The sequence below is a fragment of the Candidatus Omnitrophota bacterium genome, from assembly GCA_041648975.1.
Lineage (GTDB): Bacteria > Omnitrophota > Gorgyraeia > 2-01-FULL-45-10 > 2-01-FULL-45-10 > JAQUSE01.
Genome location: JBAZNZ010000019.1, coordinates 1 through 48,863, shown reverse-complemented (window position 1 = coordinate 48,863; position 48,863 = coordinate 1). Strand labels below are relative to the sequence as shown.

45 protein-coding genes and 4 pseudogenes are annotated in these 48,863 nt (G+C 48.2%); 2 read left to right on the top strand and 47 right to left on the bottom strand.

All coding sequences use genetic code 11. The features are described from left to right. Nucleotides 1-395: lipid-binding SYLF domain-containing protein (locus tag WC592_06880; protein ID MFA4982171.1), on the bottom strand; the 395-nt coding region annotated here is incomplete at its 3' end. A 140-nt stretch (nucleotides 396-535) separates the two neighbouring features. Here WC592_06880 and WC592_06875 point away from each other — a divergent pair. Beyond that, entirely contained in the window at nucleotides 536-1,789 is a 1,254-nt protein-coding gene (locus tag WC592_06875) for a glucose-1-phosphate adenylyltransferase (GenBank protein MFA4982170.1), read from the top strand. On the opposite strand, the gene WC592_06870 is transcribed toward WC592_06875, so the two are convergent. The 29 genes and pseudogenes from WC592_06870 to WC592_06730 form a co-directional block, all read right to left on the bottom strand. Continuing rightward, nucleotides 1,766-2,707 carry a TIGR01212 family radical SAM protein gene (locus tag WC592_06870; protein MFA4982169.1) on the bottom strand — a complete coding sequence of 314 codons (942 nt, stop codon included), beginning with the start codon at nucleotides 2,705-2,707 and terminating at the stop codon, nucleotides 1,766-1,768. The two genes, WC592_06875 and WC592_06870, sit on opposite strands and share 24 nt — an antisense overlap. Next, nucleotides 2,676-4,490 (bottom strand): tRNA uridine-5-carboxymethylaminomethyl(34) synthesis enzyme MnmG, encoded by a 1,815-nt coding sequence (gene mnmG, locus WC592_06865; protein ID MFA4982168.1) that lies wholly within the window; start codon nucleotides 4,488-4,490, stop codon nucleotides 2,676-2,678. Before mnmG ends, WC592_06870 begins: the two co-directional genes overlap by 32 nt. Nucleotides 4,491-4,729: 239 nt before the next feature. Then, nucleotides 4,730-5,401 (bottom strand): TIGR00730 family Rossman fold protein, encoded by a 672-nt coding sequence (locus tag WC592_06860; protein ID MFA4982167.1) that lies wholly within the window; start codon nucleotides 5,399-5,401, stop codon nucleotides 4,730-4,732. Beyond that, complete coding sequence (locus WC592_06855; protein ID MFA4982166.1) at nucleotides 5,389-5,922, bottom strand: hypothetical protein; 534 nt, start codon at nucleotides 5,920-5,922, stop codon at nucleotides 5,389-5,391. The genes WC592_06860 and WC592_06855 overlap by 13 nt, the downstream gene beginning before the upstream one ends. Then, nucleotides 5,847-6,992 carry an AAA family ATPase gene (locus WC592_06850; protein MFA4982165.1) on the bottom strand — a complete coding sequence of 382 codons (1,146 nt, stop codon included), beginning with the start codon at nucleotides 6,990-6,992 and terminating at the stop codon, nucleotides 5,847-5,849. The genes WC592_06855 and WC592_06850 overlap by 76 nt, the downstream gene beginning before the upstream one ends. A 43-nt stretch (nucleotides 6,993-7,035) precedes the next feature. Further along, nucleotides 7,036-7,845 carry a phosphoribosylformylglycinamidine synthase I gene (gene purQ / locus WC592_06845; GenBank protein ID MFA4982164.1) on the bottom strand — a complete coding sequence of 270 codons (810 nt, stop codon included), beginning with the start codon at nucleotides 7,843-7,845 and terminating at the stop codon, nucleotides 7,036-7,038. Between the two features lie 3 nt (nucleotides 7,846-7,848). Continuing rightward, entirely contained in the window at nucleotides 7,849-10,713 is a 2,865-nt protein-coding gene (purL, locus tag WC592_06840) for a phosphoribosylformylglycinamidine synthase subunit PurL (GenBank protein MFA4982163.1), read from the bottom strand. A 7-nt stretch (nucleotides 10,714-10,720) separates the two neighbouring features. Further along, nucleotides 10,721-12,262, bottom strand: a complete 1,542-nt coding sequence (guaA, locus tag WC592_06835; GenBank protein MFA4982162.1) for a glutamine-hydrolyzing GMP synthase — start codon at nucleotides 12,260-12,262, stop codon at nucleotides 10,721-10,723. Nucleotides 12,263-12,271: 9 nt separating this feature from the next. Beyond that, nucleotides 12,272-13,687 (bottom strand): amidophosphoribosyltransferase, encoded by a 1,416-nt coding sequence (purF, locus tag WC592_06830; protein MFA4982161.1) that lies wholly within the window; start codon nucleotides 13,685-13,687, stop codon nucleotides 12,272-12,274. A 7-nt stretch (nucleotides 13,688-13,694) separates the two neighbouring features. Then, nucleotides 13,695-15,278: pseudogene (gene carB / locus WC592_06825) on the bottom strand (carbamoyl-phosphate synthase large subunit). 343 nt (nucleotides 15,279-15,621) lie between these two features. Continuing rightward, nucleotides 15,622-17,157, bottom strand: coding sequence for a DUF1846 domain-containing protein (locus tag WC592_06820; protein ID MFA4982160.1), 1,536 nt, complete (start codon nucleotides 17,155-17,157; stop codon nucleotides 15,622-15,624). Continuing rightward, a complete protein-coding gene (locus tag WC592_06815) occupies nucleotides 17,157-17,534 on the bottom strand; it encodes a hypothetical protein (GenBank protein MFA4982159.1) in 378 nt (125 codons plus the stop codon). The genes WC592_06820 and WC592_06815 overlap by 1 nt, the downstream gene beginning before the upstream one ends. Beyond that, the gene (locus WC592_06810; GenBank protein ID MFA4982158.1) at nucleotides 17,527-17,991 is read right to left on the bottom strand and encodes a phage holin family protein; all 465 of its coding nucleotides are present in this window, start codon (nucleotides 17,989-17,991) and stop codon (nucleotides 17,527-17,529) included. Before WC592_06810 ends, WC592_06815 begins: the two co-directional genes overlap by 8 nt. 15 nt (nucleotides 17,992-18,006) lie before the next feature. After that, nucleotides 18,007-18,972: a tRNA dihydrouridine synthase DusB gene (gene dusB, locus WC592_06805; GenBank protein MFA4982157.1), complete on the bottom strand. Its 966-nt coding sequence runs from the start codon at nucleotides 18,970-18,972 to the stop codon at nucleotides 18,007-18,009. Further along, complete coding sequence (locus WC592_06800; GenBank protein MFA4982156.1) at nucleotides 18,972-19,472, bottom strand: YajQ family cyclic di-GMP-binding protein; 501 nt, start codon at nucleotides 19,470-19,472, stop codon at nucleotides 18,972-18,974. Before WC592_06800 ends, dusB begins: the two co-directional genes overlap by 1 nt. A gap of 107 nt (nucleotides 19,473-19,579) precedes the next feature. Then, a pseudogene (gene carB, locus WC592_06795) lies at nucleotides 19,580-21,238 on the bottom strand (carbamoyl-phosphate synthase large subunit). Nucleotides 21,239-21,330: 92 nt separating this feature from the next. Then, nucleotides 21,331-22,421, bottom strand: a pseudogene (gene carA, locus WC592_06790) (glutamine-hydrolyzing carbamoyl-phosphate synthase small subunit). A gap of 90 nt (nucleotides 22,422-22,511) precedes the next feature. Then, entirely contained in the window at nucleotides 22,512-23,849 is a 1,338-nt protein-coding gene (gene gdhA, locus WC592_06785; GenBank protein MFA4982155.1) for an NADP-specific glutamate dehydrogenase, read from the bottom strand. 75 nt (nucleotides 23,850-23,924) lie between these two features. After that, the gene (gltA, locus tag WC592_06780) at nucleotides 23,925-25,355 is read right to left on the bottom strand and encodes an NADPH-dependent glutamate synthase (protein ID MFA4982154.1); all 1,431 of its coding nucleotides are present in this window, start codon (nucleotides 25,353-25,355) and stop codon (nucleotides 23,925-23,927) included. Then, nucleotides 25,352-26,179: a sulfide/dihydroorotate dehydrogenase-like FAD/NAD-binding protein gene (locus WC592_06775; protein ID MFA4982153.1), complete on the bottom strand. Its 828-nt coding sequence runs from the start codon at nucleotides 26,177-26,179 to the stop codon at nucleotides 25,352-25,354. Before WC592_06775 ends, gltA begins: the two co-directional genes overlap by 4 nt. Before the next feature lie 161 nt (nucleotides 26,180-26,340). After that, entirely contained in the window at nucleotides 26,341-26,559 is a 219-nt protein-coding gene (locus tag WC592_06770; protein ID MFA4982152.1) for a DUF167 domain-containing protein, read from the bottom strand. 30 nt (nucleotides 26,560-26,589) lie between these two features. Beyond that, nucleotides 26,590-27,418 (bottom strand): annotated as a pseudogene (locus WC592_06765) (TrpB-like pyridoxal-phosphate dependent enzyme). Then, nucleotides 27,418-27,813, bottom strand: coding sequence for a response regulator (locus tag WC592_06760; protein MFA4982151.1), 396 nt, complete (start codon nucleotides 27,811-27,813; stop codon nucleotides 27,418-27,420). The pseudogene WC592_06765 and the gene WC592_06760 overlap by 1 nt, the downstream one beginning before the upstream one ends. Nucleotides 27,814-27,849: 36 nt before the next feature. Beyond that, nucleotides 27,850-28,215 carry a response regulator gene (locus WC592_06755; protein MFA4982150.1) on the bottom strand — a complete coding sequence of 122 codons (366 nt, stop codon included), beginning with the start codon at nucleotides 28,213-28,215 and terminating at the stop codon, nucleotides 27,850-27,852. 4 nt (nucleotides 28,216-28,219) lie between these two features. Beyond that, nucleotides 28,220-30,283 carry a sensor histidine kinase gene (locus WC592_06750; GenBank protein MFA4982149.1) on the bottom strand — a complete coding sequence of 688 codons (2,064 nt, stop codon included), beginning with the start codon at nucleotides 30,281-30,283 and terminating at the stop codon, nucleotides 28,220-28,222. 27 nt (nucleotides 30,284-30,310) lie between these two features. Next, a complete protein-coding gene (locus tag WC592_06745; protein ID MFA4982148.1) occupies nucleotides 30,311-31,180 on the bottom strand; it encodes a PAS domain S-box protein in 870 nt (289 codons plus the stop codon). 117 nt (nucleotides 31,181-31,297) lie between these two features. After that, a complete protein-coding gene (locus WC592_06740; GenBank protein MFA4982147.1) occupies nucleotides 31,298-31,483 on the bottom strand; it encodes a DUF2934 domain-containing protein in 186 nt (61 codons plus the stop codon). A gap of 30 nt (nucleotides 31,484-31,513) precedes the next feature. Continuing rightward, the gene (locus WC592_06735) at nucleotides 31,514-31,990 is read right to left on the bottom strand and encodes a ferritin family protein (GenBank protein ID MFA4982146.1); all 477 of its coding nucleotides are present in this window, start codon (nucleotides 31,988-31,990) and stop codon (nucleotides 31,514-31,516) included. A gap of 24 nt (nucleotides 31,991-32,014) precedes the next feature. Beyond that, nucleotides 32,015-32,572 (bottom strand): DUF3786 domain-containing protein, encoded by a 558-nt coding sequence (locus tag WC592_06730; GenBank protein ID MFA4982145.1) that lies wholly within the window; start codon nucleotides 32,570-32,572, stop codon nucleotides 32,015-32,017. 59 nt (nucleotides 32,573-32,631) lie between these two features. Between WC592_06730 and WC592_06725 the strand changes: the two genes are divergently transcribed. After that, entirely contained in the window at nucleotides 32,632-34,509 is a 1,878-nt protein-coding gene (locus WC592_06725) for a DEAD/DEAH box helicase (protein MFA4982144.1), read from the top strand. On the opposite strand, the gene WC592_06720 is transcribed toward WC592_06725, so the two are convergent. The 17 genes from WC592_06720 to WC592_06640 form a co-directional block, all read right to left on the bottom strand. Further along, on the bottom strand, nucleotides 34,475-35,776 hold the full coding sequence (locus tag WC592_06720) for a radical SAM protein (GenBank protein ID MFA4982143.1): 1,302 nt from the start codon (nucleotides 35,774-35,776) through the stop codon (nucleotides 34,475-34,477). The two genes, WC592_06725 and WC592_06720, sit on opposite strands and share 35 nt — an antisense overlap. Beyond that, nucleotides 35,739-37,580, bottom strand: coding sequence for a YgiQ family radical SAM protein (locus WC592_06715; GenBank protein MFA4982142.1), 1,842 nt, complete (start codon nucleotides 37,578-37,580; stop codon nucleotides 35,739-35,741). Before WC592_06715 ends, WC592_06720 begins: the two co-directional genes overlap by 38 nt. Then, nucleotides 37,573-38,223 (bottom strand): HAD-IB family phosphatase, encoded by a 651-nt coding sequence (locus tag WC592_06710; protein MFA4982141.1) that lies wholly within the window; start codon nucleotides 38,221-38,223, stop codon nucleotides 37,573-37,575. The genes WC592_06715 and WC592_06710 overlap by 8 nt, the downstream gene beginning before the upstream one ends. A gap of 5 nt (nucleotides 38,224-38,228) precedes the next feature. Continuing rightward, nucleotides 38,229-38,666: a DUF296 domain-containing protein gene (locus WC592_06705; GenBank protein ID MFA4982140.1), complete on the bottom strand. Its 438-nt coding sequence runs from the start codon at nucleotides 38,664-38,666 to the stop codon at nucleotides 38,229-38,231. 40 nt (nucleotides 38,667-38,706) lie between these two features. Beyond that, nucleotides 38,707-39,210 carry a hydrogenase maturation peptidase HycI gene (hycI, locus tag WC592_06700; GenBank protein ID MFA4982139.1) on the bottom strand — a complete coding sequence of 168 codons (504 nt, stop codon included), beginning with the start codon at nucleotides 39,208-39,210 and terminating at the stop codon, nucleotides 38,707-38,709. Continuing rightward, on the bottom strand, nucleotides 39,179-39,556 hold the full coding sequence (locus WC592_06695; protein MFA4982138.1) for a 4Fe-4S binding protein: 378 nt from the start codon (nucleotides 39,554-39,556) through the stop codon (nucleotides 39,179-39,181). The genes hycI and WC592_06695 overlap by 32 nt, the downstream gene beginning before the upstream one ends. After that, nucleotides 39,553-40,500 carry a complex I subunit 1 family protein gene (locus WC592_06690; protein ID MFA4982137.1) on the bottom strand — a complete coding sequence of 316 codons (948 nt, stop codon included), beginning with the start codon at nucleotides 40,498-40,500 and terminating at the stop codon, nucleotides 39,553-39,555. Before WC592_06690 ends, WC592_06695 begins: the two co-directional genes overlap by 4 nt. Further along, nucleotides 40,497-41,720, bottom strand: coding sequence for a nickel-dependent hydrogenase large subunit (locus WC592_06685; GenBank protein ID MFA4982136.1), 1,224 nt, complete (start codon nucleotides 41,718-41,720; stop codon nucleotides 40,497-40,499). Before WC592_06685 ends, WC592_06690 begins: the two co-directional genes overlap by 4 nt. Beyond that, a complete protein-coding gene (locus tag WC592_06680) occupies nucleotides 41,713-42,180 on the bottom strand; it encodes an NADH-quinone oxidoreductase subunit C (protein ID MFA4982135.1) in 468 nt (155 codons plus the stop codon). The genes WC592_06685 and WC592_06680 overlap by 8 nt, the downstream gene beginning before the upstream one ends. Then, complete coding sequence (locus WC592_06675; protein ID MFA4982134.1) at nucleotides 42,177-42,620, bottom strand: NADH-quinone oxidoreductase subunit B family protein; 444 nt, start codon at nucleotides 42,618-42,620, stop codon at nucleotides 42,177-42,179. The genes WC592_06680 and WC592_06675 overlap by 4 nt, the downstream gene beginning before the upstream one ends. A 2-nt stretch (nucleotides 42,621-42,622) precedes the next feature. Next, nucleotides 42,623-42,955: a hypothetical protein gene (locus WC592_06670; GenBank protein MFA4982133.1), complete on the bottom strand. Its 333-nt coding sequence runs from the start codon at nucleotides 42,953-42,955 to the stop codon at nucleotides 42,623-42,625. A gap of 3 nt (nucleotides 42,956-42,958) precedes the next feature. After that, a complete protein-coding gene (locus WC592_06665; protein MFA4982132.1) occupies nucleotides 42,959-43,279 on the bottom strand; it encodes an NADH-quinone oxidoreductase subunit K in 321 nt (106 codons plus the stop codon). Beyond that, a complete protein-coding gene (locus WC592_06660) occupies nucleotides 43,269-43,784 on the bottom strand; it encodes a hypothetical protein (GenBank protein MFA4982131.1) in 516 nt (171 codons plus the stop codon). Before WC592_06660 ends, WC592_06665 begins: the two co-directional genes overlap by 11 nt. Before the next feature lie 13 nt (nucleotides 43,785-43,797). After that, a complete protein-coding gene (locus WC592_06655) occupies nucleotides 43,798-45,231 on the bottom strand; it encodes a proton-conducting transporter membrane subunit (protein MFA4982130.1) in 1,434 nt (477 codons plus the stop codon). 10 nt (nucleotides 45,232-45,241) lie between these two features. Further along, nucleotides 45,242-47,071, bottom strand: a complete 1,830-nt coding sequence (locus WC592_06650) for a proton-conducting transporter membrane subunit (GenBank protein MFA4982129.1) — start codon at nucleotides 47,069-47,071, stop codon at nucleotides 45,242-45,244. 3 nt (nucleotides 47,072-47,074) lie between these two features. Continuing rightward, nucleotides 47,075-48,514: an NADH-quinone oxidoreductase subunit L gene (locus WC592_06645; protein MFA4982128.1), complete on the bottom strand. Its 1,440-nt coding sequence runs from the start codon at nucleotides 48,512-48,514 to the stop codon at nucleotides 47,075-47,077. A 161-nt stretch (nucleotides 48,515-48,675) separates the two neighbouring features. Further along, nucleotides 48,676-48,863: NAD+ synthase (locus WC592_06640; GenBank protein MFA4982127.1), on the bottom strand; the 188-nt coding region annotated here is incomplete at its 5' end.

Here is a 48,863-nt window from a genome sequence, read left to right as displayed (position 1 = left end):
ATGCCATCTACAGACCTTCTATTCATAATAAGAAGCACGAAGTCGGTGGCCTGTCCGCCTAATTGCCAGCCCAGGCTCCCCCCTGCTATGGTAAATATTGCCGGCGGGGACCAATCTCCTCCCTTTTCATTGCGTACCATGATTATGCCCTGGCCGTATTTTCCGCCGATCCCGATGCCGGCTGATATGGTATTCGGGAATATGGCTATTGCCGAACAACTTCTCATGAGGTCGTCAGGAATGTTCTGGTCCGGCATCTGTTGTATATCGTACAAGACCCTGCCGGATTCTTCCACAAGCCTGGTCCATTTGTTGTCCTCTTCTGCCAAGCAGCCTGATTGAAAAAAGAGTGATGCCGCAAAAAAAGCCATTGCTATAAGTCCTATCTTCTTCATCGTTCCCCTCCCTTTTTATTACCGCTATTATATGGTCAGGGAGATTGTCTGTCAAGGGGTATCGGGTGAAATATTGGTTGCGCCCTTGTCTTTGATGATACTTATGATATAATCTAACTATATTAAAGGAGAGAAAATATATGGAAAAGGTCATAACATTGATTTTGGGCGGCGGACAGGGTAAAAGGTTATACCCTTTGACTATGTATCGCTCGAAGCCGGCGGTTCCCATAGGGGGGAAATACCGACTGATAGACATACCGATATCTAATTGTTTGCATTCTGGCTTAAAAGACATCTATGTGCTTACCCAGTTCAATTCAGAGTCGCTTAATAACCACATAAACAACACGTACAGGTTCGATTATTTCTCCAGGGCATTCGTAAGGATACTGGCAGCCGAACAGACGATCGATAGCACCAACTGGTTTCAGGGTACAGCCGATGCTGTAAAGAAAAATCTTTTTCATCTCGATCTTAAGGGCGACGAAGATATTTTGATATTGTCCGGAGACCACCTCTATAATATGGACTACACTTATATGGTCGATTACCATAGGGAGAAAGGCGCGGATTTTACCGTGTCGGTAGCGCCTGTTAAAAGTGATGAGGTGAGCGAATACGGCATACTTAAGATGTCGTCCAGCGGCAGGATAACGGGATTTAAAGAGAAACCGGCAACAGGGGCCGAGGTGAAAGACTTTGCTATCTCAGGGAAAGCCCGCGCTAAGGTGCACTCGCCTGCCGGATATCCTTATCTTGCGTCCATGGGTGTTTATGTTTATAAGGCTAAGGCGCTCGCGAAGGCCCTTGAACAGAGCGGCGCGGATTTTGGGAAAGAGGTCATCCCCCACTCAATAAAAAACCTTAAAGGCGTCGGCTATGTTTTTAATGGATACTGGAAAGATGTAGGTACCATCGAGTCTTTTTATGACGCGAACATGGATATGGCGTCATCCAAGTCGCACTTCTCCTTTTTTTATGAGGGGCTTGTATTCACAAGGCCCAGGTTCTTACCCACCGCGCGGGTCTACAAATGCAGGGTCGAACATTCGCTTATAGCGGAAGGCTCTATTATAAACGACGCCGAGATAACCAACTCTATTGTGGGATTAAGGTCTATTGTGGGAAAGGGCTGCAGGATAGCGGATACTGTTATAATGGGCGCAGATTATTATGAAGAGTCTGTCAATTCCGGACCGGCGAGGGTCGGGATCGGCGATAACTCGCATATCGAAAAAGCCATTGTAGATAAGAACGCCAGGATAGGAAAGAATGTGGTAATAGCGAATTCCAAGAAATTAAAGAATGCCGATTGCGGAAACTATTTTATCCGGGATGGGATCGTGATAGTCCCGAAAAATGCCGTCTTAAAGGACGGGACTAAGATCTGACAGCTTGCCCTGAAAACTTTTTCTTGTTTTAAGCGTTTCTTCTATTTGCCTTATAGTAGCTGTTTTATCGTGCGCCCAATCAGGCGCCGCGTGATACTGTTTTGCCCCCTGTCCCGTCAGCCTCTGGATTATTATATCTCGAGACAGGTGTTCCAAAAAGTCGCAGACTGCCTCGGAGTACTCGCCCTGTCCCATCACTTTTATCTTGCCTTCGCGATACAATTGTTCGTATTTACTCCCTTTAAGTATGTGCAGCAGATGTATTTTTACGCCGTTAATTTTGAGTGAAGAGAGTTTTTTCGCTGTGTCTATGATATCATTCCTGGACTCGCCCGGCAGGCCTACTATTATATGGGCGCATATGGATATGCCGAATTCTTTTGTAACGCCGACCGCATCGACGAAATCGCAAAACTTATGCCCCCTGTTAATGCCGGCGAGCGTCCTGTCATGCGTTGATTGCGCTCCGTATTCTATCCATACATCGTATCTCTTCTTATAAGAAGAGATGATTTCAAGTTTATCGCGATCGATCGCATCGGGCCTCGTTCCTATGGAGATACCGACTATCTCTTCGAAACCCAGGACGTTGTCATACGTCCTTTTTAAAACTTCCGGGTGAGCGTAAGTGTTGGTAAAGGCCTGAAAATATGCGATGAATTTTTGAGCCCCTTTATTGGTTTTTAAATATTGTATCCTTTGCTTCAGTTGTTCTGCTACAGGCCTCCCCGGTTCGGTATAAGATGACCTGGAGCCGGTCTCATTGCAGTAGGCGCATCCGCCGTAACCTTTAGTGCCGTCGCGGTTTGGGCAGGAAAATCCGGCGTCCAGACCTATCCTGTATACTTTTTGTCCGAATTTTTCTTTGAGGTATGAATTGTAATCGTTATAAAGCTTCACGTCTTCTCGTTTTCTCAATATATACCATAAGTATGGATATGGCTGCCGGGGTTACGCCTGAGATCCTCGATGCCTGCCCCAGATCTGTCGGCCGGGCCGTTAATAATTTTTCCTTTATTTCCGAAGACAGGCCGTGTATCTCCTTATACTGTATGCCGGCAGGCACCTTGATCCTTTCGATCTTATCAAGACGCGCTACCTCGCTGAGCTGTCTCTTGATAAAGCCTTCGTATTTTACTTCTATCTCGACTTCTTTTATCTCTTCCGGGAAAAGTTCCATGGCCTCTCTAGAAGCTCCTTCCAGCAAACAGATGGTATCGTTATACGATGCGCCCGGCCGGCGCAATGCCTTCTCCATGCGTGAGCCTTTAAGCCTTGCTATCGCTTTGTCCACCTTCCCCTTCTTTGTCATGGCTCTCTCATATTGCTTGTCATTGACGAGGCCGATGCCGTGACCAACGGGCGTAAGTCTCGAATCGGCGTTGTCTTCCCTGAGCAGAAGTCTGTATTCGACGCGAGAAGTGAACATGCGGTACGGTTCGCTGGTGCCTTTTGTCACAAGATCGTCTATGAGGACTCCTATATAAGCCTGAGATCGTTTCAGAATGAGCGGCTGCTCTTCTTTTATTTTTAAGGCGGCGTTGATGCCTGCCATAAGACCGAGACCGGCAGCTTCTTCATATCCTGTGGTCCCGTTGATCTGTCCGGCCAGATACAGGCCCGATATCTCTTTTGTTTCCATTGTGGGATATAGCTGTGTAGGCTCTATATAATCATATTCTATCCCGTAACCCGGCTTTGTGATCCTGGCGTTCTCCAGCCCCTCTATCGAATTTACCAGCTTTTCCTGAGCATCGATGGGCAGGCTTGTTGAAATACCGTTTGGATAATACTCTGTTGTATTTAATCCTTCGGGCTCCAGAAAAATATGGTGCCTGTCCCGGTCCGGAAAACGGTATATCTTGTCTTCTATCGACGGGCAATAGCGGACACCCGTACCTTTTATTATGCCTGTAAACAGCGGCGACCTGTCGAGGTTTTCCCTTATGATATCATGGGTATTTTTGTTGGTATATGTAATATAGCAGGGTAGCTGTTCCCTCGGGATCCTTGCGGTCTGGAATGAGAAGGGAGTTATCGGGTCGTCTCCATATTGAGGTGTGAGCCGGGAGAAGTCGATGGTCTTTCCATCAAGGCGAGCGCAAGTGCCTGTCTTAAGCCGTCCAAGCTTTAATCCGAGCCTATTTAATGCGCTCGATAACCCGGTAGAATTTTTTTCGCCTATCCGCCCACCCTGGGTATGTTCAAGGCCTATATGGATAAGCCCGTTTAAAAATGTTCCCGGAGTCACTATGAGGGATTTTGTGACATACGTCTCATTTAAGGAAGTCTTGACGCCGGACATCCTGCCGCTCTTTACTGATATCTCTTCTACCATCCCCTCTTTAATATCCAGGCAGCTCTGAGCTTCCATCGCGGATCTCATGTATAGCCTGTATGCCTGCCTGTCTACCTGAGCCCTGGAAGATCTTACGGCCGGGCCTTTTTTTGTGTTAAGAAGCCTGAATTGGATAGTTGTGGCATCGGTTGCTCTGGCCATCTGGCCTCCAAGTGCGTCTATCTCTTTTACAAGCTGGCCTTTGGCAAGCCCTCCGATGGCAGGGTTGCAGGACATAAGCCCAATAGTATCCATATTCATGGTCAAGAGGAGCGTCTTGCAGCCCAGCTTTGATGCCGCCAGGCTTGCCTCGCATCCGGCATGGCCTCCGCCTACTACAATTACATCATATTCTTTGCTCATAACATTCTATCCTGTAAGTGGTTACGTTATGATGCTATTTTAACATGGTTTCCGGATATTTCAAAGTCCTAAATACGGCGCAGGATAAATTCGTTTCTATCACCTTGCCTTTTTTAAAAACTTGAGGTATACTATATATGGATGACAACAGCTTAGAGTGACCCGTTCTCGGGCCTTAAGGTACAAGTTACCTACACAGTGCTGTTGCCATCCTTTTTATTTATGGAGGATTGGTAATATCAGAGGAGTCTCTTGGGGGAAGGCTTGTTCCTCTTGTAGAAGTCGTTTATTAAGCTGACTACTTCCCGCGGCGTGTCCACTACTTTGAATATCCCGAGGTCAGGTTTATCTATCATCTTGTTGGATAGTAATGTATCTTCCATCCAGCTAATCAGCCCTTTCCAGTATTTCTTATCCACAACTATTATCGGAAAAGAGTCTATCCTGTTCGTCTGGACCAACGTTATCGCTTCGAAGAATTCATCAAGGGTCCCGAAGCCGCCGGGGAAGGCAACAAGCGCTTTTGCATATTTCAGGAACATCACTTTTCTGCAGAAGAAATATTTGAATTCTACGACACGCGTTATGTGCTTGTTTGGTTTCTGCTGGGTCGGTATCAGTATGTTCAGGCCTATAGATTCGCCCCCTGCTTTTTTGGCCCCTTTGTTCGCCGCTTCCATTATACCGGGTCCGGCTCCCGTTATTACGGAATAGCCGTGCTCTACCAGTAATGCGGCAGTTGTCTCAGCGCTTTTATAGAACTTGCTTGACGGGTCTGATTTGGCCGAGCCGAAGATAGTTACCGCGTTATTTACATCGGAAAGTTCCTCGAAACCGTCTACGAATTCACTCATTATCCTGAATATGCGCCATGGGTCTTCTTTTGTGAAATCACCTTTTAATGTTGCCATCCGTTAACCTTTCTACTTGCGAAAAGTAATTTTCGCGGGTCAAAATGATTCAATGCCCTGTACGTGAAAAAATATCCGAACAACTTGACGGGATTTGTGAACTGGTCAAATATGAGATGTTGTGTTAAACCTATTGCCAGCGCTACCCAGGCGTCAGATAATGAAAAAACGCTTATGGCTACCCATAAAAGCGTTATCAGTTCATATGAGTGGAGCGCTACGAAAACTTTCTTCGGCTCCATCAGGCGATACTCCCTGAACATGTCCTTTACATCAAGGATCTTGCTATGCGTGAAAAAATAATCTATCGGATGGTCAATATCTATAAGTATTCCCGAGGCGAAGGATATGGCCGCACAATTTATAGATCCGAAGTAATACCCTACTCCTATGCTGACAAGGCCGGATACGACGGCATGCGCTGAAGGTCCCGTGGCTTCTCCCTTTAGAGCGACAAAACGGAATCGAATGTCCCGTACGCGTTCTGTATGCGCTCCTGGTTTGCCGAATCGAGCGTCCATTCGCCGTCAATGACAAACTTGTATTTATACCTTCCGGGAGAAAGCTCAAACTTCTTTTGCCAGCTTCCGTCCTCAATCCTTGAGAGTTTATTCTCTTCGCATATCTTCCAGTGATTGAAGTCGCCGACTATATAGATATCTTTTGCGTTCGGCGCGTTTATCTTAAATTGCACCTCCCTGAACGCCTGTTCTATATTCTTGGCTATGGCCTGGGACGCCGCGGTCATTACATTGTCCAATTGTTGGCCGACAGATACAGCTGCCTCTGTTTCGGCGGGGTCCGTATTTTCGGATTTGACGGTCTCTTCATCGGCCTTGAGAATCTCCCCGGCAAGAGCCATGTAATCCTGCGCCCCATTAGAATCTTTATCGAACTGTATGACCGATATACCCTGGGCAACCGCTTTTTTGAGGGCCACATTCATACGTATGACCGTTTCAAGCATCTGGTGCTTGAAGAAGGATTTTATCTCGTCGAGCATCGTCTGGGAATATTTTGTCCTTCTGTCGAAGATCGTGGCAAGCGCGTTCACCGTAGGGGCATGATTTATCTTTATATTTATCAGTTCCAGCATACCTAACAATTTTCCTACCCCCATAAGCGAAAACGCGCTCATGTCTATCGGGACGATGACGAGGTCCGATGCCCTGAGGGCGTTGAATGTCAGGAAGCCGAGGCTTGGCGGGCAGTCCATTACGACGTAATCGTAGTTAAGTCCGGACGCCGTTAATATTTGATGAAGGCGCGAGACCGCGTCCTCCTTGTCTTTTAATTCCTGCTCCAATGTGCTCAGCAGTATGTTGGACGGGACTATGTCCAGGTTCTGGCATACGTTCGATATGCACTCGTCTATGGGATGCTGTTTTTCAGTCAGATCGGTCAGGACATTATATATATATCTGTCTGCGGATTTAGTGTTTACCCCTAGCCCGAAAGAGGCATGAGCCTGCGGATCCAGGTCTATTAAAAGAATTTTCTTGCCGGACGCGGCAAGAGCGCTCGATAGGTTAATGGCCGTTGTCGTCTTACCGCAACCACCTTTTTGATTTGCTATCGAAATCTTTTTCATAGCCCATCTCCTTTTTTATGAATATATACCAAATAGAAGGAATTTACAATCGTTTTTTTGCGAAATCAACCCCATTTTTAAATATCTTAAAACCATCTCCTGAATACTCAGGCCTCTTCCCGCGCCTGGTCCACGCAGGATGCTGGTATGGGCTTATATGTCTCTCAGGATGCGGCATCAGCCCGAAGATCCTGCCGGTTTTATCGCATATCCCGGCTATGCTCTCTATGGAACCGTTCGGGTTATGCGGATACCCTTTCCTCACCCCTTTCTCGTCAACGTATTCAAAAACGATCAAATCGTTTTCTTTGATCCGATCCAGCACTTTTCTGTCTTTAGGGATAAATTTTCCCTCACCATGCGCGACGGGCAGATATATGGTATCTTCGATCCCCTCAACCCATATACATTTGTTTTTTGCCTTTCGATTTTTGACTTTTTTTAAATATACCCACCTGTCTTCAAATTTATTAGAGTCATTCAACGTCAGAGTCGCTTCTATAAACCGGAAATCGCCGGACAGGTTCGGCAGCAGTCCCGCTTTTACAAGTATCTGGAAGCCGTTGCATATTCCGATGATAAGCTTCCCTTCATTAATGAATTTCTGCAACTCATCCACAAGCTTAAATTTCAACTCATTTGCAAGTATTTTCCCGCTTGCTATATCATCGCCGTAGGTGAAGCCTCCCGGTAAGGCGAGGATATGATATTCAGAAAATCCATTTTCTTTTTTCGCGAAGTCGTTTACATGCACAAATTCGGCCTCGGCGCCGGCCGCTTCGAAAGCGAATGCCGTTTCATTGTCACAATTTGTGCCGGCAGTCCTTAGGACCGCGACTTTTATATTTTTCATGGTTTAGAGATCCCTAAACGGGTTTTGCCATGCGCTCTTTAGTTTTTCAATATCTGTTGAGATTATCGTTCTTCCGGATCCATCGGCTATCTTGAAAGACCCGTCTTCAGTAACGCAGCCCAGCTTACATACCGGTATTTTTTTCATGGCGACGCTGAACTTTTTTTCATTGGAGACTTCCACGATGAAACGCGTATTCGATTCCGAGAAGAGCAGGACTTCATTGCGTAGACCCTTCTGCGATGCAGGCTGTGCCGACTCAGACAGGTTGACAGACATGCCCAGCCCTCCTGCAAAAGCCATTTCAGAGAGGGCGACGGCCAGTCCGCCTTCAGAGCAGTCATGGCAGGAAGCTATACAGCCTTTGTGGATCGCGCTGGTCAGCGCGGCCATTAAGCCTTTTCCGTGTGTGACATCGACTTTGGGGACGGAATTCCCGGTGAATCCCCTCATCTTGTAATACTGCGATCCGCCGAGCTCATCGTGTGTAAGTCCTACAAGATAAACGCTGTTGCCCGGTTTTTTAGCGTCCATCGTCACGGCCTTTGAAATATCCTCCATTACCGAGATGCATGAGATTAAAAGCGTATGAGGTATGGATATTGTCTTATTTCCGGAGGAATATTCGTTATTAAGGCTATCCTTCCCTGAAATAAAAGGAACGCCGTATGCCTTCGCTATGTCGTAACAAGCCTGCGACGCGCGGACAAGAGCGCCTAACCTATCCGGCTTATTCGTGTTGCCCCAACAGAAGTTATCCAGTATGGCGGATCTTTTTATATCCCCGCCAACCGCAACGACCTGCCTTAATGCCTCGTCTATTACGCTTGCCGCCATCCAGTAAGGGTCTATCTTGCCGTAATCAGGGTTTATACCGCATGACAGGATAATGCCTCTTTTTGAATCTAAGATCGGGCGGGTCACGCAGGCGTCTCCGGGCCCGCCTCCTCCCACTCCCTGTAAAGGCTTTAATACACTCCCGCCCTGTACCTCATGGTCATATTGCCTGATGATCCATTCTTTGCTGGCTATGTTCAGGGTGGATAGTAGGGCAAGCAGATCTTTGGTGAAATCCGTTTTTTTAGTATCGGCGCGCGGTTCTTTAAAGACAATCCTATTCCATGCGGCTTTTCTTGTGATTTCCGGGAGGCCGTCATGTATGAATTTCATTTTCATGTCACATACGACATTTCCGTCATATAGTAGCTTTAAATTACCGTCTCCCGTGAATCTTCCTATGACTGCAGCTTCCACGTTCTCGCGTTCGAAGACTTTTAAAAGAGCCTCCATTTTATTACGGTCTACGGCCATTACCATCCTCTCCTGCGCTTCCGATATCCATATTTCGTCGTAGGTGAGCCCCTTGTATTTCAACGGAACCTTTTCAAGATAGACCTCCGCACCTAACTTTTCACCCATCTCTCCGACCGCGCTGGACAATCCTCCTGCGCCGCAATCGGTTATGGCGTTATACAGGCCCATGTCGCGCGAGCGCAGGATGGCGTCCGTTAATTTCTTCTCCTGTATAGGGTTACCTATCTGGACCGCCGACCCCGACATCTCTTCAGACTTATGCGTCAGCTCTCCTGAAGAGAATGTCGCTCCGTGTATCCCGTCTCTGCCGGTTCTTCCCCCTGCCACGACTATAAGATCTCCTGTGTTTACTTTTTTAAACGATTTGTTCTTAGGCATTATACCGACGTTCCCGCAAAATACGAGCGGATTGCCGACGAAATTATCGTCAAAAAGGACCGCGCCGTTCGATGTCGGTATCCCCATCCTGTTCCCATAATCCCGCACGCCTGCCACTACCCCTTTCATGATCCTTTTTGGATGCAGGGCGCCTTTTGGCAGCTTACTATAAGGGTAATCCGGTCGTCCGAAGCAGAATATATCTGTGTTGATTATTGGTTTGGCTCCCAGTCCGGTACCCAGCGGGTCGCGTATTACGCCGCCTGTTCCGGTGCCGGCTCCTCCGTAAGGCTCAAGAGCCGACGGATGGTTGTGGGTCTCTACCTTAAAACAGACATTGTGTTTTTCGTCGAACCGTATTATGCCTGAGTTATCCTGGAATACCGATACACACCATGGCTTATTGAGCTCTTTGGTGACTTTCATGACCGTGTTCTTTAAAAGATTGCGTATTATCTTACCGTCGAATTCTATATTTCCGCGGAATGTCTTATGTTTGCAGTGCTCCGACCATGTTTGGGCGATCGTTTCGAGCTCGCAGTCGGTGGGATCCCTCTTTAAGGACCTGAAATATTTTTGTATCGTCTTCATCTCGACGAGGCTCAGGAACAATTGCCCTTCCTTCGATATCTTCAATAATTGGCGCGCGTTCGCCTTCAATAACTTTATATGTGTAAGCTTGAACCGGTACGGTTCTATTTCGGCATGGATCTGTGATTGGCCTTTGACTATGTGCTGGATGACCTTATTATAAAGGATTTTTTTAGCAATGGAATGGATCTCCGGGTAAGACAATCTCCCGTCAATGAGGTATTTCCGGGCGGTCCTTACGGTACGGACGCCATTTATCCCCATATCGGCGATAGCTTTTTTTGCGCTCTCTTCTACAGGATCCATGACGCCGGGATTATGCGCGACCTCGACTACCTTGAATTTCTCCTCCCTCGGTATATTCCGGTTATAACTGAACCTCTGTGTGACCGGATCGATGAGAAGGTTCGCGCATATGCGGTCTATGTCAAGATCGGTGAGCTCGCCCTCCAGGAGGTAGACCTGGACGGTCTTTACATCCTTTATCCGGCCTTTTAATCCCAGGTCCTCTATGTCCTTTTTAACTCCTAAACCGACAGGATCCGCAAAGCCTTCTTTTTCTGAAACCTCGATTCTATATACCATTATGCGGCTATTCCCATTCTATTGTAGAAGGCGGTTTAGAGCTTATGTCGTATGCCACCCTGTTAACGCCTTTTACCTCGTTGATTATCCTGTTCGATATCCTTGCCAGGACCTCGTAAGGTATCCGGGCCCAATCCGCCGTCATGCCGTCAACGCTCGTTACCGCCCTTATCGCCACGACGTTTTCGTACGTCCTCTCATCTCCCATGACGCCTACGGATTTTATCGGCAACAAAACAGCGAAGGCCTGCCATATCTTATCGTAGAGCCCGTCCTTTATCAGCGTCGAGATGAACCTGTCGTCTACTTCGCGCAGTATGTCGCACCTGTCCTTTGTAACTTCGCCGAGTATGCGTACTGCAAGGCCGGGTCCCGGGAATGGGTGGCGTCCCAAAACTTCCTGCGGTATGCCCAATTCCCTGCCCACCATCCTTACCTCGTCCTTGAACAGGTATTTTAGAGGTTCTATAAGCTTGAGCCGCATCTTCTTCGGTAAGCCTCCGACATTATGATGCGTCTTGATTGTGGCGCTGGGGCCTCCGAACGCGGAACGAGATTCTATCAGGTCAGGATATAATGTGCCCTGAGCGAGGAATCTGACCCCGCCGATCTTCTTTGCTTCAATGTCGAATATACTGATGAATGTCTTTCCAATGATCTTTCTTTTTCGTTCAGGGTTTGTCACTCCCTTCAGGGCTTCCAGGAACAGGTCCGAAGCATCTACTGCACGCAGGTTTATCTTGAAATGTTTTTGAAAGACCTCGCGCACAAGGCGAGCTTCGTTCTTTCTCAGCAGTCCGTTGTCGATGAATATGCATGTGAGCTTATGACCGATAGCCATATTTATCAGGACAGCTGCGACCGATGAATCGACGCCGCCGGACAGTCCTAATATGACCTTTTCTTTCCCTGCCGTTTTCCTGATGTCGGATATGGTTTCCTTGACAAACGATCTCATGGACCAGTCGCCGGCCGCGCCGCAGATATCTTTGACGAAATTCTTGAGGATAGTCTTGCCGTATTTAGTGTGTGCCACTTCCGGGTGGAACTGGACGCCTGACAGGCTAAGCTCAATATTCGCAAAAGCGGCTATCGGCGTATTCTTTGAAGATCCGATTTTTCTGAATCCGGCGGGCATCTTTCTTACCTGATCCCCGTGGCTCATCCACGAAGTGCTCTTCTTGGGGATGCCCGCGAAGAGAGAATGGCGGCTTGTGGCCGTAAATACCGCGCGCCCATATTCCCTGGAATTCGAGCGTTCTACGTTTCCCCCAAGGAGCTTTGCCATCAGCTGCATTCCGTAGCATATGCCAAGCACGGGTATTCCGAGAGAAAAAAGGCGCTTATCGCAAGAGGGCGCGTTATGGGAGTAAACGCTTGCCGGGCCGCCCGAAAGTATTATGCCTTTAACCTGCCGCAGGTCTAATGAATCCGGGGATATGTCCGGAGGGACTATCTCGCAGAATACGTTCAGCTCCCGCACCTTCCTGGCGATGAGCTGGTTATACTGTGAGCCGAAGTCTATTATTACGATCTTTTCTCTTGCCAATTATACTTCCTAACCCTTCTTTTTGTCTACGATACCCGCGCAACACTTTTTTTCAAGCGATTTTTTTGACGGCGGCTTACATACCTTGGTCGGATAATCTCCCGTGAAGCATGCCGTGCAGAATTCTTCTTTGGGCAGCATCATGGAATCCAGCATTCCTTCCAGGCTCAAATACTTTAAGCTGTCTACGCCGATGAACCGCCCCACCTCTTCGATAGTATGGTTCGACGCTATCAGCTCTTTTTTCGTAGGGAAATCTATGCCGTAAAAACACGGAGATACCAGCGGGGGGCAGCTTACGCGCATATGTATCTCGCTTGCTCCGGCCTGCCTGAGCGCCCTTACCCTGCCCCTCGAGGTCGTTCCGCGCACTATGGAGTCCTCTACTATGATCACGCGCTTTCCTTTTAACGCGTCCCTGACCGGATTTAACTTGACCTTAACCTTGAAGTCCCTTATCATCTGGCTTGGTTGTATGAATGTCCGGCCTATATAGTGGTTCCTTACGAAAGCCATTTCCAGAGGTATATGCGACTCTTCGGCATATCCCAACGTGGCAAAGGTCCCGGAGTCGGGTATAGGCATGACGATGTCCGCATCGACCGGATGCTCTTTCGCAAGCGTCCTGCCCAGGTTCTTCCTCGTAAGGTATACGCTTTTTGTGAATATGTTGCTGTCCGGCCGCGAGAAATATATATATTCGAATATGCAAAAGGCGTGTTTTTTCACCGCCGGTATCTTGACGGACGTGATGCCCTTTTTATCTATTATTATGATCTCTCCGGGCTCAACGTCCCTTATATAAGTAGCCTGGATCATGTCGAGGGCGCAGGTCTCGCTTGCGACGACATACCCCCCTTCCAATTTTCCTATACAGAGCGGCCTGAACCCGTGAGGATCCCTTATGGCATACATGGTGTCATTTATCATCAGGACGAAAGAATATGCTCCGTCGAGCCGCGCGGCTATTGGGGCGATCTTCTCTCTGTAATTGTTAAGGTGGTCTTTGACCAGGAAGTGGACAATAAGCTCCGAATCCATGGTCGTCTGCAGTATGGAGCCGGAATCCTCCAGTTCATTTTTCAGTTCTACCGAATTGGTAAGATTGCCGTTATGGGCTACTGCGATGAACCCTTTTTTGTGGTTTATCAAAAGAGGCTGGATATTCTTCACGGTGCTGGAACCGGTCGTGGAGTATCTTACATGGCCCACAGCAAGGTCACCTTTCAGTTTTTTCAGGTTGTTCTCATTGAATACATCCCCGACGAGCCCCATGCCTTTGTGCAGATATACTTTTTTTCCGTCAAAGGTCGCTATTCCCGACGACTCTTCTCCCCTATGCTGCAAAGCATACAGCGCGAGATACGCCAGCTGGGAGGCGTTCTTATTGCCGTATATTCCTACTACGCCGCAGTAATCCTTCATTTGCCCCCTATTTCTTTAACTTCAGTTTTTTATGGTACTCTTGCAGAGATGTGACCGATATTTTAGGTTTTTTTATCATACTCTCTATACCGTTCACTGATGCCTGCGCCCCTGAAAGGGTTGTTATGAGCGGTATGTTATAAAGTATCGCCTGAGACCTGATCTTTGCGTCGTCAGCCTTTGTTGATTTACCCAGAGCCGTATTGATTATCAGCGATACCTTGTTGTCCTTTATATAATCAATTATATTAGGCCTTCCCTCGTGCAATTTAGGCAAAACCTGGACCTCTATGTCGTTACTGTTGAGGGCCATCGCCGTGCCGGCCGTTGCCATTATGTCAAACCCGAGATCTGCCAGCTTCTTCGCTATGAATACTATGTTCCTTTTGTCCTGGTTCTTGACGCTGATAAAGACGGTGCCTTTTGTCGGCAATTTCTGGCCGGAAGCGATCTGGCTCTTTAAGTATGCCGACGCAAAGGTCGTATCTATGCCCATTACCTCGCCCGTAGACTTCATCTCCGGCCCAAGAATAGCGTCTACGCCCGGGAAGCGGATAAACGGAAAGACCGATTCTTTGACCGCCACATAGTTAATATTTTTCTCTTTTGTGAAACCGAGTTCTTTCAGCGTCTTTCCCAGCATTATCTTTGTGGCGAGTTTTGCCAGCGGAACGCCTACAGCCTTACTTACAAAAGGAATGGTCCGGCTGGCCCTTGGGTTTACCTCAAGGACATACACGGTATTGTTCTTTACCGCAAACTGGACATTCATCAGGCCTTTTACTTTCAGTTCTTTGGCCATGGCATAAGTGTTCTTCTTTATAGTTTCAATGATCTCCTTGGCGAGAGTATGCGGCGGAAGGACCATCGCGCTGTCGCCGGAGTGAATCCCGGCTTCTTCAATATGCTCCATTATTCCGCCTATTACGCACGTCGTTCCGTCCGCGATGGCGTCGACATCGACCTCTATGGCGTCTTCGAGGAATTTATCTATCAGTATGGGCCGTTCCGGCGAGGCCTCAACCGCCTTAGCCATGTAGTCTTCCAGGGCTCTTTCATCATACACGATCTCCATCGCTCTTCCGCCCAGGACAAAAGACGGCCTGACCACTACAGGATAACTGATCTTCGCGGCGACTTCCTTGGCTTCGTGGATTGAGGTAGCGGTCCCGTTCTCGGGTTGGATGAGTTTTAGTTTCTTCAGCATATGCTGGAACCTTTTTCTGTCCTCGGCGATATCTATCGAGTCGGGGCTCGTTCCGAGAATACCCAATCCGGCTTTTGCAAGCGCGCCGGATATATTAAGAGGCGTCTGTCCGCCGAATTGGACGATGGCGCCTATAGGTTTTTCCAGGTCAACGATATTCATTACATCCTCAACGGTGAGAGGTTCGAAATAGAGCTTGTCGGAAGTATCATAGTCCGTTGATACCGTCTCAGGGTTACAGTTTATCATTATGCTCTCTATTCCCTCTTCCTTAAGGGCGTACGAGGCGTGGCAGCAGCAGTAATCGAATTCTATGCCTTGCCCTATCCTGTTTGGGCCTCCGCCTAATATCAGAACCTTTTTCCGGCGGGATGGCTTATCCTCTTTTATCTGATTAGTTATCATAATCAATTTTCTATATACCTGCGTCTATGAATGTTTATCGGAGAAGTTCGGCGTCGGCAAATTGTTTACTTACGAACCTACAGCAAATAAAAAAGGCCAGCAGAGACGATAGTCCCCCTGGCCACAATTCTCCGACATTGCGGTAATAACTTACTCGCCTTGTATGGTGTACACCCCTTTTTGATGAACATTCAGAATATCCATAGCCATATAATTTTCCATATATAAATTCACATTCTTTAGAATGTGCGCTTTCTATTAATAAAAAATTATAACACGCATAATGAGCTTATGTCAAGGGCAATATGGCATGCGGCAAGGCCTATACGACGAATAAATTTCGGGAGGAGAACTTACCGTCCGTAGTGAGGTTTACCCCCAGCATCTTCAGACCGACTTCATCCCCGGGGGTGGGTATGTGGGTCATGTGAACTTCGCAGCCCCGCAGCTCTTTCAGCTTAATCATCGCTATTTCCGCGGTGTGATTTGTGGTTGCGCTTATCGATAAGGCTATCAGGGTCTCTTCCAGGTCCAGTGATTCCGGCTCAGCGTTGAGGACGCCTTCCTTGAGCTTCGATATCTGGTTGATTATATGGGGCGAAAGGAGCAGTATCTCATCCGGTATGTTGGCTAATATCTTCACCGCATTGAGCGTAAGGCTCGACGCGCCGTGCATAAGCTTGGAGTTCTTTCCGGTTACTATGCGGCCGTCTTTAAGCTGGATAGCCGCGCCGCAAAAGATACCGGCAAAGCCCTTGCCGTTCTTTTCCGCCTCATCAGCCGATTTGCGCGCCGATTCTACGACAGGCCTGTCAATGACTTTTACGCCCATCCCTTCCATAAGCAGGGCGACTCTGTCGACCGTGTCTATCTTCTCTATGCCGAGCACGTATTCGGTATTGTATCTGAAGAATCTCCGTATTAATTCCTGTTTTGCCGCTTCCTGGACTACCTTATCGTCAATTATGCCGAATCCGGCGCGGTTTACGCCCATATCTGTGGGAGAATTATACATCGGGAGGTTAGCGCTTCTATCAAGGATCTTTGTCAGCATCAATTTCAATATCGGGAAACTCTCGACGTCCCTGTTGTAATTTATCGCAGTCTCTTTATACTGGGACAGATGGAACGGGTCGACCAGGTTGAAGTCCATAATATCGGCTGTGGCGGCCTCATAAGCGACGTTCACAGGGTGTTTCAGCGGTATGTTCCATATCGGAAATGTCTCAAATTTGGCGTATCCTGCGTTGATCCCGCGTTTATGTTCATGGTACAGTTGTGAAAGGCATGTGGAAAGCTTACCGCTGTTCGGCCCGGGAGCGGTTACAACTACTATCGGCTTCGTAGTTTCTATATACTGGTTCTTGCCGAAACCCTGTTCGCTTGCTACGAAATCTATGTCAGCGGGATACCTGGGGATCGGATAATGAAGATATACCTTTACTCCTCTGCGTTCCAGTTTGTTCTTGAATATGACGGCGGCGGGCTGTTCCTGGAACCGCGTAATAACCACTGCAACTATGTCGAGGCCCCATTTCCTAAGGTCGTCTATGAGCTTGAATGTGGCCGCATCGTACGTTATGCCGAAGTCGCCGCGCACCCTGCCTTTTTCAATGTCTCCGGCGTAGATGGCCAGGACGATATCCAGCTTGTCTTTTAATAACTGCAGCAGTCTTATCTTGACGTTGGGATCATATCCGGGCAGGACTCTCGCGGCGTGGTAATCGAAGCAGAGCTTCCCCCCGAATTCCAGGTATAGTTTGTTCCCGAATTTCTTTACACGGTCGGTGATAGCGGCTGTCTGTTCTCTGAGGTACTTATCGTTGTCAAAGCCGTTTTTTACCATCGTCTGCCGCATTATCTCTTTCCGCTTATCTGATTTTTGAAAGCGTCGTTCGCTTTTTTGAACAGTTCTTCGTTATCCTGCCACCCCTTGTATTCCGGGCGCGAGTTGGCCCACTCTTCAAATATGGCCCACCTGAATTTGGCGATCGTAACCTGGTCTTCGGATAGCCCCAGTTTTCTGGTATTGAACTTTTGGACAGTTTTCAGATCGCCCTTTTTATTGTAACTGGCGAGAGGCGTTATCTTTCCTGTTATGATATTGTATCTTGACGGTATCTGCATACCGGCTATCTCATAATTTACCACTCTTATACAGATATGCCTGCAAATAAAATACAATGCGGCGACGGCAAGTATGGCAATTACGGCTATCTTCATCTTTTTATTCATCTTTCTCTCCGTTATCCTCTTTGGCTTCATCGACCTCGCCTTCTACGTCGATGACATCGTCGTATTTCGGCTCTTCCGAATAATAAGCGTCGTCAGGCCGGCTGCGTATGCTTATCTTTGGAAGCAGCAGCATATTCAGGAAGAAACTTATCGCGCTGAATAATAGCGCGGCCCAGAAGGCGCTCCAGAAATCGACTATGTTAAAACCCTTTACAAATTTTGAGGTCATGTAAAAAAGGAATCCGTTTACGATAAGCGTAAATAATCCGAGCGAAACAATGTTCAATGGAAGCGTCAGGAGGAGGATGATCGGCTTTAAAAATGCGTTCAAGAGGCCCAGGACAAGGCCGGCTGCTACTATCGATTGCCAGCTGTCGGCGCTGACCCCGCCTGCTATATAGATGACCGCAAAAAGCGCGATAATATTGATCGCAAAGCGTATTGAAAAGTCTCTCATAAAATTGCCTCTCATTTAAGAATCAATTAATTCTAACATTTTTTCGTAGTCATTTACAACAGATATCTGATGCCGCATTTTCGCGGCGTTCGGGAACCCCTTGAGGTACCATAGCGCTATCTTTCGCATGAAGCCGATTATCCCGGGTGAACCCGACCGCCTATATCTGTGGACATATGATAGATGCTTTTTCAGGACGGCCTTTCTCGTTTCAAGCGGCACCGGCTGCGAAGGCGCGCCGCTTTTGAGGTGACTCTCGATCTCTTGGAATATCCATGGGTTGCCGAGCGCCCCCCTGGCGACAGATATGCCGTCGCATCCTGTCTCATCGAACATCCTTTTGGCCGATTCTCCTGAGAATATGTTGCCTGTGCCGAATACCGGTATCTTCACAGATTCCTTTACCGCCTTTATGGCCTTGTAGTCCACTTCGCCCGCATACCCCTGAGCGCGGCTCCTTCCATGGATGAATATCGCGGAAGCACCGCTCGATTCGCATTTTTTGGCTATTCCCGTGATCAATTTTATGTCGGACACCTCAAACCCTGACCGTATCTTGACTGTGACCGGTATCGGGAGCGCCAGGGCGAGCTTCTTTATTATCTTGCACAGGGTTCCGCTATTTTTCAGCAGATATGCCCCCGCTCCTTTTTTGATGACCTTCTTTACCGGGCAGGCCGCGTTAATGTCCATGAAAGAGGCTTTGGAGCGTTCCAGCATCGTAGTCGCCGCGCGAAGCACGGAGGATGGGTCCTCGCCGAGGACCTGGGCGGCTATCGGCGTATCCTGTCCGTTTGTGTCGAGGATGGATAGGCTCTTGCGGTGGCCGCCGTAGACTATAGAGTTTGAATCTACCATCTCGAAGAAGCAAAATTTTGCGCCATGTTCGCGGGCGATCAGCCTGAACGCGAGGTCTGAACATCCGGACAAAGGCGCGAGGAATATATTAGTGTCGATCCTGGTAGAACCTATCGTGACCATTAGCGGTAGTTGATGAAACTGAGCGCCAGCGGGAAATCGATCTTCCGCAAATGTGCGATGACAGCCTGGAGGTCGTCCTTCTTGGGCGAGAATACCCTTATCTTTTCGCCTTCGATCTGGGTTTGCGCTTTTAATCCGAGGTCTTTGATGATCTTGACGAGCTCCTTGGCCTTCTCCTTTGATATGCCTGACGCCAGCTCGACCGTCTGCTGGAGATTTCCCCCGAAAACCTTCTCCGCATCTTTGAAGGTAAGGGATTTTAGCGAGACTCCCCTCTTCACCATCTTCGAGGACAGTATATCCGCGAGGGAGCGCAGTTTGAAATCGTCGCTGGAGACGAGGATTATCTTCTTCTCTTCTTTTTTGTAATCGATAGAAGAATTGGTATTCTTAAAATCGAACCTTTGGGAAAGTTCTTTCTGCGCCTGATTGACTGCATTATCAACTTCCTGAAGATTGACTTCGGAAACTATGTCGAAAGAAAAATTATCCTTACCCATTGTGGTCTCCTATTTTTTGATAGGAGCATTTTAGCAGGAAAGCCGGGGGTAATCAATAAAATTTCGGTTTAACCTTTTTATTGTTAACAGGATCATGTCTGTCCATGATCATAAGTAGAATAATAATAAGGTGTAAGAGCTTTAAATTCAGCAGCGCAGGTATCTACGATTTTAAAGTCAGGCACAATGTTATTGCTCCTACGAAGTTCCAGGATTTCCTCTTCTTCTGTGTTTGTAATGGTAGCCAGCTGCTTATCGCTGAAGCCGTACTGCTTAGCTTTGGTTAATAATGAAGCTGAGATAACGCCGCTGCTGTTTATAATCTCGCGCTCAAGGTCTATGATCTCCTTAATGTTATGCAGAAACCAGCGGTCAATCTTCGTGGCTTCGAATATCTCATCTATACCTATGCCCGCACGTATGGCATCGCCTATATAGAATATCCTGTCCGCGTTCGGGGTCCTTAATTTATCATATATGAGCTCTATAGTATCTTCTTCGGGCCTTATGTCGTTAAGGCTCTCTTTGAATAAAATAGTTTCCAGGCCCGACTTCTTTATCTCTAAAGAACGTAGCCCTTTCTGGAGTGCCTCCTTGAATGTCCTGCCTATCGACATGGCCTCGCCGACAGATTTCATTGATATCGAAAGCGTAGGGTCCGCCGCCGGGAACTTTTCGAATGTGAACCGCGGGATCTTGACGACGCAGTAATCTATTGACGGCTCAAAGCAGGCAGGCGTCTTTTCGGTTATGTCGTTCGGTATCTCGTCGAGAGTATATCCGACAGCCAGTTTTGCGGCTATCTTGGCTATCGGGAATCCTGTCGCCTTTGAGGCAAGGGAGGAGCTTCTCGAGACTCTCGGGTTCATCTCGATCACGACCATCCTGCCCGTATCGGGGTTGACGGCAAACTGGATATTGGAGCCACCCGTTTCAACGCCTATCTCGCGTATGCAGGCTATTGCGGCGTCCCGCATAGCCTGGTATTCCCTGTCAGTTAATGTCTGGGCCGGCGCCACCGTTATGCTGTCCCCGGTGTGCACTCCCATTGGGTCGAAGTTCTCTATGGAGCATATTATGACGACGTTATCCTTAAGGTCCCTCATGACTTCCAGTTCATATTCTTTCCAGCCTATTACCGATTCCTCAATCAATATCTCGCTTATCATGCTCGATTCCAGGCCGAGCTTTGCCTTACTCTTGAATTCCTCCAGATTATAGGCAACGTTTCCGCCGGTCCCGCCAAGCGTGAAGCTGGGCCTGATTATGGCCGGGAACCCTATGTTCTCGGCGACCTTGAAAGCTTCTTTCAGGTTATACGCGAGTCCGCTTTTGGGCAGATCCAGCCCTATCTTCATCATCGCTTTTTTGAACAGAAGCCTGTCTTCGGCTTTCTTAATGGCTTTTATGTCCGCTCCTATAACCTCGACTTTATATTTCTTTAATACGCCGGCTTTGTCAAGATTGACCGTTGTATTTAAGGCGGTCTGCCCGCCGAGTGTCGGAAGAAGGGCGTCAGGTCTCTCTTTCTCGATGATCTTTGATATAGCCTCGACAGTTATAGGCTCGATATAGGTCCGATGCGCCAGTTCAGGATCGGTCATTATGGTCGCGGGGTTTGAATTGACAAGGATGACCTTATACCCATCCTGTTTAAGGACCTTGCATGCCTGTGATCCGGAGTAGTCGAATTCGCAAGCCTGTCCGATCACAATAGGGCCTGAGCCTATTATCAATATCTTTTTTATGTCTTTCCTCTTCGGCATATTTTTTTAACTCAAAAGTTAAAACTCAAAAGTAAAAAGTTTTGTGTCTTTCAGACTTGAATTATAAAAAGTCGCGAAGCGACTCATAACTTTTACCTTTTCACTTTTTCCTTTTTCATTAATTCTGCAAACTTCCCAAATAGATACTCGGCGTCGCGCGGTCCGGGCGCCGCTTCGGGATGGAACTGCACGGAGAATATGGGAAGTTTCTTGTGGCGCATACCTTCGAGCGTTTGGTCGTTAAGGTTAAGATGCGTCAACTCTATTTCCCGCTTATTCAGAGTGTCAATATCTACACAAAATCCGTGATTCTGGACGCTTATGGCGACCTTTCCCGTTTTTACATCTTTCACAGGTTGATTGCCGCCGTGATGTCCGAACTTGAGCTTATAAGTCTTGCCGCCGAAAGCCTGGCCGAGTATTTGGTGGCCGAGGCAGATACCGAATATGGGCACTTTTCCGATAAGGCCTTGAGTCGTCTTTACGATATACGGCAGCGCCGCGGGATCTCCGGGGCCGTTTGAAAGAAGAATCCCATCGGGGCCAATTGCAAGTATCTCTTCGGGGCCGGTCGTCGCCGGAACTACGACCACCCTGCAATTGTTCTTGGCGAGTTCTCTGAGGGTGTTCAATTTTACGCCGCAATCCAGAACCACGACCTTATATCTGCCTTTATCGTTCCATTCGTATTCTTTTGCTGCTATTACCTCTTTAACGAGGTCCCTTCCTAAAAGGCCGGGGGATTTTTGTGCCTTCCTTACAAGATTCTCCTCGTCCGTATCTACTGTGGACAGAACAGCCTTCATAGTTCCAACCTCGCGTATATGCAAGGTCAGGTCTCTCGTATCTATGCCCTCCACCCCGACAATATCGTTCTCTTTCAGGTAATCGTCGAGCGTTTTTTTGCTGCGCCAGTTGCTCGCTATCTTGCTGCACTCCTTAACGACAAACCCTTCGACGAACGGTTTACGCGATTCGGCGTCTTCATCATTTACGCCGTAATTCCCGACCAAGGGGTATGTCATCGTGACGATCTGGCCTTTGTATGAGGGGTCTGTCAGCACTTCTTGATATCCGGTCATGCTGTATTAAATACGACTTCACCGTATCTTTCACCGGTGGCGCCGAAAGAAACACCCTTATAGATCTTCCCGTCTTCTAATGCCAGTATCGCGTCGCCCATAAATATTTTGTAAAAAAGGCGTTCTCTAAACCAACTGCCGGCTTAAAAAACGCCTTTTATACATCTACCTTCTTTCTTTGCGCAGTGAGCTTATACCAGGCCCTGATCGATCATCGCATCTGCTACTTTTACAAATCCCGCGATGTTTGCCCCGTCCACGTAGTTGATGTAGCCGCCCTGTTTACCGTATTTCACGCACGATTCATGTATAGCTATCATGATATTGTGCAGTCTTTCGTCAACTTCTTCTCTAGTCCACGATAGTCTCATGCTGTTCTGGCTCATCTCCAGCCCGGACGTGGCGACGCCTCCGGCGTTTGCCGCTTTTCCGGGAGCGTACATGATCTTCGCTTTCTGGAATATCTTAATACCTTCCGGCGTGGTCGGCATATTTGCGCCCTCTCCTATGGCTATGCATCCGTTTTTGACCAACGTCTTGGCGTCTTCGGCGCTTATCTCGTTCTGCGTTGCGCTCGGGAACGCCAGGTCGCATTTTACTCCCCAAGGCCTTTTGTTCTCGTAGTATTTACATTTGAAATCTTTGACGCAGTCTTTTATGCGGCCGCGTTTTACGTTCTTAAGCTGCATTACGCAGTCAAGTTCCTTCTTATCGATACCTCCCTCGTCGTGTATGAAACCGTTCGAGTCGGATAGCGTGACTACCTTCGCTCCTAATTGCATCAGTTTTTCAACCGTATACTGCGCTACGTTACCGGATCCGGAGACCGCGGCGACTTTTCCTTTTATCGACTTACCGTTGGCCTTCAGCATCTCCTCGACGAAATATACGCATCCGTAACCCGTCGCCTCCGGCCTTATAAGACTGCCGCCCCAGTTAAGGGCTTTTCCGGTAAGGACTCCTGTGAATTTATTGCGAATCCTTTTATATTGCCCGAACATATACCCTATTTCGCGGCCACCCGTGCTTATATCTCCGGCCGGCACATCGGTGTCGGGTCCTATATATTTACAGAGCTCTGTCATAAAACTCTGGCAGAACCTCATGACCTCATTGTCCGATTTCCCCTTGGGGTCGAAATCAGACCCGCCTTTTGCGCCTCCCATCGGCAACGTCGTCAGGCTGTTCTTGAAGACCTGCTCGAAAGCAAGGAATTTCAGGATGCCCAGGTTTACGCTAGGATGCAGACGTATGCCGCCTTTATACGGACCGATGGCGCTCGACATCTGTATGCGGAATCCTCTATTTACCTGGATGTCTCCTCTGTCATCGAGCCATGGAACGCGGAACATTATAACTCTCTCCGGTTCCACCATCCTTTCGAGTATCTTTGCTTCCTGATATTTCGGGTTCTTTTCCATGTAAGGCAATACGGATTCAGCAACCTCCCGAACAGCCTGATGGAATTCGCTTTCTCCAGGGTTCTTTTGTATTAATTTTACCATAAATTCATCAATTCTCTTAGACATTTCTTAACTCCTCCTTTTCTTGCTATTACCCCGAAACCTCATTGTTCCAGAATATGTTGATGTCCCCCCGAAACCTCATTGTTCCAGAAGTCGATTTTTGATAGACTGAGCGGCCTTCTTGGCCATGCCCATTGCTTCTATCACAGTGCCTTCACCTCCGACGATATCTCCGCCGGCATAAACTCCTTTTATAGATGTCTCCATGGTATCCTTGTCCACGACGACATCTCCATACTTGTCGATTTTAAGGTCTGGAGTCACCTTAGTCAAAATTTGGTTTGCCTGCAGTCCTACGGCTATTATCGCCAAATCGCATGGTTTTGTGAAATCGCTCCCTTTTATATCGACCGGACGTCTCCTGCCTGAACTATCGGGATCTCCAAGTTGGCATCTCAAACACTCTATATTTTCAACAAAACCCTTGTCATTTCCGGAGAAAAATAATGGTTTTACAAGGAATTCTAATTCTACCCCCTCTTCACGGGCGTGCTCTATCTCCAGCCTCCTTGCCGGCATCTCGACCTCCGTACGCCGGTAGAATATGGATGTGTCGGGCTCAATGCCGTTCATCTTCTGTATGCGCAGCGCGGCCCTGGCCGCGTCCATCGCCGTGTTTCCGCCTCCTATGACAATAACATGATGCCCGATATTTACAGGAGTGTGGAAGGCCGGGAACTTATATGCAGACATAAGGTTGACGCGCGTAAGGAATTCATTAGCTGAGTATATATTACACAGGTTCTCTCCGGAAATACCGAGAAAAGAAGGTATGCCGGCCCCAAGCCCGAGGAATATGGCTGAAAATCCTTCCGTGAATAGCTCCTGGATCGTCTTGGATCTTCCTATGATGTAATTCGGGACGAACTTGACCCCCATCTCCCTCAGGGAGTCTATCTCAAAGTCCAATATATCCCTCGGCAGTCTGAATGGAGGTATTCCGTATTGCAGGACGCCGCCCGTTTTGTGAAGGCTTTCGAATACAGTGACTTTAATTCCTGCCCTAGCAAGTTCTCCCGCGCAGCATAATCCCGCAGGGCCGGAGCCGACGACCGCTACCTTGAAGCGCGAAAGATCCTTATTGTATATGGCGCCGGATCCCAGCTTGTTCTTCATGCCGAAATCCCCCGCGAACCTTTCGAGGAAATGTATATTTATCGTATTGGGCGTTGCGTAAGACGAACCTTTTTTGGTCAGGACGCATGCCTTGCGGCACTGATATTCAGCCGGGCAGACCCTTCCGCATATGGACGGGAAATTGTTCTTCTCTCTTATGGTCTGGTAGGCGCCCTCATAGTCTTTCTCGGTAATCTTGCGGATGAAAGTCTTAATGTCTATGCCTACCGGACATCCAGATATGCATGTAGGATTTTTGCACTGGAGACAGCGGGCAGCTTCCAATAATGCATCGTCCTCATTGTAGCCGAGTACGACCTCATCGAAATTGGCGGACCGTTTTGCCGCTGGTATTTCGCCTGCCTTCACCGCTTCTTTTGATTTTGCAGTCATAGTTTGTTAAGGTTGCAGATATGCTTCTCTTTGTCGCAATAGATTCTATTCCTCTTTACCAGTTCATCCCAATCCACCATATTAGCGTCGAACTCCGGGCCATCTACGCAAGAGAACTTCACCTTGCCGCCTACCGTGACCCTGCAGCATCCGCACATCCCTGTCGCGTCAATCATGAGCGCATTAAGGGATACAATCGTTTTGACTCCAAATCCCTTGGCCGTATTGGCCACTTTGTTCATCATGGGAATGGGTCCTACCGCATAGACAAGACCATACCCGCCGTTTGATAGCAGTTCTTTCAATACATCCGTGGTAAAACCTTTTCTGCCGTAAGACCCGTCGTCGGTAGTTACGTAGAACGCATCCGAAGCCGCTTTCAATTCATTTTCTAAAATAAGAAGTCCCTTTGTGCGTGAGCCTATTATCGATGTGACATTGTTGCCGGCGTTCTTCATGGCTCGCGCGACGGGAAATATCTCGGCAATACCCACGCCTCCGCCTACGAGAATTACTTTACCATAATTGGACATCTCCGTGGCATGGCCTAAAGGCCCTGTAACCGCATATAGGGAATCCCCCGCAGAAAGCTTTCCCAGTAGTTTTGTAGTGAGGCCCGCTTCCTGAAATATTAACGTAATAGAGCCTTTGGCCTTGTCCGCTCCGACGATCGTCAGGGGGATCCTCTCCCCCTCTTCTGATACCATAAGAACTACGAATTGGCCCGGCTTAGCCGCGCCGGCTACATGGGGAGCGAGGACGTCTATGGAAATGACTTTGACATCACCAGCTTCGGAAAGTGTTTTTTTTGATAATATTTTCATGTTTGCCTATTTTATGTGCAGCGCCATGTATAAAAAAAGACGCCCCTTTTATGAAGGACGTCTTTGTCCGCGCTATTTTGTTATTCATCCTAAATTGAAGTCCAGTATATCAAAAAACAAAATTAAGTCAAGAATTTTTTTATACATCAGCGGCTAAATACCTAAAGGATGTCGATGACCTTGTTCTTGGAGCTTAAGCCTCTCACGATCGCTATCATCCGTTTAGGCCGCTTAAAATGATCGCTGAGGACATCTATCACTGCCTCGTTGGCCCTGCCCTCGACAGCCGGAGCTTTTACGCGCACTATAAAGCTGTTCTCCCCCGCTTCTTCGACTGAATCCTTCTTTGAATTTGTCTTAACCCTGACAGATATTCTCATTGGCTACCATTTGCCGGTCTTTGCCTTCTTTGCCCATGTCATCGCGGCCTCGTAGCATTTCAGCTGTCCGTAAGCGCGCGGCTCGACGAGTCCCTCGACTATGCATTGGCTGACCAAAGGCGCCATACCGTGATATCTCAGCCCCTCCCGCATGGATAGGAGCCGGGGTGAATGCGTGGCCGAGCGTGAACATGAGAAGTGGCGGCGTCATGCGCGCCGTATCCCCGAAGTCGTACGTGAAAGGCCCTCTGGTCATTTTCGGAAAGCTTGACGCCTCGACCGCTGTGACCCGAATCTTTTCGCCGTATATCTTGTCGCAGACGAACGAGAAAGCCAGTCCCGCGAAATTACTCCCGCCGCCGGCGTAGCCTCAATTGCCTCGCTTATAGCTATACCTAGGCTTTCCGGTGTATCCGGTATTCGTCTCTTTACTGGGACTTGCGATGCGATTCGCGCCCCATATCTGCATCATGGTCTTGCGAAAAGGTTTCTGATCGAAGCTGATCCTGACCATGAAGACCTTGCATTCGAGGCCGAGCAGGTTACAGGCGAACGCCAGCGCGCTTCCCCGCTGGCCCGCGGGCGTCTTCAGGTGTTTTTCGAGAAAGAGGGTTCTGCGAAGAGGCGCCGGCCGCCACATATATAGTATTTCAAGCACCTCTTCCGGTATGTCTATCCACCGTTCGAGGCTTACCTCCTGCTCTATCAGGTTCATTGGAAATACCGTGGCCGGCATATCCGGCGTTATCGGTTTTCCATCCGGGCCTATCGGAGGTTGGGGCGCTCTCGGGAGGTCCGAGGCTATGTTATACCATTGTTTCGGTATGTCTTCCTCGTTAAAGTTGAATTTTTGCCTCATCATCTCTCCTTCGTCGATATCTTCTTTGTGGCCATGGCCAGAGCGGCTTTCAGAGAAGCCTCCACATCGGCGTAGACGCTCAGTTTTGGTATGAATGCGCTCACCTTCAGTTCTTCGGAGCCTTTCATCGCTTTGGCGTCGGGATAAGCGGTGAACATTATCACAGGCAGTTTGTCGTCCGTTTTGCGTATCTCTTTCAATGTGGCTATGCCGTCCGTGTCTGGAAGCATGTAATCCAGGATAAGAATGTCGGGTTTTATCTTGCGGACCGCCTCTATTGCCTCTTTTCCATTTGTGGCTGTCGCGAGGCCGTAGCCCCAACTTTCTATCCTTGTTCTCATAAGATCCAGGAAGTCCAATTCGTCATCTACGATCAAAACAGTCGTCTTTGTCATTCTACCGCTCCTTATGTTATGGATGCCCGTATGTCATTAATTTCCAATTAACTTCCCTATTTTGCCGGCTAAAAGCGGCGGATCAAAAGGTTTGGTTATGTAATCATCAGCCCCGAGCTCTTTAGCTTTTAGCGACAGGTCGTGCGCGAAGCTTGTCGTGAACAGGATGACGGGTATAGATCTGAATTTTTCGTTTGTTTTAATATATTTGTATACGTCATATCCGCTTGCCAGGGGCATGCGTAAGTCCAGAAGGACCAGGTCCGGTGTCATTTTTTGTATTATGTCGAGCGCTTCCCGGCCGTTTGAGGCTGTAGTGACGTCGTAACCCAACACATTCAATCTTAAAGACACGATCTTGAGCATGTCGGGTTCGTCATCAACGAATAGTATTTTTTTCATTATGCTAGCGCCTCCTTTCCCCGACAGGCAGTATAAAGTTGAACGTAGTGCCTATTCCTGCTTCCGACTCGGCCCATATCTTTCCCTTATGCTTTGATATTATTTCTTTAGAAATGGCCATACCCAACCCTGTGCCGCCGACTTTTCTCTCGCCGCTTTCCTGAAGCTGCTCAAATTGCATGAAGAGCCTTGACATATTTTCCTGCTTGATCCCTCTGCCTGTGTCCTGGACCGAGACCTGTATGAAATTATCGCCTTGTTTTGTCCGAATTGTAATTTCTCCGCGCTCGGTAAATTTAACGGCATTATCGATAATATTGGTCAATACCTGTACTATCTTATCCTTGTCGAACATTATTTCGGGGAGGTTGCCGGCAAGCTCCATAGAGATAGACAACCCTTTGGACTTTATTAACGGATTCATGGCCGAGGCCACTTCTTCGACAGTTTTGTTGATGTCGTTCAAGACCATCGTTAACGACATCTTTCCGGATTCCAGTTTATGGAAGTCCAGGATGTCATTGATCAGGCGCGCGAGGCGGTCGACATTCCTCTTGGCCATATCAAGGAACTCTTTCTGCTGGTCGCTGATCCCGCCCGCAATGCCGTCCAGCACTATCGAAAGACTTTCTTTGATCGCCGCAAGAGGCGTGCGTAGTTCATGAGAAACGGTTGACGTAAACATAAACCTTATTTTCAGCGCTTCTTCCAGCTTATTCTTTACGTCTGTTATGTCCTCGAGTATATTCAGCGTCGCTTCCTGGGCGTCACGCAGTTCTTTTGTGCGGTCATTGACCTTAGTTTCAAGGTTTTTGGATATATCCTGCAAGGCCGCGTTCGCGACGACCAGTTCCTGCCTCTTGCTTTTTATGTCTTTAATCATCAATTGGAACGTATTGGCGAACTGTTCGATTTCGTCGCCTGTCTTTACCTCTATCTTGGTGTCCCAGTCGCCTTCGATAACGCGTTCGGTCGCAATGTGGAGCGCGTGGATAGGGGCTGAAAATATTCTTCCCAAGCTAGATCCTAGAGGAAACATAATAATAAGCAGAACAGCCATTATAACGACGAGGAGAATGGTGAGCCGGTAAAGCGGAGCCATTATCTCGGCCTTATCCTGCTCGATAAAGACTGTCCAGGTAATTCCATTATCAGTAAGATAGGTAGAGGTTATCTGGGCAAATGTCGTGATCACCAAGCCTTTGCCGGGATGAACGTGCGATTTAATCGAAAACTGGTCTTTGCCGGATGAGACAGGCAAAACAACCCCATCCTCAAATGCTTTGTCATATATAGCGGAAGAGGCGTGGTGAAATAATATGCGCCCCTCCCTATCTAATAATACCGGGTGGCCGGTTTTGCCTATATTTATGCTTTCCAGAGGTTTGAAAAGCCTTGTAAGCGAGATAACGTTCTTGCATATGCCGATCACGCCTCCGCTCTCATCTCTTATAGGAGCGGCGATCGTGATAGACCAGTAACCGCTCGACCGGTCAAACTCGACCCCCCCGACGAATACCGCGCCCTTACCTTCATCGTACGACCTTTGCCACCACTCTTCATCGGCCTGATAGAAATCGGTTGTCTTGCCGGATGCCGCAACTAACCCTCCAAATTTATCAGTTATAAATAGTTCAACGATATTGTTCCTCAGCTTAAGAATATCTTTCATGCTGAGGCTTATCCTGTTTCCGGTGTATTCTTTCGGCAGGAGACTGTCATTGTCGGCGGACGCCCACTTCCTATCCATGTCCGCAAAATAGAGATCTCTGGAAGCCGGAACCATCTCCGGGTATTTCAGGTTTGCCGATTTAACTATATCTATCCATAGGGGCCTTGTTGCGTAGGATTGTATGTCCTCAACTTCTTCTCCTATTCCATCGGCTACAAAAGCAGCCAGCGTTTCAGCAAGGCATTTATTATACGTACCGATCGTTTCAAGCAAAAGCCGTGTTCCAAAGATGTATCCTATGGAAATTCCTATTATTCCGCAGATAATTATGGACAAGCATATGATGAGAGCTACCTTGCGCCTTATACCCGTCTTTATTTTTCCTGTTTGTCCCATAAGCTCTTTTTTGCTTAACTTTTATCGTTACGCTTTATCCTTGCCCAGTTTTGCTTCGAGTTCCGCGATCCTGGTCTTTAGTTCTTTCATTCTGAGCTCTCTGTCTACCGTGACTCGCTGAAAGCGCTCAAGAGACGATATCTTTTTTTTAAGTTCAGTCTGTATCGCTCTTTGCTCGGTTATGTCGCGCGCAATGGTTGAGGCCCCGACAATCGTCCCGCTATCGTCCTTTATCGGTGAGATCGTAACAGAAACAACTATCTTCTGTCCGTTTTTTCTTATACGTTGAGTCTCGAAATGCGTTACACTCTCGCCATGTTTAATCTTCTCAAAAAGGTCGGACATCTCATCTCTTTTATCAGACGGGATGAGGATAGATACGGGTTTACCGACGACCTCATCGGCTGAGTAACCGTACATCTTCTCCGCCCCTTTATTCCAGCTCGTTATCGTTCCGTCGAGCGTCTTACCTATAATGGCGTCATCAGAGGATTCGACGATGAAAGATAGCCGGCTGGCAGCCAGTGATGACTTTTTGTATTCAGTCATATCGGTGGTTACATGAAGAGAGCCAAGTATGTTACCGAGTTCATCAAATACGGGAGTGACTGCTACCCACAGCCACTTATTGATGCTGGGCTCAAAAAATTCCTCATTCGCAAATTTTCCGTTAACCATCGATTTTCTGTGCGGACATATCTTGATGGGTTCTTTAGCGGCGTGCATTACTTCGTAGCATTTTTTTCCGATGAAGTAGGATTTCTGTTTTCCGGTGAAATCGGCGAAGCTTTTATTGACGAGCCTTATATTAAAATCTTTATCTATGAAGAAGATGAACTCCTTCATATTGTCGAAAACGGGAGACCAGAGTTTTGTGTAGTCGATCGTGTCTGCCATATATAATAATTAGCTTATAGTATACATGAGCACCCGAGCCTTGTCAAATTTCGTTAAACCCGTATAAAAAAAGACGGTCTGCGACAACCGTCTTTTTTTATCCCTTGTAAGCCAAGGTTAAAAAGCTTTCCTCTTTATGATCCTTTCCGCCTCTAGCCAATCCTCCATAGCATGACCCGTTTTTTTGCCTCTCTTCTCGAAAAGCTCATAGGCTTTTTTACGGATCATATCTGTAAGCTGGCTCTGGTTAGCGGAAGCGCTTGCCGTACCCCAAGACGAATCCGACCTCGCTGTTCTTGCCATAATTCTCACCTCCCTCGGCGATTTTTTACACTATTCATATTTCCGTTTAAGCTCACTTAAGTATATAATATGCCCCTTCTCTTCGTCAATAAGTTTCTGGACCGATTCTCTGTTGTGGGGAATCATATAACGGAGTATTTCGTTGAAGAAAAGGATGGCGTCTTTTTCAAATGTTATGCCATATCTAATGGCTGTCAAGGGGTCTTTTACGTGTTTGCTGAACGCTGCCCCGGATACCTGCTTATAGAGCATGTCATCGATGACCGCTTTCATATATGCCCCCAGCTCCCCCTCGTAAGATTCCGTGGCTTCTGATTCCTCAACACTATCCCTTATTTGCGTGAACTTTTTGATATGCTCTTCTTCCCAATCTCTCAGCTTTGAAAATAGCTCTATCATCTCCTGTTCTTTAAACTTTGCGGCTACAAGGCCGTAAAAATCGCGCCGCTTCTTCTCCTTCTCTATCCCCATGTCTATTACTTCGGCAGCATTGAATAAATTTGCCATAATACGCTCCTAAAATATGTGTCTTCAGATAGAATGCGCTATCATTTCTGTCAATACAACGATATCTTCCGCGCAGAATATGCTTGAGATGTTCCTGTCGAACAGTATATTCGCTTCCGGGCCGAACTCATCATCCTCTTTCCATATAGTTATGAGTACCGGGACTTCATCGAACGGGTATATTACAATCCCCGCGTCGCCTTTATTATACCTCTTTGCAGGCAGGCGGTCACCTATTTTCAGTATCGCTTCAGGCGCGTATCCGTACTTCTTTACGACCCGGTCTATCGTCCTCTTTTTGAACGCCGGGTAATAACCCTGCCCGCCTTCTATCTGGTTGAAGTCTATCCACTCGCCGGAAGCCACGGGCAATGCTTTTAGTTTAAGTTTTCGTATCAGGTAGTGCAGTATTATTATTACCACATAATCTTTTGCCGGCACATTGCATGAGTTTGAGGACACTGTCTTCTTGTCGACGTCGATATCGTAAATGTCTGAAAGAAGTTTTGCCGACAGCCTCTTTTCGGACGACAGGCCCGATAGGTCATTCCAGGCTTTTCCAATCGTCTGCTCATATCCCATATACTTCGTATTTTACACATTCTATTGGATAAATCAACATATTAAGATATAATAAACGTATGGTATACGACAGATTCCAGAATGAAGCCATCGATTTCATAAACCAGGGTTATTCAGTCATAGTATCGGCTCCGACGGGCGCCGGGAAGACTGCCATAGCCGAACACGTGATAGAGACCTGCCTGCAGCAGGGCCGAGCCGTCATATACACGGCGCCCATAAAAGCCCTATCCAACCAGAAGTTCCGCGATTTCCAGGTCAATTACAAGGACAGTATCGGCATATTGACCGGCGATGTTTCGCTGAACCCCGACGCGCCCGTCCTCATAATGACCACAGAGATATTCCGTAATAAGATACTTGACCAGCCGCAGTCACTGAAAAAATACTCATGGGTCATATTTGACGAGGTCCACTACATAGACAATCCGGAAAGGGGTACCGTCTGGGAAGAGTCGCTTATCTTTATGCCGCCGCACATGAACATCCTCTGTCTTTCCGCCACCATACCCAATATAACGCAGTTCGCAAAGTGGATAGAATCTGTCCATAAAAAAGAGATAAAAGTAGTGATAGAGGCCAAGAGGCCTGTGCCCCTTCATTTTCTCTACCAGATCCATAACAGGGTTGTAGAGTCTCTTCACGATGTCGCGAAGGCGCGCGGCAGGTACCAACCCAACAAGACACATGCGCTTATAAAGTACGTCAAGGACAAAGGCGGGCTACCCTGTATATATTTTGTCTTCAGCAGGAAGAGGGCGGAATATCTCGCCTCTGAGCTGTATAACTACAATTTTCTAGATGAATCGGAACGCTCCAAAATCATGTCATTGTATGACTCGCTCTGCGACCGTTTTGACCTGAAACATGAGAAGAGCGCGGTATCCATGCTTCCGTTAATAGAGCGGGGTATCGCGTTCCATCATGCAGGCATGCTTCCGACCCTTAAAGAAGCTATAGAAAGGCTTTTCACGAGCAGGCTGTTGAAGGTCATATTTACTACGGAGACCTTTGCTTTGGGGATAAATATGCCGAGCCGTTCGGTGATATTCGACGAATTGATGAAATTTTACGGCACCTACGTCAGGACGCTCAAGACGCGCGATTTTTACCAGATGGCCGGCCGCGCAGGAAGGCGCGGCATAGACAGGGAAGGTTTTGTCTATACCAGAATAAATCTTCACAGGGTGCGGTACGATGAGGTGAAGAGGATAATATACGGCACGCCGGAAGATGTCAGGAGCCAGTTTAACGCGTCATACGCCACAATCCTTAACCTTTACGAGAAATATAAGGAGGATCTCTTCGGTATCTATCCGCTGTCGCTCCACTATTTCCAGGAGAGACAGCAGAAAAAAGCAGATGCCCTGCGCCTCATGGAGAATAAACTTAAAATACTAAAAGAATTCGGCCATATTAATGAAGGTTCTCTTACGCCTAAAGGGTTGTTCGCAAAAGCCGTATATGGATATGAACTTCTGCTTGCCGAGTTTTACGACGCCGGGGTATTCGAGGATCTGGATGAGAACGCGTTGGGCGTCATGGCAGTGGCTACGGTATTTGAGCCTCGCAAGAACCAGCGTGTTGCGGGACTATCCAAGTCCGCGCAGAATATGCAGATACTGGCCGAAAAATTCCACGACAGGATCAGGCATAAGGAAGCGAGATACGCGATACGGCCGTTCAGCAAGATCCCGCACTTTAACCTGGCCAAGGCCATGGAATGCTGGATGGGCGGCATGAAATTTTCAAGGATGCTCCAGTTCACGGATACGGACGAAGGCGAGGTCATACGTTATTTCCGGATGGCGATACAGATATTGAGGGAGATCGAGGATGCGCCCATCTCCCCCGCCTTAAGTGATCGTATAAGAAAAGCGATATCGTTCATAAACCGCGATATTATTGACGCCGAGAAGCAGCTGCGTGAAAGCTGATCTTTTTTACCGATGATTCAGTCGGGTTGAAATATCCCATCATCAGGCCGGGAAAGTCGTTTTTTAGCGTTTCGACCTCTTCTTTAATTCCTATAAGGCGTGACGCGTCCGTCTTTATCTTCATTTTCCTGAAATAAAAGATCGGGTCAAAGTTCAGGTTCCTCCACTGTATCATGTCGATGCAATAAGTCTTTATAAGTCTTTTTAATGCCTGAAATTCATCATTAGAGTCACTGAATCCCGGCATAGTCAGGTAATTTATAGAGACAAAGTGGTTCTTTTTTTTCGCAATATCAATGGACCGGATCACGTCATTAAAGTTATAACCTGCCGGCTTATAGTATGCTGTATAATATTCGGGCCTTGCGCTGTTCATGCTCACCCTGATGCTGTCGAGTCCTGCGTCGAATAGCCTTTCTAATATACGCGGCATGCTGCCGTTGGTATTCATATTGATAAGGCCTTTTTCCGTCTTCTTTCTTATCAGTTTTATTGCGCGCTCTATCTGTTCCCCCGCCATCAGCGGCTCGCCGTCGCAGCCCTGCCCAAAACTGACGACAGTATCTTTGACGTTCTCGATATGGAATATGGCTACTTCGGCGATCTCTTCGGATGAAGGAGCGAATTTTATACGCGGCTGTGTTTCGGGGCACTTTGTCCTTACCTGGTACGAGATACAGCCTAAGCAGACTGCATTACAGGTCGGCGATGAGGGCAGCGGCCCTTCGTATCTGTGCAGGAAGAAGTTCTGAGCTCCCGGGCATCCGTAGTCCATGGCACATGACTCCAGGTGAGATATCAGTCTGTTATCCGGAAAAAGCTTCTTGAATGCGCGGATATTTTTTCTCACAAGGTATATGTTGATGAATCTCGTATCGTGGCGGCGATCCTTATCTACTCTGAATGCCGCGACATGAAATGTCCCCTTATATAATGCTGCGGCGGCATAAGCGAAGAGCGGAAGCGGTCTCGGGCGGCCAATCTCACTATAAGGACTATTGTAGGTCACTGTGTATCCGGGCGGAAGGAACGCGGCTACGCCAAAATTGCTTATGGTTGGCGTAAAATAGGCCGTCTCGGGGTCGTACCCGACCGGCCTCCTGTCAGGCAGCATGAATAACCGGCTTCCGGGGGGCAGTTTTATCAGATTAGCCGGTTCCAGCTTGACAAATGTTCCGGCCTTCATGCCGGATGCTTCAAGACGGTCGTGGCTGAATATATCCCCTTTTTTATTCGAAACCAGCAGCTTCAGTCTTCCCCTTCGCATTGTCTGTTGCGCTCCTTTTATATGTATGTCCAGGCTTGAGTTGATCCATCAATTCCATCCTGTCCAGCTTTCGCAAGGCCTCTATAATATATTTCCTGTTCTGCAGCTGCGCATACTGGACAAGTGAGCGCTGGAGCTTGCGCTCTCTCAAGCCCTTAGCGACATATATCGTCTTTCCGGTAAGCGGATCAAGCCCTGCATGATACATGCATCCCGACATTGTCATAGGCAGAGGTATGAAATCCTGTATCTGCTCCGGGTGGATATGCATCTTTTGCAGAGAGATGCTGAGCTCAAGCGCGGTATCTAATCCTGCGCCGGGATGGCCGCTTATGAGGTAGTTGACAAGATACTGCTTCTTCTTTAAGAGGGCGTTCGTCTCATTGAACCTGTCGACGAATTTTTTATATTGGCCGAAAGAGGGCTTGTTCATCAGTTTCAGGAGATTGAGGTTGCTGTGTTCAGGCGCCACCTTAAGATATCCGCTTATGTGGTCTTTGCAAAGCGCCTTTAGGTATTCATCCGACTGTTTATCTAATAGAAGATCATAACGAACGCCGCTGCCTATGAATATATGTTTGACCTTTGGTATCTTCAGCGCCTCGTGCCACAATTTTAATGTTTCCGGATACCCCAGCTTCAGTGATGAGCATTTCGCGGGCGTCAGGCACATCTTCTGGCTGCATGAGCCTTTTCCTTTCCAGAGTTCGCAGTATGACCTATACAGATTTGCGGTAGGGCCCCCTATATCTGTTATGGTGCCTTTAAAATCGCTCCTGGAAGCGATATGCCTTATCTCCGATAATATGGAGCCCTGGCTCCTGGACTGGACGATCCTCCCCTGATGAAGATAGAGCGAGCAGAAATTGCATGCGCCCGGGCAGCCCCGATGCGATGTCACGGAAAACCGTACAGTCTCAAAACCCGGAACACCCCCCGCCTTGTCGTATGAAGGATGCCAGGCGCGCGCATAGTCGAGGGAATATATCTTGTCTAATTCATCTATTGTCATAGGCACGGCAGGAGGGAATTGAATAACATGTCTATCGCCGTGTTTCTGAATTACGGTCTTTCCCCTGAACGGATCGGTTTCTAAGTATATAATTTTGAAAGAATCATTGAATTTCTTGTTGTCGCCAACTATCTCTTCAAACGATGGTATAGCAGCACTCTCCCCTACGCCGCTTGCGCTATTTCTTGCTATGACGGTACCCCTGATGTTAAAAAGCGTGCTTGTGCTTCCGGAGTCTTTCAGTCTGGATGCTATTTCAAGGATTTGTCTCTCCCCCATCCCGTATACCAGTATGTCCGCCTTTGAATCTAATAGTATAGAACGGCGCACTTTATCGGACCAGTAATCGTAGTGAGCAAGCCTCCTCATGCTCGCCTCGAGACCGCCGAGCACGACAGGTACGCCCGGGAATAGCTCCTTCACTTTGTTCGTGTAGATGATGCCGGCTCTGTCCGGCCGGAGGCCCGATCTGCCGCCGTGAGAATAATCATCGCCTGACCTTATCTTCATGCTGGCCGTGTATTTGGCGAGCATCGAATCGAGGTTCCCTGCCGTGATGCCGAAAAACAATTTCGGCCGGCCGAGCCTTAAAAAGTCGTCGCTCTTTCGCCAATCCGGCTGCGCGATGACGCCTACTCTGAATCCCGCGCTCTCGAGGACTCTCCCTATTACAGCGGCCCCGTAAGAAGGATGGTCGACGTAAGCGTCGCCCGTGACAAGGATGACATCGACTTCATGCCATCCCCGGTCATCCATATCTTTCTTCGATATCGGCAGGAAATTTTTATTCATATGCTATAGACAGTATCTTCCTGTAGACTTTCCTGAAATCCTTTGTCCTGCAGTTGTAGTCGGCCATTCTCGACAGTTCAGGGCTTGAGGAGTTGAAGGCTATGGAATAGCCGCACCTTTTTGCCAGCGGTATGTCGCCTTCGCTGTCCCCGACAGATATGATTTCATGAGATTTTACCTTGAAGGTCTTGAATATATGTAAAAGTATCTTGTCCTTGGCTCCGTGCGCCAGGTTTATTTTTACCCCGCCGGTCAGTTTGCCGTTCCTGGATAGAAGGCGGTTTGACAGAGCGTAGTGAAAGCCCATCTCTCTTTTTATCCGGTCGCCCATGTATTGAAGCCCGGTCGATATCGCTACGAGCTTGAAGCCGCGCTTCTTCAGGTCCCTTATCGAAGAGGCGGCATTTTGGGAATATCGGACCGATCCGAATATCTTCCTTATACGGCGATCCGGCATGCCTTTCCAATGCGCCGCGTCCAGTTCGCAGAACTTCCTGTAGTTTATCTTGCCCGCGAAAAATTCCTCCTGATACCTGAACGCCCTGTTGGACCATAGCCCCAGCTTCTCATGGATATAGCGCCATGAGCTTATGTGCCTGGTTATTGTCCCGTCTATGTCGAATATTATAAGTTTAAACTTCATTCGTATTAGAGTATTTTTAACAGGTTCAGGCCTGTCTTTGGGTCGATCTCTTTCGTAGCATTTACGCCTTTAAGTTCGAATACTACCGCCTCTATCACAAGGAAGACCTTCGACTTCTTCCTGACGCAGCCGGTAAGAGTCTTCAGCTTTTTGCCCATCGATACATGTATGTGTATCTGCGGAGCCGACTTGTTAGTAAATATCGTCCCTATGCCCATAGTCTCCCAGGCCTTGTCGAAAGAGACCCAGTTAGGTACAGGCGGTATTACAGGCAATTTGGGTCCTGTCACAAGGTCCCCCTTGTTCAGGGCACCCAGGAAAACTATGACTGCCGCTTGCAGCTTCTCACTGCGGGCAAATTTATCCAATTCATCTATCAGGATGTCGTTATTGTTGAATTTTAAGAGAAATATTCGACCTATCCTGCCTTTTGTATATTGCATAAGCCTCCTGTATATTTTTTAGACCGTAACGGATGAAAGTTTACCTTGCGGGAATAGCGTGTATTATCGCCGCGGCGACCTCTTTCGCCGAATCTTTGACGCTCTTGGACGGCATGATGCCGAACATTATGGATTTTGGCTGGATACCGATGATCACTATGTCGCAATTTATAGAGCTCGAAAGGTAGCTTGCAAGGACTTCGGCGGGCATCTTATGGGTTGAAAAGGAAACGCCGGCGCCGATCTTATCGGGAGTGAGGACTATTATCGTGCCCGGCTTTTGCTTCATCTCAATAGCGTCTATAATAACCAGGTGAGTAGGGCCAAATTCTTTTATTACGCCTGTGAGGTTCTCGGGAGCGGTCTCCCCGAAAAATATTTTAAGCTTCGCTCTCCCGGCCCTCTTCTTAGGCCTCTTATCCAGTTCGGCGGCAACGAGTATGCCCGCCGCATCATCGGCCCTTAGGTCGGAACCGATGCCGAGCACGGCTACTCTTTTAGCGCCGGCAAATCTATCCCTTAGGAACGTCTTCAGGCCCGGCATTGAATGTCACCCGTAAGTTTTTGCGGTCTAATGCGGCTAGTTCGAATTCCCTTGTAGCTTCCAGCGCTTTTTTTACGCATGAGTCGACGCATTGCGCACAATATATGCATTTCCCCAGGTCTATGTCGGCCTCAAATTTCTTATCCCCCACCTTCCTTATCTTTATGGCGTTTGAAGGACAATCGCGCATGCACATCATGCATCCAATGCACTTTTCCGGATGAAAAAGTAGTTTGCCCCTGAAATTCTTCGGCATCTCCGATTTCACGAATGGATACAACATAGTTGCCGGCTTCTTGAATATCGACGCCAGCACCTGTTTAATCATCTTTCCAGGGCGTATCATCTTATCAATATCCCCTTCAGGACTAGATTTATGGCGATCTGTAGGAAAGCGAACGGCGATACATATTTCCAGCAGAATACCATCATCTGGTCTATCCTTAGGCGCGCGAATACCGTCCGCGCCAGAGCAAGTATGACTACTATCGATAACACTTTTACAACGAATAACAAGAATCCTAAGGCCGGAGGCAGTGACAGCCCGAACGGCAGGAAAACGGCCGCAAGGAGAGCGGAGCCCACTATTACCTCTATATCGATCGATAATCTGAAGAGCCCCAGCAGCCTGCCGCTGTATTCCGTAAAAGTTCCCGCGACTATCTCTGTTTCTGCTTCCGGGATGTCAAACGGAACTTTTTCAAGTTTGCCCAGGAGAGCGATTATCGATATGGCGAAACCGATCAGGTTGAAGAGCCAGTACCACGGATGAGTATTATAGAATACGGCCATCCTGCTTAGCGACCATGTGTCGGCAAGAAGCGCCGGCGCAAGGATGCTCATGAGGAGCGGAACTTCGTACGCAAAGAGCTGCGTAAGGGCGCGGACCGCTCCTATCTTTGAATAGAGCGATGTGGAGTACCACCCTCCTAAAAAGTATGTCAGGGTCGGTATGGTCAACAGGTATAGTACAACTATGAGGTCGCCCTTGAAAGAGTATAAGGCTTCGGTGCCCCATAGCGGGATATACATTATAGCGGTCACGGTGGCTGACAGCGCGAATACCGGCATTGCCCTGAACATCGACGGGTTCGCTTCTTCCGGTATTATATCTTCTTTCGATATGAGTTTTATAAAATCCGCTACAGGCTGAAACCACGGCGGCCCTATCCTGTTCTGCAGTCTGGCGTTCAATTTACGGTCTATATATTCCGCGGCCCATCCGAATATCATCAGGAAGGCCAGCCCGGGGAATATCAGCATGTTAAACAATGATCCTATAATGTTCATCCCAGTTTCTTTCGCATCTTTTTGTTTAGGTCTGAGAAATCGATCCCGTGATGCTTGTACCAATGTATACTGTAAGAGTGGAGCTCTTCCCACTCCATGAGCTTTTTTGAGCGCTTATCCGCTTCTCTTACCATAGTTACCCTGTCCGTGCATGAGAAGCACGGATCTATCGCCGCTATAACTATAGGCAGGTCCGCAAGCTGCCTGTCCTCAAGCATCTTGGCGACCGTTTGTATATTTGCAAGCGTCGGAGCTCTTACTTTTACCCTGTCCGGCTTGTCGGTCCCGTTGGACCTGACATAGTGGACGTCTTCGCCTCTCGGCGCTTCATATCGGCTTGTGGCTTCGCCCGCCGGTATCTTGCGCGGTGCTTTTACGGCTATAGGACCTTCGGGCATCTTCTTTGCGAGTTGGCGTATCATACTGTACGATTCAATCAGCTCACCCATCCGGACGAGTGTCCTTCCGTACACGTCATTATGATCGTCGGTTATGACCTTGAACTTCAGGTCCGCATACGCCGCATATGGATCGTCCCTGCGGACATCCCTATCGACTCCGGACGCGCGCGCTGTAGGGCCCACCGCTCCCAGCTTAATAGCGTCTTTTGGCGAAAGTATCCCGACGCCGGACAACCTGTTTATAAGAGTCGTCTCCTGCGTCGCGATCTGTATATAATATTTTGTCCTCTCCTCCAGGGCATCTACTGCTTTAAGGACATCCTTAATCTGTTCTGCGGAGACATCCCGCCTGACGCCGCCTATTGCGTTTAGCCCGTAGTTTACCCGGTTGCCTGTAAGGCTTGCCAATATATCCATGACAATCTCACGGTCGCGCCAGGAATACATAAGGAGCGTGTCGAAGCCTACCTCGTGTCCCGCGACCCCGAGCCAAAGCAGGTGACTATGTATCCTTTCCAACTCTGCTACCAGCGTACGGATGTAGAGCGCGCGTTTCGGCACTTCCAGTTTCGCGATTTCCTCGACGGCCTGGACGAAACACGTTGAATGGGAGTGTGAACATATGCCGCAAATTCTCTCTGTGAGATACACGTCCTGAACATACGTCCGCTCTTCGCAAGCCTTCTCGATTCCCCGGTGGTTATATCCGAGCCTTGCGCTGAACTTCATTATCTTCTCGCCGCTTAATGTCACCGAGAAACTTTCAGGCTCTTTGAGCATTGGGTGTTGCGGGCCTATAGGAATAATGACTTTATGCATCTTTAATGTCTCCCTTTTTCGCTTTCCAGTCTTTACGCAGCGGGAATTCGTCGGCCGGCCAATCGTCCGGCAAGGGATATCGCTTGCCTTCTGCGAGCCCCTCGATCTTGATTCCCAATAAGTCGGCTATCTCCCTTTCGTAAATATCCGCCTGAGGAAAAGAACTTGTTATTGTAGAGATCTTCGGGTTCTCTTTAGATATATGCGTCTTCAGGTTCAATACAATCCCGTCCTGCCTTCCTACATGGTAGATTAATCCGAAAGTATTGCCCTCATCAAGCCCGGTTATGGTGCAGAGGATCGAAAAACCGAGCATATCCACCGCAAATTGCAATACACCGCCCAGGTTCTGCATGTCAACATCGGCGGTTATGCGCCTTGCTCTCTGCGGTATTATCCTGTTCTCCAGGAAGCTGAATTTTTTAGTTAACTCGTTTATGATCGTATCTTCAGCGGTCATTTCGTTTCTTTCTCTTCCAGACTTGTCAATAATTTGACTACGCCGTCTATTATGGCTTTTGGGCTTGCGGGGCAGCCCGGTATATACGCGGATACCGGGATGAGTCTATCGATGCCCGACTCTACGTTGTAGCATCCGTCGAAGACTCCGCCGGAGCACGCGCAGCTGCCTACTGCGACGACAAATTTCGGTTCGGGCATCTGATCATATATTCTTTTAAGCCTGCATTTTATCTGTTTGGTGACGGGACCTGAGCATACCAGCACATCGGCGTGCCTGGGAGTCCCTTTTAATATAACGCCGAAACGTTCGAGATCATAGCGCGGTGTAAGAGCGGCGATGATCTCTATGTCGCAGGCGTTGCATGCCCCGGTATTAAAATGCAGTATCCAAGGGGATTTTATACGCGCCCAGGTTACTACTTTTTGTATAAGCTTCACTGCTATCTCCTGAATAATGTTAATAATGCCACAGCCGCGCCCAAAAGATAAATGACAGCGATGATGAGCGATCCGGTTGTCTCTATAGGCGCAGTTGTCACCATCAATGTAACGACGTGAAGGATGGTGAAGAAAAACGCGAACGGGAAGAATTGGCTATAGTCCGGCTGCATCAAATTGGTAGAGACGTCCTCCCCGCAAGCATAAGACTTCTCCTGGCCGCCTATATCTCCATGTCTTTTGAATGCCAGGCCTGACATGAGACGTACGCACCCGAGCGTCACTGCCAGGATTATCAGGAATGCTACCGGAGGAGAAAGTAATATCTTATCCATATCCTACCCTTTGAGGTTGTTCAGTCGTCTTATGTCCAGGTCATCGTTATGCCTGAAGACCCGGAGAGCAATGCCTCCCGCTACTACCACGATGACTACTTCGATCACTATTATGGTTACGACAAGGCTCTGTGTAAGAGCGGTCATACCTGTAAAATACCCCGCGGCTATGACAAGAAGCGTCGCCGCTTTTATTAAAAGCTCCAGGCCTATTATCGCGCGTATAAGGCTGCGCGTAACGAGCAGGCAGTAAAATCCCGCGACCGACAATAGAGCGACAAAAAAACCGAATGTCAGGAACCCCTGCCAGGCTTCAACGTTCATCTTTATCCTTCCCCTCCACGAACAGTATTACGACGCCTAATGCGCCCGCTATCATCAATATTATCTGACCGAACAGGTCGAGCTGCCTTACATCCCAGATGACCCTCCTGGGATCGGGCGCGGCTGCCTGCGCCGCGATGTATTTGTCGGCCATGCCGGCAAAATCATTTGGTATCTTAAGAAAGTATAGCGCAACTCCTGCGAGGATCATTACGAAAGGAAGATAACCAAACCTTTTATGCCTGGCTTTTGACCTCTCTATTATCTCTTTATGGGTCAGAGGTTTTGTCAGGCTTATAGTGCTTACGAAGACGACCGTTATGAGCCCCGTACAGACCGAAAGCTCGAATACCGCGGCAAGCGGCGAGTTCAGCCTGAACATGAGTATAGTCAGGACCGCGCTGGTGACTGCCAGGCCTATAGTGGCTTTAAGCAGGCTCCTTCCCATGACAGTCCACATCGTGGCTATCGTCATAAGTACCAGGAGGAGTAAATTTATGTTCATATCGTTTATCATATTATTTAACCAGTATCTCCTTCACCGGCATAAAAAAAATGTTGAATATTATCGGGAAGAACAATCCTACCCCTATCGTTATTGCCGCGAGTATTGAAGATGTCAGGACGAAGCCGAAATTCGCCTCTTTAATGTTTTCAAGCCCGACCGCCAGCTCCCCAAAGAATACGGTCCTCTGCATATACAGGAAGTAGGCCAGCGTCACGACGCTTGCCATAATAGCTATGGCCGCGTATGAATAATAGGCGCTTTGCCACAGCGCTATTATTATGATCAATTTTGACCAGAAGCCGGCAAACGGAGGTATTCCGGATGTAGAGAGCATACCTATCACAGAAGTGGCTCCAGTGACAGGCATCCTGGAAGAGAGCCCTCCCATTTTTTGCATATCGTTGGTGCCGACCTGTTTTTCCACTGCGGCTGCATTTACGAATAGAAGCGATTTGAATATGGCGTGGTTGAATAGATGGAATACGGCTCCGGCGATACCGAGAGCAGTTCCCGTGCCGAACCCTAAAACTATATATCCTATCTGGCTTATGCTCGAATAGGCCAGCATGCGTTTAAAATTTTTCTGCCCCAGAGCGGCAAAGGCGCCTGCCAGGATCGAGATAGTACCAAGGAGCATCAACATCGTTCTTATGCGTTCGTCAAATATGAATACGGACGCCGCCATCCTGATCAGGGTGTATATCCCGGCGGCTTTGGTGACTATGCCCCCCAGCAGAATGGATACCGGCGCGGGCGCGGCCATATACGCGTCCGGAAGCCATCCGTGGAACGGCACGAGTCCTCCCTTGATCAGGAGGCCGCAGATAAATATAACTATGGCGAAGACGATCAAAGGATTGGAGCCGGATTGAGCCAATGCTTCATGGATCGCCGCGAACGATGTGCCGCATGATGATATGAGGATTAACGCAATGGAGGTCAGGATAAGGACCGTCGCGATAGCGGAAAGCATCAAGTATTTAAACGCTCCTTCCAACCCGTTTATGTCCTTGCGGAATGCTATCAATACGAACGATGCGACTGCCGTTATCTCCAGGAATACGTACAGGGTAAATATGTCCCTTACGATGATTATTCCGGTCATGCCTATGGTAGTGATTATCAGGAGGTTGATGAACCTGAATAGCTCGTTCCTGTCCGATAACATGCATTGTCCGACAATAAGACTTGGAAGAGCCACTATTCCTATGGATAGCAGCATTATTACGCCCAGAGAGTCTATTGCAAGCGCAGTGCCATGCACAAGATAGAACTCCACAGCCTCGCGGCCGGAGAAGAGAGTATGCTGTGAAAGCGCAATAAATATCTGAGCCATGAATATCGCCATAGCGAACCAGAATGCGGTCCGTTTGGCTGTCTCCCTGGGCAGCATATTAAGGATTATTATTCCTATGAGCGGTATTAAGATCAGAAGCGCGACCATTCACAAACCCCTATATTAAGAAAAATATTAAGATGATTACTGTAGCCGATAGCGACCATATTATGTATGAACCGAAATTCCCGTCGTGGGACTTTCTTATTAGTCCCGATATCGAGTCGGCAGTCCTTACCGTAAATATGTTGTATGTCCAATCTATGCCGGAGTCGCATAACGCGGCCGCCCTGGAAAATATGTTCGAAACCCAAACGCCCATATTATAAGGGTCGAACAACCCCTTCTGCGCCTTATCGTATATAGTAGAAAGGACGGGCGCATAGTGTATGTGATCGACTGCACCCAAACCGCTTCCGGATCTCTTGACGCCGTATATGTGGTTGAGCAACGCAGCGATCAAGACAATGATCGTTATGACAACGAGCATCGTGTTTGCCGGGAAGGCAGAAAAATTATGTCCTTCAGACATATGCGCGCCGAGCACAGGCTGTATAAAGTTATTTATCGGTATATAACTGCAGACACCGAATAGTATGCAGCCGAGAGCGATAATCACCATCGGAACAAGCATTACGACCGGAGCTTCTTTGACGTTCTTTACGGCTTCCCCCCGCCTTTTAAGGAACGCGGCATGCCCCAGCTTCAGGAACGAGGCCGCGGTGAAGAACGACCCTATCGCGGCCGCTGCGTAGAATATCCAGCCTCTCTCCAGCGCGCCGTCATAAACAAGTTCTTTGGAAAAAAATCCGTTGAACGGCGGGACGCCCGATATCGAAAGAGCTGTTATTATATAACAGGCGAACGTTATCGGCATCTTCGACGAGATGCCCCCAAGTTTATTAAGGTCTGTGGTTCCCGCCTGTTTTTCTACCGCTCCTCCCGTCAGGAACAGGCAGCTTTTATACATGGCATTGTTCAACATGTGGAAGAGCCCGCCGATTATACCCGCAGGCACTAAGGTGCCGATACCCAATATCATATAACCGACCTGGCTTATAGCGTGGTATGAAAGTAGCCTCTTGTAATCTTTCTGTACGAGCGCCATCATTACAGCCAGTATTATGGTAATGGCTCCTATCGTCATAAGCAGATAACTTAAGGATGAATTGGGCTCAAGCGTGAACATGTCGAGGCATATCCTGGTCAGGAAATATATGCCGAGAAGTTTTTCGATAGCCGCGGGTATTACTGCCATGAACGGCAGCGGCGCGTCGATGGCAGCATCAGGTATCCAGCTGTGAAAAGGCATCGACCCGGATTTTGATATCGCTCCAATCATCAATAACAAGAAAGCCGCCCCGCCAAGCCCGGTTGCCGGTATCCTGGCGCCGGATATCATAAGTGTTCCCGATAGATGGCCGAAGAGCGCTATACCGATCATCATGGCCAGGTCGCTTATCCCGAGTATTATGAAGGCCTTCATGGCGGTCTTGAATGCCGTCTTTGACCCTATTGCTATCAAGACGGAAAGCATGATAAGCGAACCTTCCCAGAAGAAGAACATGGACACCAGGTGGTCTGACAACACGGCGCCTGCTATAAAGCCGAGCGTTATTAAAAGGTATGCGTAGAATAGTTTCGCGTACTTCTTGCCGGACAGGAATGCCATTGAATACAGGATCACGAGGAACCCGAAAGCGGCGGCAGCGAGGATGATAAAAGCGCTGAAGTGGTAAAGCCTTAACGCGAACTCTATACCAAAACCGGCCCACGAAGCGATGTAGGCCATGTTAGCATTAAATAGCAAGATGGTGGTAAGCAGATTAGCCGAAGCGGCTATTAAAGCGATGGCTTCTTTCACCCACCGCAGCCTGTCCGGTACTGCCAGGACTATTAACCCGGCTATTATCGGTATCAGGATCGGCAATAATATAGTGTCTGCCATAAACTACATCCCCAGCATCTGTTTTACGGTCATCTGCACGAAGTCGGACGGGTATTTTATGTAAATACCGGCCAGAAGCGAGAGCGTTGCAAGAGCCGCGACGGATACAACCATTATGCGCGACCCTTCCCTTACGCTTCCCAATCGGCTTTCGCCGAGAAAGACCATGTTGAATATCCTCAATAGATAAAGTATTGTCAGGACAGCCCCTACGAAAAATGTCATTGCTATATAATTATGGCTTGATGCTAACGTACCTGAGAATACAAGGTATTTGCTGAAGAAGCCTCCGAACGGCGGCAACCCCATAATAGAGAAAGAGCAGGCCAGAAAAGAGATCGCGGTTACGGGCATGGTGCTCATCAACCCGCCCATCTTTGTTATATCTTTTGTCTTCGCGTTCTGCTCCACGATACCGGCGCAGAGGAATAACCCTCCTTTGGCGAGTCCGTGCATCAGTATGAAAAGGAGCGCCCCGGCTATTCCGATAGAGCTCCCGACACTAAACCCCAGGAATATGAATGCGATCTGGCTGACCGTAGAATACGCAATTATCCGCTTCATGTCCGTTTCGATCAGGGCTGCGCCTGCTGAAACGAGTGCGCTTGCCGCAGCTATGGCAGGCACTATGGTATGCCATATATCGCCGATGGCGAATGTAGCTATGAAAAGCCTGGCGTATACATATACGCCTATTTTGACAAGGACCGCGGCATGAAGAAGCGCCGTTACCGGGGATGGGGCTACGCCGGCGTCCGGCAGCCATGTGTGAAACGGCAATGTCGCAGATTTGGAGAGTATACCTATAAGTATGAGCGCAACGGCAATGTCGGGCAGCGGTAGTGTCCCTAACGCGCTTTTAATGACGGCCAGGTCGAATGAGCCGGTCTTCTGGTAAATAAATATGAAGCCCAATAGCATCGCGAGCGCTCCGAATACAGTCACCAGGAAAGCTTTATCCGCGCGCAGGACGTGCTGTTTTTGCCTGAAAAATCCTATCAGCCTCCAGCTTGTAAGGGCGGTCAATTCCCAGAATATATACAAAAGTATCAGGTTCGCCGAGTAGACGAGGCCCGTCATTGAGCCCAGGAAGAGCACTACCATAAAGTAGTATTCGTTCTGGTTCGGGTAATGGCTTATATATCCAAATGAATATAGAACGATGATAGCCCCTATGAACGAGGATACTATGGCCATAAAGACAGCCAGGCCGTCCGCGTTAAGTATGAAATTAAATCCTATAGGGAGTTGGAGGCTTATAGTGATTGCTTTGCCGGCCAGGATGGCCGGTATCATCGCGATAGAACAGAATAGGGATACGGAAACGAATATTAATGAGAGGTAGTTCCTGAGCCTGGCCGAAAGCATGGCTGCAAGAGGCGTTAAGAACGCCCCGGCCACAGGAACAAAAACAGCCGATAAAAGACAAGCCTCGTTCATCATCTTTTGCGTGATTTCCCAATATATTTAGTAACAAAAAATAAAAAAAAGCCTACCTTACATCATTAAAGGTGCCAGGCGAGCTTCTTTATCTCTGCCCCGCTATTTCTAGCATATTAACATGAAAGCAAGATCAATTCAACAAGATAATGCATGAAAATACGCTAACGGTATTTATTTGTTATCGGCATCCTGCGGTCTTTGCCGAAAGCTTTAGGGGTGATCTTGATTCCCGGCGGAGACTGTCTGCGCTTATACTCGCTCTTATCTACCATAGACAGTACTTTGTTTACAAGCCCCTTTTCAAACCCCATGCTTACAATCTCGTCACTGCCTTTGTCCTCCTCCACAT

Coding starts and splice junctions, on each gene's coding strand:
- mnmG (MFA4982168.1), bottom strand. CDS start 4,490: ATGAGCAAAGAATATGATGTAATTGTAGTAGGCGGAGGCCATGCCGGA.
- WC592_06770 (MFA4982152.1), bottom strand. CDS start 26,559: ATGAGAATATCTGTCAGGGTTAAGACAAATTCAAAGAAGGATTCAGTC.
- dusB (MFA4982157.1), bottom strand. CDS start 18,972: ATGGTCACGATAGGTTCTACCAGGATCGACACTAATATATTCCTCGCG.
- WC592_06745 (MFA4982148.1), bottom strand. CDS start 31,180: ATGGCAGACACGATCGACTACACAAAACTCTGGTCTCCCGTTTTCGAC.
- WC592_06860 (MFA4982167.1), bottom strand. CDS start 5,401: ATGGCAACATTAAAAGGTGATTTCACAAAAGAAGACCCATGGCGCATA.
- WC592_06875 (MFA4982170.1), top strand. CDS start 536: ATGGAAAAGGTCATAACATTGATTTTGGGCGGCGGACAGGGTAAAAGG.
- WC592_06695 (MFA4982138.1), bottom strand. CDS start 39,556: ATGATACGCCCTGGAAAGATGATTAAACAGGTGCTGGCGTCGATATTC.
- WC592_06710 (MFA4982141.1), bottom strand. CDS start 38,223: ATGAAGTTTAAACTTATAATATTCGACATAGACGGGACAATAACCAGG.
- WC592_06650 (MFA4982129.1), bottom strand. CDS start 47,071: ATGGCAGACACTATATTATTGCCGATCCTGATACCGATAATAGCCGGG.
- WC592_06855 (MFA4982166.1), bottom strand. CDS start 5,922: ATGGACGCTCGATTCGGCAAACCAGGAGCGCATACAGAACGCGTACGG.
- WC592_06720 (MFA4982143.1), bottom strand. CDS start 35,776: ATGCGAAGGGGAAGACTGAAGCTGCTGGTTTCGAATAAAAAAGGGGAT.
- WC592_06750 (MFA4982149.1), bottom strand. CDS start 30,283: ATGGGACAAACAGGAAAAATAAAGACGGGTATAAGGCGCAAGGTAGCT.
- WC592_06715 (MFA4982142.1), bottom strand. CDS start 37,580: ATGAATAAAAATTTCCTGCCGATATCGAAGAAAGATATGGATGACCGG.
- WC592_06760 (MFA4982151.1), bottom strand. CDS start 27,813: ATGACAAAGACGACTGTTTTGATCGTAGATGACGAATTGGACTTCCTG.
- purF (MFA4982161.1), bottom strand. CDS start 13,687: ATGAAGGATTACTGCGGCGTAGTAGGAATATACGGCAATAAGAACGCC.
- WC592_06820 (MFA4982160.1), bottom strand. CDS start 17,157: ATGCGGCAGACGATGGTAAAAAACGGCTTTGACAACGATAAGTACCTC.
- WC592_06705 (MFA4982140.1), bottom strand. CDS start 38,666: ATGCAATATACAAAAGGCAGGATAGGTCGAATATTTCTCTTAAAATTC.
- WC592_06660 (MFA4982131.1), bottom strand. CDS start 43,784: ATGAACATAAATTTACTCCTCCTGGTACTTATGACGATAGCCACGATG.
- WC592_06665 (MFA4982132.1), bottom strand. CDS start 43,279: ATGAACGTTGAAGCCTGGCAGGGGTTCCTGACATTCGGTTTTTTTGTC.
- WC592_06775 (MFA4982153.1), bottom strand. CDS start 26,179: ATGAAAATATTATCAAAAAAAACACTTTCCGAAGCTGGTGATGTCAAA.
- WC592_06850 (MFA4982165.1), bottom strand. CDS start 6,992: ATGAAAAAGATTTCGATAGCAAATCAAAAAGGTGGTTGCGGTAAGACG.
- WC592_06680 (MFA4982135.1), bottom strand. CDS start 42,180: ATGACCGCTGAAGATACGATCATAAACGAGTTAACTAAAAAATTCAGC.
- WC592_06800 (MFA4982156.1), bottom strand. CDS start 19,472: ATGGGTAAGGATAATTTTTCTTTCGACATAGTTTCCGAAGTCAATCTT.
- purL (MFA4982163.1), bottom strand. CDS start 10,713: ATGGTATATAGAATCGAGGTTTCAGAAAAAGAAGGCTTTGCGGATCCT.
- purQ (MFA4982164.1), bottom strand. CDS start 7,845: ATGAAAAATATAAAAGTCGCGGTCCTAAGGACTGCCGGCACAAATTGT.
- gltA (MFA4982154.1), bottom strand. CDS start 25,355: ATGACTGCAAAATCAAAAGAAGCGGTGAAGGCAGGCGAAATACCAGCG.
- gdhA (MFA4982155.1), bottom strand. CDS start 23,849: ATGTCTAAGAGAATTGATGAATTTATGGTAAAATTAATACAAAAGAAC.
- WC592_06740 (MFA4982147.1), bottom strand. CDS start 31,483: ATGGCAAGAACAGCGAGGTCGGATTCGTCTTGGGGTACGGCAAGCGCT.
- WC592_06735 (MFA4982146.1), bottom strand. CDS start 31,990: ATGGCAAATTTATTCAATGCTGCCGAAGTAATAGACATGGGGATAGAG.
- WC592_06670 (MFA4982133.1), bottom strand. CDS start 42,955: ATGGATAAGATATTACTTTCTCCTCCGGTAGCATTCCTGATAATCCTG.
- WC592_06645 (MFA4982128.1), bottom strand. CDS start 48,514: ATGATGAACGAGGCTTGTCTTTTATCGGCTGTTTTTGTTCCTGTGGCC.
- WC592_06730 (MFA4982145.1), bottom strand. CDS start 32,572: ATGGGATATGAGCAGACGATTGGAAAAGCCTGGAATGACCTATCGGGC.
- hycI (MFA4982139.1), bottom strand. CDS start 39,210: ATGCCGGGCCTGAAGACGTTCCTAAGGGATAGATTTGCCGGCGCTAAA.
- WC592_06685 (MFA4982136.1), bottom strand. CDS start 41,720: ATGCATAAAGTCATTATTCCTATAGGCCCGCAACACCCAATGCTCAAA.
- WC592_06655 (MFA4982130.1), bottom strand. CDS start 45,231: ATGGTCGCGCTTCTGATCTTAATACCGCTCATAGGAATAATAATCCTT.
- WC592_06815 (MFA4982159.1), bottom strand. CDS start 17,534: ATGAATAAAAAGATGAAGATAGCCGTAATTGCCATACTTGCCGTCGCC.
- WC592_06755 (MFA4982150.1), bottom strand. CDS start 28,215: ATGAAAAAAATACTATTCGTTGATGACGAACCCGACATGCTCAAGATC.
- WC592_06810 (MFA4982158.1), bottom strand. CDS start 17,991: ATGAGAGACTTTTCAATACGCTTTGCGATCAATATTATCGCGCTTTTT.
- WC592_06690 (MFA4982137.1), bottom strand. CDS start 40,500: ATGAACATTATAGGATCATTGTTTAACATGCTGATATTCCCCGGGCTG.
- WC592_06725 (MFA4982144.1), top strand. CDS start 32,632: ATGGTATACGACAGATTCCAGAATGAAGCCATCGATTTCATAAACCAG.